Source organism: Dyella marensis (assembly GCF_900112865.1).
Taxonomy (GTDB): Bacteria; Pseudomonadota; Gammaproteobacteria; order Xanthomonadales; family Rhodanobacteraceae; genus Dyella_D; species Dyella_D marensis_A.
Map to the genome: position 1 here is coordinate 1 of NZ_FONH01000004.1, position 56,599 is coordinate 56,599.

A 56,599-nucleotide genomic window follows, 5' to 3' on the forward strand; every position below is an offset into this window, starting at 1 on the left:
GCTCTTAGGCCATTTCTTTTTGGTTACTTTTGCTTTGGGCCAGCAAAGAAAAAGTAACTCGGGCGCCGGCAGGCGTCCGAAATGCCCGCTGCATAAGCGGCCAGGTCACCGGATCGCGACCATCAGGCGATACGGAAACTGGATTCCGGCCTGCGCCGGAATGACGAGCAAAGGGTGCGCCAGCACCCCCTCAGCGGAGCGCCAGAAAATCCGGGCTCACCACAAAGCGCACCGCGTCCAATCGCAACCGCGCCTGCGGCAGCGCCTCCAGCAGCGCCGTGCGCTCGGCTGCGGCAGCCGCAATCTCCCCTTCGCCAATGGCCGGATTAACCGCGCGCAGCGCCAACAACCGCGACAGATCCGCATCCAGTGCAGCGGTCGCCTCCGCCACCGCCGCGTCGATGTCGCCCCTGGCGCGCTCGCTCGCGAGCTCCTCCGCCTTCTCCAGCATCGGCGGCACCAGCTTCGCAAGGAACTTGCGATACCGCGGCACCTCGATATTGCGGTCCGCCGCCTTGCGCAACGCAATGTCGCTCGGCTGGAAACCCGCGCGCTCGGCCAGACGCGTATCGACGGTGACCTGCACCGGCAGCACGGGCAGGAAGCGTTCGGCGTCAAGCTTGCGATCGGCCACGCACTCGAGCAGGTACACCGCCTGCAGCAGCGCCGTGCGCGGCGGCAAGGCGTCGTCCACCAGGAAGGCCGCATTGCCGTCCTCGCCGGTGAGCACCAGGTCCAGCGCGCCGGCGGCCATCGGATGATCCAGGCGCAGCAGCGGCAGGTCCTCGCGGGCCAGCGCCACCTCGCGGGCGAAGGTCACCGCCACGGGGCCTTCGGCGAAGCCGGGCAGGGCGTCGGTGGAGAGGTATTGCGGGTCGAGCAGCAGCACCTTGCTGCTCAGCTCCTCGGCATGGATGCCGAACTGTTCGAGCAGGCGCTGGATGAAATCGTCGCGGCCCGGATCGTGATCCTCGCGGGTGAAGGCCTGCTGCAATTCGTCGGCGTGCAGGTCGCGGCTGGCCGCCAGTTCCAGCAGGTGATCGCGGCCGTCGCGGATCAGCGCGGCCATTTCCTCGTGGCTGGCGCGCGTCTCGGCCAGCAGCACGTCCAGTTCCTGGTCGCGGTTGTCGTCGCCGCGCGCGTGCTCGTCGGCCAGGCGCGCCAGCGGCTCGCCGTAGCGGCGCAGCAGTTCGCGGCCGTCGGCGGGGCTGTGGCGGAAGGCGTCGACGCCTTCGTCGTACCAGCGCGCCAGCACGTGCTGCGCGCTGTCGGCGACGGCGAGGATGTGGATGCTGATGTCGTGCTTCTGGCCGATGCGGTCCAGGCGGCCGATGCGCTGCTCGAGCAGATCCGGATCCAGCGGCAGGTCCCACAGCACCAGGCGGTGGGCGAACTGGAAGTTGCGGCCTTCCGAGCCGATCTCCGAGCAGATCAGCAGGCGCGCGCCGTCCGGCTGGGCGAAATACGCCGCGTTGCGGTCGCGCTGCACGATGCCGAGGCCTTCGTGGAAGCGCGCCACGCCGACGCCGCTCTTCGTGCGCAGCGCTTCTTCCAGCGCCAGTACCTTGGCCTGGCTGCGGCAGATCAGCAGAAATTTGTCCTGCGGATGCGCGTCCAGCAGTGTCACCAGCGCGTCGATGCGCGGATCGAGCGAGTAATCCGGCTCCAGCGGCGGCGAGGGCTGCTGGATGTCGGCATGGAACTCGGCCAGCAGCGCCTGGCGGCCACCCTCGCCGAGCAGGCCGGCATCCAGCAGGTGCCACACCGGCAGGCGCTGCGGGAAGCCGCCGATGCCGGCGCGGCGGTTGCGGAACATCGCGCGGCCGGTGCCATGGCGGTCGATCAGCGCGGCGAGCAGTTCGCGCGCATGCGCGGGCTTGGTGGTGTCGGCCAGATGCGCGAGCAGGGCCTCGTCGCCGGCGAAGGCCTCGCGCAGGCGGGCCAGCTGCGTATCGTCCAGCGGCTCGCCGTCGAGCAGGCGGTCGGCGATGCGCGACAGCTCCTGGAAGCGGTCGGCCTCGCCCAAGTAGCTGGCGAGATCGCTGTAGCGCTGCGGGTCGAGCAGGCGCAGGCGGGCAAAGTGGCCGCTGCGGCCGAGCTGCTCGGGCGTGGCCGTGAGCAGGATCACGCCCGGCGTGGCGGCGGCCAGGCGCTCCACCAGCGCATAGCGCGGGCTGGCGGCCTCGGGGCTCCAGGCCAGGTGGTGCGCTTCGTCCACCACCAGCAGGTCCCACGGCGCGGCCAGCAGCTGCTCGGCGCGCTTGGGGTTGTGTTCCAGGAAGCTGAAATCGGCGATCACCAGCTGATCGTCTTCGAACGGGTTGGCGCCGTCGCCGTTCAGGTCCAGCGACTCGCAGCGTTCCTCGTCGTAGATGGCGAAGCTGAGGTTGAAGCGGCGCAGCAGTTCGACGAACCACTGGTAGACCAGGGTGTCCGGCAGCAGCACCAGCACGCGCTGGGCGCGGCCGGTGGCCAGCTGGCGGGCCAGGATCATGCCGGCCTCGATGGTCTTGCCCAGGCCGACTTCATCGGCCAGCAGCACGCGCGGCGGGCGGCGCGAGGCGGCGATGCCGGCCACGCGCAGCTGGTGCGGCACCAGGCCGATGCGCGCGGCGCCGAGGCCCCAGGCGGCGGAGCGGCGGGCGGCGGCGCGGCGCTGCAGGCCTTCCAGGCGCAGGTCGAAGCGGGCCACCGGGTCGGTGCGGCCGCCGATCAGGCGGTCGTCGGCCTGGCTGACGCTCTGCTCGTCGTCCAGCTGGCCTTCGTGCAGCTCGCGGCCCTCGCCGCGGTAGATCAGCAGGTCTTCCTTGATCTCGACCCGCTCGACCAGGAAGGCGATGCCCTTGCCGGAGACGCGCTGACCGGCGCGGAATTCCGCGCGCACCAGCGGCGCCGAATCCACCGCATAGGGCCGCAGCACGCCGGCCTTGGCGAACAGCACCTGCACCCCGCGTCCCTCCACCCGCAGCACCGTGCCCAGGCCCAGCTCAGGTTCGGCGGTGGAGATCCAACGTTGGCCTGGTACGAACATCGTGCGCTGCTTTTTCGGCGAATCGGGTCGGTGATTATCCGCTCACGCGGGGCGGATGCCTAGGGAAACGGGTTTCGAGGCCGCGCGGTACCCCATGAGCCGGCCCGCGTACTGATCGCAAAGCAAGGCTTTGCGCTCGTCGGAAAGCTGCTTCCATTCGTCGGACTTCGCTTGGCCCGATCGATGCGTCGCGTGGAAAGTCGCTCCCATCTCAAGGGGAACGACCTCATGCCTGCCGTATTGCGCCAGCGTGGCGTATCGCTGATCGAAGTGCTGATGGCCGTGCTGATCTTCAGCGTGGGCCTGCTCGGCGTGGCCGGGCTGATGGTGATGGCGACGCGCTCCAACCACTCGGCTTACCAGCGCACGCAGGCGATCTTCCTGGCGGACAGCATGGCCGATCGCATGAGTGCCAACCCGGTAGGCGTATGGAGCGGGTTCTACGAAACGCCGGGCAGCTATGCCTCGCTGGGCAGTGCAGAGAACGATTGCAGCGCCGGCTGCACGCCGAAGGAACTGGCCGAAGCCGATCTGCGCATATGGCGGCGCCAGCTGATTACCTTGCTGCCGAACGACGAGACGACCTGGGGCACCATCCGCTGCTACAACGGCCCGGCCGGATACGCGCCGAAGGGCTGGACGCCGGCAACCGCTACCGCGCCGGCCGACCGCGGCCAGCTGGCCATGCGTCCGCCGTATGGCGGGATGTGCTGGCTGTATGTGAGATGGAACGAGCGTGCTCACGACGGCATGGTCAGGACTTTCGTGCGGACGTTCCAGCCATGAGGGGGCCTGCGCATTCGTTGGCTTCGGCTCGTGACACGCAGGCCGGCCTCACTCTTATCGAACTCATGGTGGCGATGGGGCTGGGGTTGATCGTGACCGTAGGCGTGGTGGCGATCTTCCAGTCCACGTCATCGAGCAACCGGGCGCAGACGCAGCTGGCGCGGCTGCAGGAAGAAGGGCGCTTCGCGGTGACGCGGATGAAGCGCGACCTGGAAAAGGCCAATGGCCTGTACTGCAATAACTCCGGCGGCGCGGCCAGGCCGGCAGAGGCATCGCAGCTGTATCTGGATGGACTGCGTGCGCCGGTCGTGTACAGCAAGTACTTTCAGGTCGATATCTTCGACGTAACCACGTATTTCGGTACGACCAGCGGCAGCAACACCTATCCGGCCGAGCCGACCGCGCCGTACTCGATGCCGTCATACCTGTTCATGCGCGGCTACGACTGCGGCCTCACCGCCGCCAGCTGCAAACCTGTGGATCCAGGAGCGTATTCGTGGGGACCCAGTCGCATCCCCAACATGGGTAAGGCCGTGAACAGCCGTGTGATCGGCACTGACGTGATCACCGTGCGCTACCTCGATCCCGATCGTGGCTGGGCGATCGGCGGCTCGGGTACATCGATCGCCACCGTTCCTTCAACGGGTGCGATCGACAGCATCACCCTCAGGCCGCTGCCCGGCGAACCGCCGGTCACTGACTACGCCAACGCTACGGTGATGCTGGCCGACTGCTCCGGTGCGCAGGTGTTCCACATGGGACGGAGCGGTTCACAGCTGTGGTTCACCGGGTACACCTTCGCCAGGCCCGTGCTGCCGCGATCGATGTCGGCGCCGAAGCTGTTCAACTTCGGAAGCAGTTTCCACGCCGTCACCTATTACGTGAAGGTGGTGGACAACGGCAACGGCCAGACCACCGGTGCGCTGGTACGCCGGATGGACGGCGGCCCGAAATACATGGGTTGGGGCGGCTGGCGCGGCACCGAGGAGGAGCTGGTACGCGGCGTCGAACGCCTGGACTTCCGCTATGGCATCCAGGATGCGCACGGCAAGGTGCGCTACGTCACCGCTGATGTGGTGGACGCGGGCAAGGGTATTCCCTGTCCGCCGGGCGAGCCCAATCCGATCACCACCGTCGGCTGCCTGTGGCGCGCCGTATCGAGCATCGAAGTCAACCTGGTGGTCAGCGGGCAGAACCCGCTGTACACGCTCGCGCCCGGCGAGCTGGCCTACACCTACGGCATCGACGGCAAGACCACGCCGACGGCGCCGTCGAAGCACAGGATCAAGCCGAGCGACCAGGGCTTCCCCGAACCGATGCTGCGCCGCGAATTCACCGCGGTGGTGGCGGTGCGCAATTTCAATCCGTGACGCCCGTTGCTACGCGGAGAAATCACATGACGAACGCAGATTCAAACCGTCGGCTGCCACGCGCAGCACATCAGCGCGGCGTGGTGCTGATGGTCGCGCTGATCTTCCTGCTGCTGCTGACCATCCTCGGCGTGGGCGCGTCCGGCCGCTCGCTGCTGCAGGAACGCATGGCCGGCGCCCTGCGCAGCGCCAGCCTGGCCGACGCGACGGCGCAGACGACGCTGCGCGGGGTGGAGTGGAAGCTGTGGTCCGGCGCGGCCCAATCCACTGCAACGCCGCTGCTGTGCGGCGCCGGAGCGCTGGATGGCAGCTGCTATCGCTACGACCCGGACAACGCCGCGCTGTACGGCCCCGACGGGGTCGTGACCCGATTTCGCAAGAGCACGGAATGGGTGACGACCGGTGCGGCCACCTACAAGGGAGCGGACAACAACACCGACTTTGCCGCGCCGAAGGACGGCCTGGCGAACAACCCGGTCTACATCGTCGAAGACCTGGGCGTGGAATCGCTGCCGGGTACGAGCGGCGGGCAGCACGAATCGGGCGCCACCGGCGCGGGCAGCAGTACGGCAGGCGCCAGCCGCCATATGTATCGCATCACCGCGCGGGCGACCGGCGCGGACGTCAACACGGTGCGGGTGATGGAAAGCACCTTTGCCGCCAAGAGCAACTGAGCAAGCGTGCCTTCGGGCCGGGGTTATCCAGCATGCGTGTTTTTCCTTTCATATCCATACGCGGCAAGGCAGCCGCGGTGCTTGGCCTGCTTCTGCTGGGCGGCGTGCCCGTACCGACAGCCGACGCACAGTCAGTGGAACTCAGTCCCGCGCCGCCGAACCTGGTGCAGGGGCGGGTAGCGCCGAACATCGTGGTGACCTTCGATAATTCGCGGCCGATGTTCAGAACCTATTCGCCGCAATCGCGCCCGTTCGACTTCGGTGACTGGAATGGCCCTTGGAAATGTGCCGGCGTGATCGATCCGCGGATTACCGATCCGGCGGACATCCGCTCACATTCGATGAATAGCGTGTATTACAACCCGACGGTGCGATATGTGTCGCCGCTCAGGAGCAGCATTCCGCTTCGCGATGCCGATCCGAAGATGGTGCCAGATGAGGGGGTGGCGGCAAATCGTCCGCGCCAACCGCTGGGAATGTCTGCTTCTCCCGTTTACTACGAAAGCCGGATGGGCACGGATTCGAATGGCTTGAATCCGGACGGCAGGTGGCAGATTCGTAATTCTTCGACCAATTTGCTTGCCCGGCGAACGGTGGAGGCCATACCCAAAACGATCGTTACACAGGTGAAAGATTACAAGTATGACCACTATTATTTATGCCCGACCTTTTCAAATGCGGGATTGACCGTTTTTGGCGAGCATATTCTCGACAATTTAACGATTGCTCCATGGAGCAATCCTCGGCCTGGCGCTGCAGATTATAAACTCGCCCTCGGTTGTGCTTGCCTCTCAGGCTGGGGTAACTGGACTCCCGCTTCTTCATATTCGAGGCTTGAAGATTTCCGTAGAGCTTGTAAGGGCACAACGCAATACAGGTGGGTGGAGCTTGTCGACGTCAAGAAGACCGTTTACGAGGAGAAAGTAACCGACCATCGCTGGACCTGCGGTGCGGATGCATCGTCACCTTTGCCTGGCGATGCCGGCGGCCCCTATTACTACCGTTATAAGCAATGGTCGCCCAGGATCGAGGTCGACGCCCAGGGTAAACCTACCCGCACGGGTCTGGCGCGTCTCTACGACCGGAGCAACTGGGAAGCCGTGCGCGTGGACGACACGGCGAATTTCGCCAACTGGTACGCCTACTACCGCACCCCGAGCCTGATGATGCGCAGCGTGGTGTCGCATGCGTTCGGCCGGTTAGGCAGGGCCGTGCCGGGGACTGGGGGTGGCTTCGGCAGTCAGCTTCGCGTGGCGTGGCAGAACGTCGGGGCTGGCGACACCTTTCGGTTGCAGGGCGATGCAGTCATCGCGCCGCTCATCGACTTCCATGACCCGTTCTGCGATGCCGCGAAGGTCGACCCTGTTGCCGAGGGCCTGCAGGCCGGCAAGCGGTCGACGCCATTGAATTGCTACAACACCGCATTCTTCAACTGGCTGTTCGACGATACGAAATTTACCGATACGCCGAGTAACGAAGCCATCGCGCGCGCGCGGAGGTTTTTCGAGCGCGGCAATGGCAGCGGCGGTGCGACTGGCGACCTGCACGATCCGTACTGGGAGCCTCCGGCACAGCCCGGCGGCGCAGGCAAGCGGCTGACCTGCCGGCAGAACTTCCACATGATCGTTACCGATTACAACAGGCCTTACGGCGGCGAGTCGCTGGGTGCGGGCGCCAACGTCCGCACCGCGTTTTTCGGCCCGGGTCATCCGGAGAATCTGATTGGCCAGATCAAGGCAGCGCTTATCGACATCCAGGCGGGTACATCCCCGGTCACGGTCAGTGGGGCGAACCTCTCCGCGGTGAACACCTCCGTGCTGGCGCCTGGTGCGCTCGGCTTCAGCACCGGCTACGACCCGAAGGACTGGAGCGGCACCTTCCAGGCAGTCTCGTTGAGCGCAAACGGCAAGGCTTCGAACGTGGCCTGGGATGCCGGCGACATGCTCGATAAGTCGCATCCTGCCGCGCGCAACGTTCTCACCGGTGCCCGCGACCGCGATGGCCGCGTCAAAGGCGTGGCGTTCAAGCTGGCCTACCAGCTCGACGCGGAGGCGAGGCTCCTGTTCGCCGATGTCGCGCGCAGGGCGGGAACCACCGACCAGTATTTCCTCGATTACCTGCGCGGTGACCGTGGCAAGGAGGCCACCGCGTTCCGCAAACGCAACCATCTGCTTGGCGCGATCGTCGGTTCGCAGGCGGTCCACGTAGGATACCCGTCCAGCGGCTATCGCGACAGTTGGCCGGCCAATTCGCCGGAGCAGCAGGCCCTGGCGCGCGATGCGAGCGATTGCGCCCGGCGCACGCCCTCGACGTGCAGCAGCTATGAGGCGTTCGTGAAGAATCGTCTTAATCGTAAACCAGCCGTTTACGTAGGCGCCAACGACGGCATGCTGCACGCATTCGATGCATCGATGACGAAGGACGGCTCAGGCAACGCGCCGCCTGCGGCGAGCGCCGGTCAGGAATTGTTCGCCTACGTGCCGCGCTCGGTCTACGCCAACCTGGGCAATCTCACGCTCAAGGACGGCTTCAAGTTCATGCCCACCGTCGATGGCGTGCCGGTGACGCGCGACGTGTACTTCAGCCAGAGCACCACCACGCCGGTGGCGACCTCGCCGGGCTGGCGCACGATCCTGGTCGGGGGCCTGCGGCTGGGCGGGCGCGGGGTGTATGCGCTGGATATCACCGATCCGGCTTCGATGGATACCGGCAAGGTGTTGTGGGAGTTCAGCGCAGACACGCCCAGGCAGAACGGGTGGAGCGATGGGCGCGCGGTCAACCCCGGCGGCGATCCGGCCAACCTGGGCTATACCTACGGCCAGCCGAACATCGGCCGGCTCAACAACGGCAGCTGGGTCGTGCTGGTGCCGGGCGGCTATTTCCCGGACTGCGGCAAGGCACCGTTCGCCGGTTGCACCACGCCGGCGCAGGTCGCCAACACCTTCAGCTCGCTGTTCGTGCTGGATGCGCAGACCGGCAAGCTGATCCGCGAGGTGAAGACCTCCGATGCTCGCAGCGGCACCAACAGCCACGGCCTGGCCACGCCGGTGCTGGGCGATTACAACGACGACCAGGTCGACGACGTGGCGTTCGCCGGCGATCTGGATGGCAACCTGTGGCGTTACGACTTTTCATCGAGCGATCCGGCGGCATGGAAGGTCACCCTGGCCTTCAAGCCGGTGACGGCAGGCACGCAGCCGATCACCGGTATGCCGCGGCTGTTCCCTGACCCCGCCACCAGCAAGCTCATCGTGGTGTTCGGCACCGGCAAGTACCTGGGGCCGCAAGACGGCAGTGACGTGACGACGCAGTCGGTATATGGCATTCGCGATATCGGCTCGACGGTGACGCGCAGCCAGCTGGTGGCGCAGACGCTGCGTGAGGCGACCGCCGACGACGGCAAGATCACCGCGCGCGGCTTGACCGACCATGCGGTGCCGTCGAACAAGCACGGCTGGTACTTCGACCTGGGGCCGTCGGCTTCGTCCATCGGCGAGCGTGTGATTGTCACACCGACCGCGCTGTTCGACTCCGGGCGCGTGGTGATCCAGACGCTGATACCGGGCAGTGACCCGTGCAGCGGCGGCGTCGGCGGCGCACTGATGGTGGTGAACGCGGCGACCGGCGGCTCGGGGGGCGGTCTCTCGTCGCTGAGCGTGAGCGCATGGACCGGCAGCGGAACCGCCGCGGTCGGCGGCCGCGTGGACAACCCGCGCACCGCCTCCGGCACGATGCCGGTGGTAAGTGCGGTCGGCGGTGGCAGCCTGCTGGTGCCCGGCCTGAAGCTCAGCGGCAGCGACAGCGTGTTGAGCATCGACGACGCGATCTGGCGCCGCCGGTCCTGGCGGAGGATTACGCCATGAGTGTGCGTTTCCGCCGTCCCGATCGCCATGTGCGCGGCTTCACCCTGGTCGAGTTGATGGTGGTGGTGGCGATCATCGCCGTCGTGTCGGCCTTCGCGGTGCCCAGCTACCTGCGCTATGGCTTTCGTGCCAGACGCGCGGATGCGCATCAGACCTTATTGAGCGTCACCATGGCGCAGGAGCGCTACTACGCCGTCAATAACCATTATGCGACGAGCATGACCGACCTCGGTTTCAAGGAGGCCACATCGGACAAGGGCTATTACAAAATCACCCTGAGAACGGACGCCAAGGGGACCTGGTTCAACGCCTCGGCCACACCCATACCGGGTGGCTTTCAGGCGAAGGATGGTTGCTTGGCCATGGACACCAATGATCTCGGTCAGAAAACCTTCCGCGGGCATACCACCAATGGTTCCTGTCTATGGTGATCGCCATGAAGCAACGGGGCGGGAGGGGTTTCAGCCTGGTCGAGCTGATGATGACGCTGGCGGTAATGGCCGTTCTACTGGTTGTGGCAGTGCCCTCACTTCGCGATGCGGTGCGACGTCACAAGGTCACCGCGGCAGCCAATGCTCTGCTGGCGGACCTCGCCTATGCGCGCAGTGAGGCGATTCTCGGCGGGATAGTGGTGTCGGTCTGCACAAGCTCCAGGGACCGGAAAAAGTGCGATCAAACCAATGCCTACGAGCCTGGTTGGCTGGTCCACCTGGGCCTTGCAGGCACGGATGGCGCGATCCCCGCCATGCGAACGCGTGGGCTCCCCTTGCGCTTCGGTCCGCCGCGCGATGGTGTTGCGATCCAGGGACTGGACCGCAGCCTCAGTTTCGATGCAATGGGCCAACTGCATGCCTCCATCAAGAAGCCACCGAAATTCACGGTGTGCTTCCGTTCGTCCGCCTCCGGACCCGGTACCAGCACGGCCGCCGTGCCTGGCGTGGAGTTCACGGTGAATGCCTCCGGCCGGGTGACTACCCGGGGGCTGGGCGCCGGAGAGGCCTGCCTGAGCTAGAGACGCCGCAGACGTCATCCCGACCCAGGGGCCGCTGGCCGTAGGGGATTCCCGACAGGCTGGCCTTCCAAACCGGTCGTCGGTTAGTGCGATCCAGTACTCATTTGAGTTGCGAAGCTACGCAGCTCGCTCGGAGCGGTCTTGCCGCTCATCGGGCGATTCCTGCCGCTTATCGGATTCCGCTTGTAGGAATTATCTGGCCCTGAGGACAGTACCCCGGCTTCCAGGGGAGAGTCCTTCATGCATGTCGTCTCGCGTCAGCGTGGCGTGTCGCTGATCGAAGTGATGATGGCCGTGCTGATCTTCAGCATCGGCCTGATCGGCCTGGCCGGTCTCATGGTCATGGCGACCCGGTCCAATCACTCGGCCTACCAGCGCACCCAGGTGACCTTCCTGGCCAGCACCATGGCCGACCGCATGGGCGCCAACCCGGTCGGCGTGTGGAGCGGGTTCTACAACTCCGCCGGCTATCCGGTGGCCGCCAGCAGCGCGGCCAACAACGACTGCGCCTCCGGTTGCACGCCGCAGTTGCTGGCGCAGTCCGACCAGCGCGCCTGGAGCCGGCAGCTGAGCAGCTTCCTGCCGAACGTGAAGGCGAGCGTCCAGTGCAACAACAACCCGGCCGGCTTCACCCCGGCGGGCTGGACGCTGGGTACGCCCGCCTCGGGCGCGACCGCCGCGGTCCCGGCCGATCCCGGCCAGGTCGGCATGCGTCCGCCGTACGGCGGCATCTGCACGATGAATATCACCTGGGACGAGCAGCAGTCCGGCGACCAGCAGCAACAGCAAGCCACCGCGGTGGCCCCACAGACCTTCTCCTGGACCTTCCAGCCGTGACGACTTCCGCGCATCCGACTCTTGCCGGCCGCGCCGTCCAGGCCGGCCTGACCCTCGTCGAACTCATGGTGGCGATGGCGCTGGGCCTGATCGTGGCCGGCGGCGTGGTGGCCATCTTCAATTCCACCTCCTCGAGCAACCGCGCGCAGACGCAGCTGGCGCGGCTGCAGGAAGAGGGGCGTTTCGCGGTGACCCGGCTCAAGCAGGACCTGAGCATGGCCAACGGCCAGTACTGCACCAATTCCGGCGGCGTGGCCAAGCCGGCGGCCGCCTCGCAGCTGTATCTCGATGGCCTGCGCGCGCCGGTCGTCTATGCCAAGAACGTGACCACCGCGATCGGCGACATCACCACCGCGTTCGGCGCCACCAGCGGCACCAATACCTATCCGGCGCAGCCGACGGCGCAGTATTCGATGCCGTCGTACATGTTCATGCGCGGCTACGACTGCGGCCTCACCTCGACCACCTGCAAGCCGATCGATCCGAACTCCGTGCTCAACGTCGCCACCGGCGTTCCCGCCATGGCCAAGACCGTGGGCAGCCGGGTGATCGGCACCGACGTGATCACCGTGCGCTATGTCAACGCGGACCGTGGCTGGGCGATCGGCGCCGGTGGCACTTCGATCGCCACGGCCGCCTCGAGCGGTTCGGCCATCGCCAGCATCACCATCGCCCAGGCCACTTCCAGCGAGCCGCCGCCGGCCGATTTCGCCAGCGGCGACATGGCCATGCTGGCCGACTGCTCCAATGCGCAGGTGTTCGCGGTGACCAAGAGCGGCGCCGCCACGCTGACGCCGACCAGCGCCAATAATTTTGCCGCGCCCGCGCCGCAGCAGCCGCTGTCGGCGCCGAAGCTGTTCGATTTCAACCGCGATTTCCAGACCGTCACCTATTGGCTCAAGGTGGTGGACAACGGCAACGGCCAGACCACCGGTGCGCTGATGCGCCGCGTCAACGGCGGCCCGTTCAAGGCCGACGGCACCACCGCCAACCCGGGTGGTACCGAGGACGAACTGGTGCGCGGCGTGGAACGCCTGGACTTCCGCTACGGCATCCAGGACGTGGACGGCAAGGTGCGCTATGTCACCGCCGACGTGGTGGATGCCGCCACCGGCATCACCTGCCCGCCGGGCGAGGTGAACAAGATCACCACCGCCGGCTGCCTGTGGCGCGCGGTGTCCAGTGTCGAAATCAACATGGTGATCGACGGACAGATCCCGCTGTACACGCTGACCGCGAACGACCTGGCCTACACCTACGGTATCGACGGCAAGACCACGCCGGCCGCGCCGTCGGCGCATGGCATCAAGCCGAGCGACCAGGGTTTCGTCGATCCGATGCTGCGCCGCGAGTTCACCGCGGTGGTGGCGGTGCGCAATTTCAATCCGTGAGGCGGGACGCCGCCGCGCGGTCTAGAGGGGAAACGCAATGATGTACGCACATTCCGGTCGGCGGTTGCCGCGCGCGCACCAGCAGCGCGGCGTGGTGCTGATCGTCGCGCTGATCTTCCTGGTGCTGCTGACCATCCTGGCGCTGAGCGCGTCGGGCCGCTCGCTGCTGCAGGAGCGCATGGCCGGCGGCCTGCGCAACACCAGCCTGGCCGACATGGCGGCGGAGACCACGCTGCGCGGCGTCGAGTGGAAGCTGTGGACCAGCACGACCAAGCTGACCAGCACGCCGCTGCTGTGCGGCTCCGGCGTGCTGGCCGGCAACTGTTACCGCTATGACCCGAGCAATACCGCGCTGTACGGCAGCACCGGCACGGTGACCAAGTTCCGCAACGGCACCGGCTGGATCACCGCCGGCGCGGCCACTTACCAGGGTTCGGACAGCGGCACCAACTTCACCGCGCTGTCCGGCACCGCCAAGACCGGCGCGCTGGCCAGCAATCCCGTCTACATCATCGAGGACATGGGCGTGGAGCTGCCGCCGGGCGCGAGCGGCGGCCTGCACGAGTCCGGCGCCACCGGCTCGGGCAGCGGCGGCACCGGCAGCACCAGCCGCCACGTCTATCGCATCACCGCGCGCGCCACCGGCGCCGATTCCAACACGGTACGGGTGATGGAAAGCACCTTCGCCGCCAAGAGCAATTGAGCACACGAGCCTTAGAGCCGGAGCCATCCAGTCATGCGTATTCGCCAACTCTTCTCGACGCGCCGCGGCATCGCCGCGCTCGCGCTCGGCCTGACCCTGCTGGGTGGCCTGCCGGTGCCGTTCGTGCCCACCGCCGATGCGCAGATCGCGCCGGTGCTGGCCAGCAGCATCCTGGCGACGACCAGCACGGCGGCGACGCCTTCCGCGGTGGTGGAGCTCAGCCCCACGCCGCCGAACCTGACCCAGGGCGTGGCGCCGAATATTGCGGTGACCTTCGACGATTCCGGTTCGATGGCCAGCAATTACATGGGCGATAACCGGCCGTTTGACGATGGCAGCTGGACCGGTCCCTGGCGCTGTGCCGGCGTGATCGATCCGCGCGTCAGCAGCGCGACCAACATCCTGTCGCATGCCATGAACGGCGTGTACTACAACCCGAATGTGGTGTATTCGCCGCCCATCGAGGCAGACGGTACGTCGTTCCCTAACGCCGATGCCAACCTGGTCCGCGTTCCGCTGGACGGCATTTCGGTGAACCGCCCCCGCAGCGCGGTCGCGCTGGACGCCACCGGCGCCTATCGCAATAACCCCAACGGAACCACCGACCCGACGGGTGCCACCGACCTCACCGCCATCTGGTCTTCCACCCAGACCAAGACCGGTTCGAGCTGCCCGGCGAATGCGGATCCCGGATCCTGCGTCTGCATCGACCAGAGGCCGAACGGAACCTGCCGCTCCAACTCGAAATCGTGGCAATGGACGGAGACCACGCCAAATTCCGGCACCGATAATCGCTGGAAGTGCGGCTACGGCAGTTCGCCGATGGACTACACCAAGAATGGTCCGGATGGCGTGGCGTATCCGAACGGTGGTCCGTACTACTACCGCTACAAGTCTTCCGCACCGGCCATCACCGTCGATGCTTATGGCAATCCGGACAGCACCGGATTGAACAATCTCTATAGCGGCAGCAATTGGGAAGCGGTGGCAGTCCGCAACCAGAACGTGACCATCGGTGGCGTCACCGTCAACGAATGGCAGAACTTCGCCAACTGGTACGCCTACTACCGTACGCGCAACCTGATGACGCGCACGGCGCTGTCGCGTGTGTTCGGCAAGCTGGGTGCGCCGAATTCCGACGGCGGCTACGGCAGCACCTTCCGTGTGGCGTGGCAGAACCTCTATACCGACGACACCTTCCGCCTGCAGAGCAGCACCATCATCAGCAACCTGATGGATGCCAATTCACCGGCCTGCGATGCCTCCAGCACGGACCCGACCGCCATCGGCTTGCAGACGGGCACGGTGAAGACGCCGCCGAACTGCTACCGCTCCGCGTTCTTCAACTGGATCTTCCAGGTGCCGGCCACCGGCAATACGCCGCTGCGCGCATCGACCATCCGCGCTGGCTCGTTCTTCCAGCGCGGCTACGGCAATACCGGCGCGAACGGCGACCTGCACGATCCGTACTGGGATCCGCCGGCGAAGACCGGTGCGGACGGCCTGGAGCTGACCTGCCGCCAGAACTTCCACATGGTGGTGACGGACGGTTACTGGAACGAGAGCGACCCCGGCCTGCCCACGCCCTTCAAGGACGGCGAGACCGCGCAGACGCTGCCTGACGGCACGGCGTATTCCACAGCCGCAGCGGAATCGCGCGTGTTCTGGGACGTGCAGGGCGCGAAGTACACGTCCTCGCTGGCGAATATCGCTTTCAATTACTGGTCGTCGAACCTGCGACCGGATCTCTACGATCCTGCCAATGGCAAGCAGGTGCCGCCGTACATGCCCGACAAGAGCACCGGCGTGGTGACGGGGGCTTCGTCGACGACGCTGGAGCAGTACTTCAACCCGAAGAACGATCCCGCCAACTGGCCGCACCTGGTCCAGTACATGGTGACCCTGGGTATCGCCGGCGAACTCAATTTCACCAACGATGCCGACTGCGTGGTGTCGACCGCGAACGACCTGTGCGCGCTGCGCCGCGGCCAGACCAACTCCACCGGTGCCAGGGGCTGGACGCTGCCCGCCAACAACTCGCCGCCTGGCATCGACGACACCTGGCATGCGGCGATCAACAGCCGCGGCGCCTACTTCAGCGCGGGCAACCCGCAGAACCTGGTGGACCAGCTCAGCGCGATCCTGACCAACATCAGCGCGCGCACCATTCCGGCGAATACGGGCGCGGTGAACTCGGCGGTGCTGGTGCCTGGCGCGCTCGGCTTCAACACCGGCTACAGCTCGGCGGACTGGAGCGGTACGTTCCAGGCGGTGTCGGTCTCGGCCAACGGCTCGACCTCGACCACGGTGTGGGACGCGGGTGCGCTGCTGGACGATGCGACCAAGTCCCCGCCAGGCAGCCGCAACATCCTCACTGCAAAGGAAGGCAGCGACGGCAGCTTCGCCGGCGGCGTGGCGTTCAAGACCTTCACTGCGCTGGACAGCGCCGGGCAGACCCTGCTGTCCGGCACGCCGGCCAGCATCGACGCCACCAACGACACCGGCCAGACCCGCGTGGACTACCTGCGCGGCGATCGCAGCAAGGAGTCCACCACGTTCCGGCAGCGCAACCATCTGCTGGGCGCGATCATCGGTTCGCAGGCGGTGTACGTGAGCTATCCGGCCAGCGGCTATCGCAACGGCTGGCCGACGGGATCGCCGGAGCAGACGGCGGTGGCGGGCGACGCGGCCAACTGCGCCACGCTGACGCCGCTTACCTGCCATACCTACGAGGCGTTCGTGAAGAACAACCTCAGCCGCAAGCCGGTGGTCTACGTCGGCGCCAATGACGGCATGCTGCATGCGTTCGACGCATCGTTGACCACGGATGCCAGCGGCAACGTGACGCCGGCAACGGGTGCAGGCCTGGAACTGTTCGGCTACGTGCCGCGCTCGGTCTACGGCAACCTGGGCAACCTCACCTTGAAGGACAACTTCAAGTTCATGCCCACCGTCGATGGCGTGCCGGTCACGCGCGACGTGTATTTCAGCCAGACAACTACCTCGCCGGTGTCCACCTCTCAGGGCTGGCATACCTTGCTGGTCGGCGGCCTGCGTCTTGGCGGCCGCGGCGTGTACGCGCTGGACATCACCGATCCCAGCTCGATGGGCACGGCCAAGGTGCTGTGGGAGTTCAATGCCGACACTCCGGTGCAGGGCACCTGGACCGACGGCAGCACCACCAACCCGGGCGGCAATCCGGCCAATATCGGCTACACCTACGGCCAGCCGAACATCGGCCGCCTCAACAATGGCAAGTGGGTGGTGCTGGTCCCGGGCGGCTATTTCCCGGATTGCACCAAGGCTCCGTTCACCGGCGCCAACTGCACTTCGCCGGCGGCGGCCTCCAACACCTTCAGCTCGCTGTTCGTGCTGGATGCGCAGACCGGCAAGCTGATCCGCGAGCTGAAGACGCCTGGCACGAGCGCCGGTGGCGCGAACAGCCATGGCCTGGCCACGCCGGTGCTGGGCGACTACAACGACGACCAGGTCGACGATGTGTCCTTCGCCGGCGACCTGGACGGCAACCTGTGGCGCTATGACCTGTCCTCGAGCGACCCGAATGCCTGGAGCGTGACGCTGGCATTCAAGCCGGCCACCGCGGGTGCGCAGCCGATCACCAGCATGCCGCGCCTGTTCGCCGATCCGGTCACCAACAAGTTCATCGTGGTGTTCGGCACCGGCAAGTACCTGGGCGTGAGCGACAACACCAGCGGCAGCGCGGTGACGCAGTCGGTGTACGGCATCCGCGACGTCGGCTCGACCGTGACGCGCAGCCAGCTGGTGGCGCAGACCTTGAGCGAGGCGCTGGCCGACGACGGCAAGACCATCGCGCGCGGCATCACCGACAACCCGGTGCCATCGACCAAGAACGGCTGGTACTTCGACCTGGGTCCGTCGACCTCGTCGGCCGGCGAACGCGTGGTGGTGACGCCAGGCGCGCTGTTCGACACCGGCCGCGTGGTGATCCAGACGCTGATCCCGGGCACCAACGATCCGTGCAATGCCAGCATCCAGGGCGCACTGATGGTGGTGAACGCGGCGACCGGTGGCGCGAACGGGGGCCTGTCGGCGCCGGGCGTGAGCTCCTGGGCCGGCACCAACACCGCGGTGGTGGGCGGACGCGTGAACGATCCGCGCACTTCCGGCACGGTGCCGCTGGTGACCACGGTGGGCGGCGGCAGCGTGCTGGTGCCCGGCCTCAAGCTCAGCGGCAGCAACAATGTTCTGAACATCAACGACGCCATCTGGCGCCGCCGTTCCTGGCGAGGGATTACGCAATGATCAAGACCATGCGCCTGCTCGATCGCGACGCACGCGGCTTCACCCTGATCGAACTGATGGTGGTGGTGGCGATCATCGCCATCCTCGCCGCCTTCGCGGTGCCGAACTATCTGCGCTACGGGCTGCGCGCCCGGCGTGCGGACGGACAGAATGTGCTGCTGCGCGTGGCCAGCGCGCAGGAGCGGTTCTATTCGACCAATAACCGCTACGGCAGCCTGAGCGATATCGGCTTCGGCAGCGGCAACACGTCGGAGAAGGGCTACTACACCGTCGCCGTGACGCCGGCGACGCCGGGCACGACCTTCACCGCCACGGCCACGCCGGTGGCGGGCGGTCCGCAGGCGAAGGACGACTGCAAGGCGCTGAACATCACCAACGCCGGCGCGAAGGGCTCGACCGGCACGACCACCAACGGCACGTGCTGGTGACCGCCATGAAGCGACAGGGAACGAACGGTTTCAGCCTGATCGAGCTGATGATCACGCTTTCCATCGCGGCGATCCTGCTGGTGGTGGCGGCGCCGAGCTTCCGCGACGCGATGCGGCGCAACAAGGTGAGCGCGGCGAGCAATGCGCTGCTGGCGGACATCGCCTACGCGCGCAGCGAGGCGATCAATCGCGGCAACGTGGTGTCGATCTGCCCCAGCTCGGACCAGGCCACCTGCACCGGCAACGGCAAGGCGTATGAAAACGGCTGGCTGGTCTATACCTACCAGGCCGGCAAGGGCGTGGCGAACACCGCTTACAGCACCGCGTCCGGCGCGATTCTGTTGCGCGCCGCCAACGCGCGTGACGGTCTCTCGATCCAGGGCCTGGACAGCGTGATCACCAGCTTCGGGTCGCAGGGCCAGATCCGCCGCTCCGACAACAAGCAGCCGAAATTCGCCAGCTGCTTCCGTCCGACCGGCGCCAGCGGCACCGGCTCCAGCACCACGGCCGTGCCCGGTGCGCAGCTGACGGTGAATGCCTCCGGCAGCGTGACATCGCAATCGCTGGGTGTGCAGAGCACCTGCGTGCCGACCTGAAGTTGCGCAAGCGGCGCCTGTGCGGCGTCGCTCAGGTCTCGCTCCACTGGCGCAGCAGGTTGTGATAGACGCCGGTCAATGAGAGCAGGGCGCCGCGGTCGGTGCCCGGGTTGGCGGTGAGTGCCTGGATCGCGACATCCAGGTCGAACAGCAGGCGGCGCCGGCCGTCGTCGCGGACCAGGCTCTGCACCCAGAAGAACGCCGCCAGCCGCGCACCGCGGGTCACCGCGCGAACCTCGTGCAGGCTGCTCGACGGATACAGCACCAGGTCGCCGGCGGGCAGCTTCACTTCATGCTCGCCATAGGTGTCGTTGACGACCAGCTCGCCGCCGTCGTACTCGTCCGGCCCGGCCAGGAACAGCGTGCACGAGATGTCGCTGCGCAGCTGCCCGCCACCGGGCAGCGCCATCACCGCGCCGTCGACATGGAAGCCGTAATGCCCGCCGCCTTCGTAGCGGTTGAAGCGTGGCGCCAGCGTGCGCAGCGGCAGCGCGGCGGCGTGGTACAGCGGATGGCGCGCGAGCGCGTCGAGAACCAGCCGTCCCAGCGCCTCGCGCACCGGCGAGGCTTCCGGCAACTGCAGGTTGCGCTTGACCTGGGCGCCTTGCGCGCCGACGGTCTGGCGGCCGTCGGTCCAGTCGGCGTGGTCCAGTTCATGGCGAACCTGACGCAACTGCTCGGGCGCCAGCACGTTGGGGATATGTAGCAGCATGGCGGTCCTCGCAAGGTGCCGAAACCCGAGCCCCTCTCCCTCCGGGAGAGGGGTTGGGGTGAGGGTGCGGGCGGAGCGTAAGAGTGATGTGCACCGCTCCGCCCGCACCCTCATCCGCCTGCCGGCACCTTCTCCCGGAGGGAGAAGGATTACAGCCCGGAGGCCGAGGAACCGTCAGGGCGCGTCAGAAGCGCACGTTGGCGGTCAGCATAGCCGACCGCGGCGCACCCGGCGTATAGCGGTAGCCGCTCTTGTTGATCGCCGCGACGTACTCCTTGTCGAACAGGTTGTACAGGTTCAACTGCAGGTCGACGTGCTTGTTGATCGGGTACGTCGCCACCGCGTCGAACACCCAGTACGACTTGGTATACGCCGGCGTGCCGATCGCGCCATCGGTGCCGCGCTTGAGCTGGCCGTTGTAGCGCGCACCGCCGCCGACGGTGAGGCCGAACGGCAAGGTGTAGGTGGTCCAGGCGGTGAACGCCGACTTGGGCGTGTATGCCAGGTCCGTGCTGCCGTCGCTGGTGACCTTGCTGCCGCTGATCACCTTGGAGTCCATCACGGTGTAGCCGGCGCTGATCGCCCACTGCTCGGTGAGCTTGCCCACGGCGCTGAGCTCCACGCCCTGCACGCGCTTCTTGCCGGTCTGGTAGTACTGCAGGTCGACCGGATCTTGCACCACGTCGTTGTTGATCTCGGTGCGGTAGATGGCGCCGGTAAGCATCAGGCGGCTGTCGTAGAACTCCCACTTGGTGCCGACTTCGGCGGTCTTGGCTTTCTGCGGATCGAAGTTGGGATTGTCGGCGCTGTTGGCCGAGCTGCTCAGCGTCAGCGTGCTGCCGCCGGGCGGCTGCTGCGAGATCGCGTAGTTGGCGTACACGCTGCCGTTGGGGGCCGGCTTGTACAGCACGCCGACCTTCCAGTTGGTGAGGTTGCCGCTCTTGCGCGCATCCAGGCCCGGCACCGCCGTGTTGGCGGGCAGGGCGCCGCAGGCCGGCGCGTTGCGGCCGCCGCAGGTGACGGCGCTGTCGAAATCGGTCTGGTAGTGGTCCAGGCGCACGCCGGCGTTGACCTGCCATTGCTCGTTGAACTTCAGCGTGTCGAACACATAGGCGGAATAGGTGTCGGTCTTGCCGTGCGTATAGCTGCCGTTGCGGAACCACTGCATGCCCGTCACGTGCGGGTCGGGGCGGTACAGGTTGGCCTTTGGCCAGGTGTTGACCAGGGACACGACACCGGTGGTGTCCGCTTCCTCGCGGGTCAGCTCGATGCCGGAGCTGAGGTTGTGGGTGATGCTGCCGGTCTGGAAATTGGCGCGGAGATTGAACTGGTCGGTGAGGATCTTGTTGGTCTGGTCCTTGAACGTCGGATTGCTGCGCGCGACGGTCCAGGTGGAAGGATCGTTGGCGTTCGGCGTAAGCAGGTTGGCCGCCGTCGCCATGAACGAGGTCAGCAGATAGTCCTGCCGGGTGCGGCCCCAGCGCAGCGTGTTGCGCAACGCCAGGTCATCGCTGAAATCGTGTTCCAGCAGCACGGTGAACAGGTCGGCCTTGACGTGGTCGTGGTCGGCGTCGGTGCCGTAGAAATTGGACGGATCGACCGGGCGCGCACTGGCCAGCCACGGACGCGCCGGATCGGGACTGCTGTAGCCGGGCAGGCCGATGGTGGAGACGCCGCCGTCGGGGATGTTGTTCTGCTTGACGTGCAGGTAATCGATGTACACGCGGGTCGCGGTGCCCAGGCCGAAAGCCAGCGACGGCGCGAAGGCCCAGCGGTTGTTCTCCACTTCGTCGCGGCCGGGCGTGCCGCTGTTCTGCGCCATCAGGTTGAGGCGGAACGCGCTGTCGGCGCCGAGCACCTGGTTCCAGTCGGCGGTGGCGCGCTTGCGGTCGGAGCTGCCGTAGGCGAGCTGGCCGGAGATGGCGTTCTGCAGCAGCGGCTGCTTGGTCACCAGGTTGATCGCGCCGGTCGGCGCGGTGCGGCCGTAGTCGGTGCCGGCCGGGCCCTTGGTCACTTCGACCTGTTCGATGTTGAAGATGTCGCGCGAGATAGTGCCGGTGTCGCGCACGCCGTCCACGAAGATGCTGTTGGACGTGTCGAAGCCGCGCATGTAGATGCCGTCGCCGGTGGTGGTGCTGCCGTTCTCGCCGGCATAGAAGGTGCCCACGCCCGGGGTGTTGCGCAGCGCCTCGGTCAGCGTGGTGGCGCCCTGCTGCAGGAACAGGTCCTTGGTGATCACCGAGATGGTCTGGGTGGTGTCGAGCAGCGGCTGGGTGAACTTGGGGGAGTCCACTTTGTCGGCGACGTAGTCGCTGCCGCGGGTCGCCTCGACGTTCACTGCCGTCAGGCTCTTGGCCTTGGCCGCCTGCGGATCCGCGGCGGTGTCGTCGGCGGCGAGGGCGGGCGTGGCCAGGGCCAGGCCGGTCAGCAGCGCGGCGGTGGCGACGGCGAGCTGGCCGGGCTGCAGCCTGGCGGTCGGGACAGAATGCTTGCGGCTTTTGATGTAGGCCATGGAGCTTTTCCAGTGCATCGGAGTGGGGCGGGCGCACCGGCGGCGGCAAGCGATGCGCGCGTGCGCCCATGCCGCCGCGGCGATCGCGCGGCACGGGCTGCGGGGTTGTCGATCACGGCGCTGCCGGCGGATCCCCTGGGTAGGCCGTGATCTTCACATCGTATTTTTAATGAGAATGATTTGCAATCATTCCGTTCACGGACGGGCTTCCCGGGCACCGCAGCCGGAGCCCATGCCGCCCCGGCGTACACTCCGGCTTCCCCTCGCCGGCCCGCACGTGTTTCGGACCGGCCGCCCCCAAGGAGATCTTCGATGCGCATCCTGGTTGTCGGCGCCGGCGCCACCGGTGGCTATTTCGGCGGACGCCTGCTGGAAAGCGGGCAGGACGTGAGCTTTCTGGTGCGACCGGCGCGCGCGCAGGCGCTGGCCCGCCATGGATTGGCGATCCGCAGTGCGTTCGGCGACGCCACGCTGCGCGCACCGACGGTGGGCGCCGACGCCTTGCACGAGCCATACGACCTGGTCCTGCTCAGCTGCAAGGCCTACCACCTGCCGCAGGTGATCGCCGACGTCGCGCCTGCCGTGGGCGAGGGCACGGCGATCCTGCCGCTGCTCAACGGCATGCGGCATCTGGATGCATTGGATGCGCGCTTCGGCGCGGCGCGCGTGCTCGGCGGGCTGTGCGTGATCGCGGCAACGCTGGGCGCCGACGGCGAAATCCGCCACCTCAACCGCTCGCACAGCCTGACTTTCGGCGAGCGCGACGGCTCGCGCTCGGCGCGCGTCGAACGCATTGCCCGGGCGATGGAGGGCGTGACGTTCGAAGCGCGGCTGAGCCACAGCGTGCTGCAGGACATGTGGGACAAGTGGGTGTTCCTGGCCTCGCTGGCCGGCATCACCTGCCTGATGCGCGCACCGGTCGGCGACATCGTCGCCGCGCCCGGCGGCCTCGACGCCACGCTGGCGTTGCTGGAAGACTGCCGCCGCGTCGCCTCCGACAACGGCCATGCGCCGTCGGAAAGCGTGCTGGCGAAGGCGCGCGGTGTGCTGACCGAAGAAGGCTCGACGCTCAGTGCGTCGATGATGCGCGACCTGGAGCAGGGTGGCCCGGTCGAAGCCGAGCATGTGGTCGGGGATCTGATTGCGCGCGCCGCGCCGGGTGCCGCGCTGCCGCTGCTGCGTATCGCCTATGCGCATCTGAAGGCGTACGAGCACCGCCGTACACGCGATGCTTGATGCTCGTCATCCCGGCCTGCGCCGGGATGACGGCAAAGAAAAAAGCGCCGCACTCGCGTGCGGCGCTTTTCATTTCACGCCGAAGTGCCGCGACTCACGCCGCGGCACCGCAGGTCACCAGATCTTCACCTGCTTCTCGCCCTCACGCACCATCGCGTCGCCCGGCTTGCACTGGAAGGCCTTGGCGAAGGCTTCCATGTTCGACGGGGCGCCGATCGCGCGCAGCGAAGCCGGTGCGTGCGGGTCGGTGTTGAGGTAGAGCAGGGCCTGCTTCTCGCGCACGTGGCCGCGCCACACGCGGGCCCAGTTGAGGAAGAAGCGCTGGTCCGGCGTGTAGCCGTCAGTCTTCTGCTCGGTCGAGCCCGGGGTCTTGGACAGCACGCTCTGCAGCGCGTCGTAGGCCACGTTCATGCCGCCGAGGTCGGCGATGTTCTCGCCCAGGGTCAGCTTGCCGTTGACGTGCGCGTCCGGCTTGTCCTTGATCGGCGTGTAGTCGTTGAACTGCGCCACCAGCTTGTCGGTGCGCGCGTCGAACTTGGCGCGGTCGTCCTTGGTCCACCAGTTTTCCTGGTTGCCGGCGCCGTCGAACTGACTGCCTTCGTCGTCGAAGCCGTGGCTGGCCTCGTGGCCGATCACGGCACCGATGCCGCCGTAGTTGATGGCGTCGTCGGCGCTGGCGTCGAAGAACGGCGGCTGCAGGATCGCGGCCGGGAAGTTGATGGTGTTGTCGGTCGGGTTGTAATACGCGTTGACCGTCTGCGGCGTCATGCCCCACTCCTTGCGGTCGGTGGGCTTGCCGATCTTGGCCAGGTCGTAGTCGTAATTGAACTTCGACGCAGCCTGCACGTTGGCGTAGAAGTTGTCGCCGCTGACATTCAGGCCGGACCAGTCACGCCACTTGTCGGGGTAGCCGATCTTCGGCAGGAAGGTGTTCCACTTGGCGACGGCCTTTTCCTTGGTGGCGTCGCTCATCCAGTCCAGCTTCTGGATGCGTGCCTTCAGCGCATTGCGCACGTTGTCGACCAGCTCCTGCGCACGCTCCTTGGCCTCGGGCTTGAACACCTTGGCCACGTACAGCTGGCCCAGCGCCTCGCCCATCGAGCCGTTCACCGCGCCCAGCACGCGCTTCCAGCGCGGCTTCTGCTGCGGCTGGCCGGCCAGGGTCTTGCCGTAGAAGTCGAACTTGTTGTCCTGGAACGCCTTGCTCAGGTACGGCGAAGCGTCGCTGATGGTGTGGAAGCGCAGGTAGGCCTGCCACTGCTCGGCCGGCGCCGAGGCCAGCAGCTTGTCGAACTCGGCGAAGAACTTCGGCTGCGACAGCGAGAAGCCCTTGTCGACGGTCACGCCCTGCGCGCTGAAGAACTTCTCCCAGCTGAAGTGCGGGGTGACCTTGTCGGCTTCCTTCACGCTGACGAAGTGGTACTGGTTCTTCGGATCGCGTTCTTCCACCGGCGCCAGCGAAGCCTTGGCCAGTTCGGTCTCGAATTTCAGCACGTCGTCGGCCTGCTTCTTGGCGTCGGCCTCGGCCACGCCGGTCAGCTGCAGGGCCTGCGCGACATGCGCCACGTAGGCGTCGCGGATGTCCTTGTACTTCGGATCGAGGTAGTAGTCCTTGGTCGGCAGGCCCAGGCCGCTCTGGTTGGCGTAGGCGATCTGCATGTCGGCGTGCTTGAAGTCCGCGCCGGCGCCGAACTGGAACACCTGGCCGTCGCCCTCGGCGTAGCTCTTGGTGATGTAGTCGGCCACGTCCGCGCCGCTCTTCAGCGCGGCGATGGCGTCGAGCTTGGGCTTGATCGGCTCGAAGCCGGCCTTCTCGATGGCGTCTTCGTTCATGCCCGACTGGTACAGCAGGCCGATCTTCTGCTCGATCGAACCGGCCTGCGCCTGGGCGGCGCCCTTGGCGGCGGCGTCGACGATGTCATGCTGCGTGTTGAGGCTGTTCTCGGCCAGCTGGTCGAAGGCGCCCCAGCGGGTGCGGTCTTCGGGGATCGGGTTGGCGGCGACCCACTTGGCGTTGACGAAGCCGTTGAAGTCCTGGCAAGCGTTGATGCCTGTATCCAGCTCGCTGACGTCGAAGGGACTCTTCTTGGCGGCCGGCGCGGCGGCGGCGGTGGTGGCGGCCGGGGCAGGCGCGCTGCCGGCGGCGGCAGGGGCCTTCCCGGCGTCGTCGTGCTTGCCGCAGGCGGACAGCGTCAGGGCCAGGCTCACCGCAAGGGCGAGCGGCTTCAGGTACGGCTTGGTCATGGATCTCCCTCTCATACGAATGGCGCCCCCGCGGGGCGGAAAATGCCGGTACGGCCGGTACCGCGGGTATCCCCTGTCACGGCCGCGACCCTCGAAGCTAGGTCAAAGGTCACGGTCCGGCCCAGTGTCAAAGGTCAGGGGCGGGGATGTCAGGCTGCATGCGTTGAGCCGGTGTAGGTTGGGGTGAGCCGCAGGCGAACCCCAACAGCCCGCACGGCCGGGCTCCCGTTGGGGTTCGCCTGCGGCTCACCCCAACCTACGTTGGCCCTTACCGGGCCAGGCCCTGCAAACTGGCCGCGTCGATCCGGTACACGGGGTACAGCCCGACATCCTGAGCCGTGTACCAGGGCGAGCGCTCGAAGAAGAAGAACAGCCGCTGCGAGGGGCTGGCGGCGAAGGCGGCGTCCTCGTGGAGCTTCTTGTCGAAGGCGGCCTTCAGCGCAGGATCCTTCGCCAGCATGTCGCGCGCCAACTGCTCCAGCACGCGCGGCTCGCCGTATTCCTTCGGCTCGAACACCGCGTCGAGGAAGCCCCAGCGCAGCAGCGAGTCCGGCGCCTGCGGCTCGAGCAGCTCGATCGCCACATTGGCCGTGCGCTGGTCCATCGGCACGATGACCGAACCGGCCGGCAGCTCGACCTCGCGCGCGGTGGCGGACTGGGCGAAATCGCGCAGCATCAGATGGCCTTCGAACGGCTTGTTCGCCCACTGCGGCTTGTCCAGCTGGTAAGCCTGCACCTTGAGCTTCGCCGGCCTGGCCAGGCGGCGGTAGGCGATGCCGTGTTCGTCGAGCTTCTCGATCACCTGCGTCCACTGCGCGGGCACCACGTACGCGGCCGGTGGCGCGATGGCGGTATCGGGCAGCAGGCCGTTCCAGTTCTGGATGTCGTAGGTGCGCGGCTTCGACGGGTCGTAGCGGATCCACTCGCTGTTGGACACATCGCTATGCGTGAGGCTGAACTCGTAGCCCTTGAACTTGAATGGCGTCGGCGCCGGATCGTCCTTGAAGCTCAGCGCGACTTCCGCCTTCGGGTCGCGCGCACGCGCCACCACTGCCGCGTCCGCCTTGCGGTTGATCGCGATCAGGTTCGCCGCGTCCGCGCCGGCCTGCTCCAGCATCAGCGCGACCAGGTCGTAGGTGCCGCGCACGCGCACTTCGTAGCTCTTCAGCATGTGCGTCTCCACCAGCAGCGCCGGGCGGTTCTGCAGCGCCGCGTAGCCGGTGGAGAAGCGCGGGCCGGAGCCGAAGTTGACGATGCCCTTGCGCGGATCGCGGCCGTCCTTGAATTCCAGGTAGATCGAGGCGAGGTGGCCGCGCTGTTCGTAGGCGGGAATCACCTTGTCGTTGAGCAGATGCTGTTGCCACGCGCTGACCCCGGCATCGAGCTTGTGCGGGTCTTCCAGATACCAGGTGAGGTCGTACTGGTAATCCGCGCCGTCGGTGGTGTGGATATCCATCAGCAGGTCGGGCTGCCAGCGCTGCCACAGTTTCAGCCAGTCGCGCATTTCCGGCGCATCGGCCTTGACGTAGTCGCGGTTGAGGTTGAGGTACTGCGACTGGCCGCGGAAGCCCATGCGGTCCGGGCCGTTCTGGTTGATGCGGTGATAGGGGCTGGCGTTCTCGTGGCCGTCCACGCTGAACACCGGAATGAACACCAGCACCGCATGATCCAGCAGGTGCGGCAGCTTGCCGGTCACGGCGAAATCGCGCAGCAGCATCAGGCCGGCGTCCTTGCCCTCGATCTCGCCGGGATGGATGCCGGCCTGCACCAGCACCACCGGCTTGCCCGCCTTGCGCGCGGCTTCCGGCGTGAACGTGCCGTCGCCGCTGGCGATCACCACCGTCATCGGACGGCCCTGCGGCGAGGTGCCGAAGCTTTCCACTTTCAACTTGCCGGGCGCCGCCTCGGCGAGCTTGCGCAGATACGCCAGCGTGTCCGCATAGCTGGGCGTGGTGCGGAAGTGCGCGGCCTCGGCGGGCGTGGTCCAGTCGGCGGCATGGGCGAAGCTCGCGGAGGTGACGAGCAGGGCGGCGAACAGCAGTCGGTTCATGTGCGGTCCTGGGGGTGCGACAACGTAGCGGGCGAAGCCGGCAGGGTATCGGGCGCCACCGCGCCGCCGGAAATAATGAAGGCCATGGCCTGGTCCATGGTCCAGTCGGTCGGCGTCAGCTCGTCCACCGGCACCACTTCGAGATAGCCGCCGGTAGGGTTGGGTGTGGTGGGGATGTACACCGCGGCCATCTCGCGGCCGCTGCCTTGCTCGGTCATCACGCGGGTGACGAAGCCGACCACCTTCATGCCCTTGCGCGGGAAGTCGATCAGCACCACGCGCTGCACGCCCGAGGGCTTCTGCTGCAGCACCGCCATCAGCTTCTTGGTGCCGCCGTAGATGGTCTGCACCAGCGGGATGCGTGCGAGCAGGCCGTCGAAGGCCTCCAGCAGGCGCTGGCCGATCACCCGGTTGGCCAGCCAGCCGAGCAGGTACAGCGCCAGCAAGGTCAGCACCAGGGCCAGCACGAACAGCAGCCAGCCGCGGTTGAGCGCTTCGCCCAGGGCCGGCGACGCGCGCCCGGTCGCGGCAAGGAAGGCCGCGACCAGCGGCGTGCCGATCCCGGCCAGCAGGCCGAGCACGAACTTGAACACCAGCCAGGTCACCCACAGCGGGATGAAGGTCAGCAGGCCGGTGAACAGATAGCGTTTGATGCGCAGTCGCCGCATGGGGCGGGCCCTCGGGTAGCGGGGAAGCGGGCATTGTAGGGGGCGGGCGGCGGGGGCCGGCCGTGACGTTCGGCCCTTTCGCCGGCCGGCTGTGATTTTTTTCGCGGCCGCGCGAATCATGGAGGGAGAGCCAGGGGAGCGAGCATGGGCAGCAGGCCGGACCAGCACGTATTCGAACAGCGATTGCGCGAACACCGGCGGCTGATCGCCAAGGTGGCGAGCGTCTACGCCGCCGGCGCGGAGGACCGGCGCGACCTGGAGCAGGAAATCTGCGTGCAGCTGTGGCGCGCCTTTCCCGGCTACGACGAGCGCCGCGCCCGCTTCTCCACCTGGCTCTACCGCATCGCGTTGAACGTGGCGATCTCGCAGGTGCGCAGCAGCGCGGCCGGCGCCGGACGGCTGGAACCGCTGCAGCCGCATCACCTGGACACCATCGGTGCGGACGAAGCGCCGGAGCGCGACGAGCGCCTGGTCGCGCTGTACGCCTTCATCGGCCAGCTCGAACCGCTCAACCGCGCGCTGATCCTGCTGTACCTGGAAGACCGCAGCTACGCCGAGATCGCCGAGGTGCTCGGCATCAGCGAAACCAACGTGGCGACCAAGCTCGGTCGCATCAAACAGACATTGCGCGACCGCATGGTCGCCGCGGAGGCATGACGATGGAACTGGATGATCTCAAGCAGAGCTGGCAGGCGCTGGACCGTCGTCTGGCGCAGCAGCACGAACTGAACCTGCAGCTGCATCGCGAAAGCCGGCTGGAGAAGATGAAGCACGGCCTGCGCCCGCTGTGGGTGGGCCAGATCGTGCAGATCGTCGCGGGCGCCTTGCTCAGTCTGGTCGCCGGCAACTTCTGGTTCGAGCATCGGCAGTTTCCGCACCTGCTGTTCTGCGGCGTGCTGGTGCATCTGTACGGCGTGCTGATGATCGTGTTCGGAGCGCGCAATCTGCACCTGGTCAAGCAGGTGGATTACGCGGCACCGGTGCTGGAGATCCAGCGGCGGCTGGCAGAATTGCGCGCATGGAAAACCAGGATCGAGGCACCGGTATTCCTGGTGACCGGCTGCTTCGTGTGGATTCCCGCGCTGCTGATGCTGTTCGCGGGGTTGGGCGCCGATGTATGGCGGCTGCATCCGGACGTGGTGCTGTGGCTGTGCGCCAGCGGCGTGGCCAGCCTCGCGCTGGCGTGGCTGGCGATCCATCTGATCAGGTGCGTGTGGGGTGCGCGGGTGCTGGAGCGCGAAGCGGCCGGCTACAGCGTGCGCCGCGCGGAAGCGGCGCTGGACGAAGTGCGCCGGTTTGAAAACGACTGACCGGAACATCTGCGTAGGTTGGGGTGAGCCGCAGGCGAACCCCAACATGCATGTGTCACCACGAAACGCCCCGCATTGCTGGGGTTCGCCTGCGGCTCACCTCAACCTACGCCGGACGTTATGCCATCTCGCGGGCTCGCGGCTTCAGGCGCACATACAGCTGCTTGCGCACCTTCGCCACCACCTCGCCATCCGCGGTCTTCACGTCCGTCTCGAACCAGCGCAACACCTTCTCGCCATTCGCCGCGGCCGCGCGCAGTTCGTCGATCACCGCCGGTTCCAGCTTGAACTGCGCATAGACGTCGGCGCGCCCCGGTGCCACGAAGTCGATGGCGCCGGCCTTGTCCCACACGAAGTACTCGCCGCCCAGCTGGTGCATCACCAGCAGCATCCAGAACGGATCGGTCATGGAAAAAAGATTGCCGCCGAACTGGGTGCGCACGTAGTTGCGGTTCCACGGCCGCAGGCGCAGCACCACCCGCGCTTCCGAGTAATCCTCCGCCACGTGCTGCACGCGGATGCTGTTGAACAGGAACGGCGGCCAGAGGTTGAGCAGGCGGCGGAAGGTGGATGCGCGCATCGGAGGGCGTGACTGGCGAAAGGTACGCCAGTCTACGCTATGCATACGCCACCGTATGGGCTGGTTCAGAACAGCAGCGAAGCCATTCGCCGGCGGTACTTGCCGACCAGCTCGGCGTCGTCGAGCGTGGCGAAGGCGGCGAGCAGGCGCTTTTTGGCCTGGCCTTCGTTCCAGTCGCGGGCCTTCTCCAGGATGGCCAGGAACTGCTCCAGGCCGGCGGCCGCATCGCCCTCCAGCAGCAGGCGCACGCCGAGCAGGTCGCGCGCCGGCCAGTCCGCGGCATCGGCCTGCACGCGCTGCTGCAGCTCGCCCAGCGAGGGCGCGCCCTGCAGTGCGCGGGCCAGGTCGAGCTGGCTGCGCAGGCGCACGGCGCGGGCGTCGGTGGCGAGATTGGCGGGCAGGCTGGTCAGCTCGGCTTCGGCGGCGTCGGCCTGGCCGGCCTTCATCAGGGCCAGGGCCAGGTCGAGCTTGAGCTCCGCGCGGTCCGGCTCGGCGGCGATCTCGGCGCGCAGGCGCGCGATCGCCGCATCGGCGGTTTCGGCCGGGGCGAGCTCGGCTTCTTCGGTCGCGCCCTCGCGCGGCTGCACGTGGCGCTGCAGGAATTCGCGCAGCTGGCCCTCGGGCAGGGCGCCGGCGAAGCCGTCGACGATCTGGCCGTCCTTCACCAGGATCACCGTGGGAATGCTGCGCACGCCGAACATGCCGGCCAGCTGCTGGTTCTTGTCGACGTCGACCTTGGCCAGGCGGAACGCGCCGTTGAAGGCGGTCGCCAGTTTCTCCAGCAGCGGCCCCAGGGTCTTGCAGGGGCCGCACCAGGTCGCCCAGAAGTCGATCAGGATCGGCGTGGTCAGCGAAGCCTGCAGCACCTCGGCTTCGAAGTTCTCCTGGTCAACGTCGAAGACATGGGTGGGGGCGTCGCTGGTCACGGCTGAAGCTCCGGGGGATAAGAGGAATCGGAAACAGATCAGGGCAGCGCGGAGCATATCAAGAGGCGCCGGCAGGCCGTTCCCGGCCCGTGCTGAATGGCCCGAACGGCAGGTGGTCGCTTGCTGCGCGGATTTGAGAGAATCCGCGGGATGACGAGCCGCACCTAAGACCACCCCTCATGGCCGATAGCCAGCCGCTGCTGATCTGCGAGCACTGCGACACCGTCTACCGGCGGCGCGAGCTGTGCTGCGGCGAGATTGCGCGCTGCCTGCGCTGCGACGCCATCCTGGAGCGGCACCACCGCCTGGGCGTGGGCGCGATGTTCGCCCTGGTGGTCACCGCGATGCTGGTCTTCGTGCAGGCCAACGTATGGCCCATCGTCACCCTCGGCCTCAGCGGGCAGATGATCAGCACCACGCTGTGGGGCGCCATCGTGATGATGTGGCGCGAGCATTCGCAGATCGTGTCGATGCTGGCCGCCGCCACGCTGTTCTTCTTTCCGCTGGGCAAGATGCTGCTGCTGGGCTGGGTGCTGTTCTTCGCCCAGCAGGGCCGCCGCGCGCCGGGTTTCCGCCTGGCCATGGTGGCGCTGTACCGGCTGGGGCCGTGGACCATGAGCGAGGTGTTCGTGCTCGGCGCGCTGGTGGCGATCGTCAAGGCGCGCGTGTACTTCGAGGTGATCCTCAACCCGGGCATCTTCGCCTACGCCGCGCTCACCCTGCTGATCACCGTGTTCGCCAGCATCGACCTGCGCCGCCTGTGGGAGCTGGTGCCGGAGCGCAGCGCGTGAGCCAGGACCTGCCGCGCGCCGACGAGCTGGGCCTGATCGGCTGCCACGTCTGCGGCCTGGTCTGCCGCGACACCGGCGCGGAAGGCGCGCACTGCCCGCGCTGCCACTCGGCGCTGCACCGGCGCAAGCAGGCCAGCTACAGCCGCACGCTGGCGCTGCTGCTGGCCGCCTTCATGCTGTACATCCCCGCCAACGTGCTGCCGATCATGCGCACCGCCAGCGTGGGCGACATCGACGACAACACCATCCTGAGCGGCGTGATCGAGCTGTGGGTGAAGGGCTCGCCGGACCTGGCGGTGATCGTCTTCACCGCCAGCATCGTGGTGCCGATGCTGAAATTCCTGGCGCTGGGGCTGCTGCTGTGGAGTTCGCGCCACGCCACGCCGTGGGCGCGGCGGCAGCGCGCCAAGCTCTATCGGCTGGTCGAGCTGATCGGCTACTGGTCGATGCTGGACGTGTTCGTGGTGGCGCTGCTGACGGCGCTGGTGCGGTTCGGTGTATTGAGCCTGGTGGAACCCCTGCCCGGCGTGGTGTTCTTCGGCCTCACGGTGATCCTCACCATGTTCGCCTCGATGAGTTTCGACCCCAGGCTGATCTGGGATGGCAGGGAATCCGATGACTGACCAACAAGTGCCTTCCGACCTGCCCGAACCGGTGGTGCGCAAGCCGCGCATCAACGCCTCCTTCGTGTGGCTGATCCCCGTGCTCGCCGCGCTGGTCGGCCTGTCGCTGGTGATCAACGCGTGGATGCAGGCCGGGCCCACCATCACCATCAGCTTCCAGAGCGCCGAAGGCCTGGACCCGGGCAAGACGCCGGTGAAGTACAAGAACGTGGTGATCGGCCGCGTCACCGCGGTGACCCTGGCCAAGGACCGCAGCCATGTCACCGCCAAGGTCTCGCTGGAAAAGAGCGCCGAGGGCTTCGCCACCGCCGACACGCGCTTCTGGGTGGTGCGCCCGCGCATCGGCTTAGGGGGCGTGTCCGGCATCGATACACTGCTGTCCGGCGCCTTCATCGGCGCGGACGTGGGCGAGTCGAAGGAATCGCGCGACGAATTCACCGGCCTGGAGGAACCGCCCGCGGTGACCCACGGCGCGCCGGGCAAGACCTTCAAGCTGCACACCGACGACCTCGGCTCGCTGGATATCGGCTCGCCGGTCTACTACCGCCGCATCCAGGTCGGCCGCGTGGTCACCTACCAGCTGGACAAGGACGGCAAGGGCGTGAGCCTGCAGATCTTCGTCGACGGGCCCAACGACGAGTTCGTCAGCAAGTCCACGCGTTTCTGGAATGCCAGCGGCGTGGACGTGTCGATCGGCGCCGACGGCGTCAAGCTCAACACGCAGTCGCTGGCGACCGTGCTGGCCGGCGGCGTGGCTTTCGGCGCACCGCTGGGCCCGCACGACGAGACGCCGGCCGAGCAGGGCGCGGAATTCCGCCTGTTCGGCGAACAGGCCACCGCGATGGCGCCGCCGGACGGCGAGCCGCGCTATATCCGCATGCGCTTCGACCAATCGCTGCGCGGCTTGAAGGTGGATGCGCCGGTGGAATTCCTCGGCGTGCCGTTCGGTCGCGTGGTCTCGATCAACCTGGACTTCGACGAGAAGACCCAGACCTTCCCGGTGATCGTCGGTGCGGTGGTCTATCCGCAGCGGCTCGGCCGCGCGCACGACAAGCTGGTGGCGCTGGCGAAGGCGCGCGGCGACGACGCGCAGCTGTCGCAGATGATGGGCCGCCTGATCGAGCACGGCCTGCGCGCGCAGGCACGCTCGGGCAACCTGCTCACCGGCCAGCTCTACATCGCGCTGGACTTCGTGCCGAAGGCGCCGAAGGTGCCGTACGACCCGATGGTGAAGCCGCTGGAGATCCCGACCGTGCCGGGCAGCTTCGACAAGCTGCAGGAGCAGCTGGCGGAGATCGTCGACAAGATCCAGAAGATCCCGTTCGACAGCATCGGCCAGAACGCCAACGCGACCCTGGCCGAGCTCAATCGCACGCTGAAGAAGGTCAACGACGACGTGCTGCCGGAGTTCAAGACCACGCTGCAGGGCGCGCAGCAGACCCTGGGCAACGCCAACAACGCGCTGTCGGCGGATTCCCCGCTGCAGCAGAACCTGGGCGGCACCGTGCAGGAGATGCAGCGCACGGTGCGCTCGCTGCGCGTGCTGACCGATTACCTCGGCGCCCATCCGGACGCGCTGCTGCGTGGCCGCCGGGCGGATGCCCCGCCGGAACGCAACGCGCCGCCGGCCCCGACGTCGACGCAAGAAGGGAGCAAGCCATGATCCGCATCGGACATCTCGCCATCATCCTCGGCGGCGCGCTGGTGCTGGCCGCCTGCGGCGGCTCGGCGCCGGTGCGCTACTACACGCTGGTGCCGGCAGCGGATGCCTACGCGCCGACCGCGACGCAATCCGCCATCACGCCGTCCGCCGCGCCGTTCCAGTTCGAACTGCTGCCGGTCGGTGTGCCGGCCCAGGTCGACCAGCCGCAGCTGGTGGTGCGCCAGGGCGGGCAGGGCGTGGCGGTGCTGGACGGCGAACGCTGGATCGCCCCGCTGGGCGACGAGGTGCGCGGCGCGCTGTCGGCCGACCTGGCGCGCCAGCTGCACACCCAGGACGTGAGCGGCCTGCCGGCCGGCGCCAGGCCGGTGCTGCGCATCAAGGTCGACCTGCGCCGCTTCGACTCGGTGCCGGGCAGCTATGCGCTGCTCGATGCGGCATGGAGCGTGCGGCCGCTCAAGGGCGGCACGCCGGTCTCCTGCACCAGCCGCGTGCAGGAGAGCGTGGGCCAGGGCTATGCGGCCCTGGTGCAGGGCCACCAGCGGGCGCTGGACGGCCTGGCCGCGCAGATCGCCACGGCGGCGCAGGCGGTGGCCGCGGGCCAGGCCGCGGACTGTCCGGCGGGCTGAGCGCGACATGGCCGGAGGGCGGGTCCGCGCCCGCTCCCCGGTCCCCGGGCACCCTCGCATCTGCTAGTCTGCCGCGTTCACCCGCAGCCGCCGGCGGACTCCGGCTCGAGCTGCCGCAAACGAGTTCAGGCGCCGGACACATGCAGGACAACCAAGCAGCACAGGGCAGCACCGACCAGGCCAGCGAGCAGGCCGGTGAGCACAGTTATCGGGCGCAGGCGGTGGAGGCCGCCGCGCAGCAGTACTGGCGCGAGCAGCGCGCCTACGAGGTGAAGGAAGATCCTTCGCGCCCGAAGTTCTACTGCCTCTCGATGCTGCCGTACCCCTCCGGCGCCCTGCACATGGGCCACGTGCGCAACTACACCATCGGCGACGTGATCAGCCGCTTCCAGCGCATGAACGGCAAGAACGTGCTGCAGCCGATGGGCTGGGACGCGTTCGGCCTGCCGGCCGAGAACGCCGCGATCAAGAACAAGACCGCGCCGGCCAAGTGGACTTACCAGAACATCGAGCACATGCGCGGCCAGCTGCAGCGCATGGGTTTTGCCTACGACTGGACGCGCGAGTTCGCCACCTGCCGCCCGGAGTACTACCGCTGGGAACAGCTGATGTTCACCCGGCTGATGAAGAAGGGCCTGGCCTACCGCAAGAACGCGGTGGTGAACTGGGACCCGGTCGACCAGACCGTGCTGGCCAACGAGCAGGTGGTCGACGGCCGCGGCTGGCGCTCCGGCGCCCTGGTCGAGAAGCGCGAGATCCCGCAGTGGTTCCTCAAGATCACCGACTACGCGCAGGAACTGCTGGACGGCCTGGACACGCTGCCGGGCTGGCCCGACGCGGTGAAGACCATGCAGCGCAACTGGATCGGTCGCTCCGAAGGCCTGGAGATCCACTTCGCCGTCGAGGGCGAGGCCGAGCCGCTGACCGTGTTCACCACGCGTCCCGACACGCTGATGGGCGCCACCTTCGTCTCCATCGCCGGCGAGCATCCGCTGGCGCTGAAGGCCGCGCAGGGCAATACCGGGCTGGCTTCCTTCCTGGACGAACTGCGCCATGGCGGCGTGTCCGAGGCGGAACTGGAGACGCAGGAAAAGCGCGGCATGGCCACCGGCTTGTCCGCCATCCACCCGATCACCGGCGAGAAGCTGCCGGTGTGGGTCGCCAACTTCGTGCTGATGGGCTACGGCACCGGCGCGGTGATGGCGGTGCCCGGGCATGACGAGCGCGACTTCGAGTTCGCGCACAAGTACGACCTGCCGATCAGGCAGGTGATCGCCGCCGGCGACGAGACCTACGATCCGGACAAGTGGCAGGAGTGGTACTCCGACAAGACCCGCGCCGACATGCGCGTGGTCCACTCCGGCGCGCTGGACGGCAAGAACTACCGCGAGGCCTTCGATTACCTCGCCGCCACGCTGGAAGGCGAGGGCAAGGGCCAGCGCCGCGTCAACTGGCGCCTGCGCGACTGGGGCGTCAGCCGCCAGCGCTACTGGGGCTGCCCGATCCCGGTGATCTACTGCTCGAAGTGCGAGGCGGTGCCGGTGCCGGAAGACCAACTGCCGGTGGTGCTGCCGGAAGACGTCGCGTTCTCCGGCGTGCAGTCGCCGATCAAGGCCGACCCCGAGTGGCGCAAGACCACCTGCCCGCAGTGCGGCGGCCCGGCCGAGCGCGAGACCGACACCTTCGACACTTTCATGGAGTCGAGCTGGTACTACGCGCGCTACACCAGCCCCGGCGCCGATGCGCAGGTCGATGAGCGCGCCAATTACTGGCTGCCGGTGGACCAGTACATCGGCGGCATCGAGCACGCCATCCTGCACCTGCTGTACTTCCGCTTCTATCACAAGCTGATGCGCGACGCGGGCCTGGTGCAGGCCGACGAGCCGGCCACCAACCTGCTGTGCCAGGGCATGGTGATCGCCGAGACGTTCTATCGCGACAACGCCGACGGCTCGAAGGACTGGATCAATCCCGCCGACGTGGAAATCCAGCGCGACGAGAAAGCGCGCGTGGTCGGCGCGGTGCTGAAGAGCGATGGCCAGCCGGTGAGGATCGGCGGCACCGAGAAGATGTCCAAGTCCAAGAACAACGGCATCGACCCGCAGGCGATGGTGGAGAAGTTCGGCGCCGACACGGTGCGCCTGTTCTCGATGTTCGCCGCGCCGCCGGAGCAGTCGCTGGAATGGAGCGAGGCCGGCGTGGAAGGCATGGCGCGCTTCCTGCGCCGCTTCTGGCGCGAGGTGACCACGCACGCCGCGGGTCCTGACCACGCCGTGGTCGACCCGGCCGCGCTGGACGCCGGCCAGAAGGCGCTGCGCCGCCAGCTGCACGAGACCATCCAGAAGGTCGGCGACGACGTCGGCCGCCGCCACTCGTTCAACACCGCCATCGCCGCGCTGATGGAACTGCTGAACGCCCTGGGCAAGTTCGACGACCACAGCGAGCAGGGCCGCGCCGTGCGTCACGAGGCGCTGGAGGCGATGGTGCTGCTGCTCAACCCGGTGGTGCCGCACGTCAGCCACGCGCTGTGGCAGGTGCTGGGCCACCCGGCCGAGGTGCTGGAAGACCAGCCCTGGCCGAAGGCGGACGAAGCCGCGCTGGTGCGCGATTCGCTGACCCTGGCGGTACAGGTCAACGGCAAGTTGCGCGGTACCATCGAGATCGCCGCCGGCGCCTCGAAGGAGCAGGCCGAGCAGCTGGCCCTGGCGCACCCGAACGTGATCGCGTTCATGGAAGGCCAGAGCGTACGCAAGGTGATCGTGGTCCCGGGCAAGATCGTCAACATCGTCGCAGGATGAAATCCATGAGCCGCATGTTCAAAGCTTCGTTGTTGCTGGTGTCCGCCCTCGCGCTCACGGCGTGCGGCTTTCATCTCCGCCAGAGCGCGGCGCTGCCGTCCGCGATGCAGCACGTGCACCTGACGGTGAACGGCGGCATCGACCTGCAGCGCGACCTCGCCCGCGCGCTGGAAGCTTCCGGCGTGACGGTGGAAGACAAGCCCGGCCCCGGCATCGCCGAGCTGCGCGTCCCGCAGGCGGCTTTCAGCACCGAGACGCTCACCGTGAGCGGCTATGCGCGCGTCACCGAATACGCGGTGCGCTACCAGGTGCAGTTCCAGTTGAACGACGGCGCCGGCCAGGTGCTGCTGCCGCTGCAGAACATCAGCATGTCGCGCGAATTCAGCTACGACGCCACCAATACCATCGGCACCACGGCCCAGGTGGAAGAGATCCAGCGCAGCCTCAACGACGACATGGTGCAGTCCATCCTGTTCCGCCTGCAGGCGCTGCAGAAGCACGGCGGCGGCGCGGTGGCGCCGGCCGCGGCGTCTTCCTCCGCGCACTGAGCCCATGCCGCTCAATTCCACGCAGTGGCAGAAGGCGCTGGCTGGCGACAGCCTGCGTCCGGTGTACCTGCTGGCCGGCGAGGAACTGCTGGTGCTGGAAGCCGCCGACGCGCTGCGTGCGCAGGCGCGCCGCCTCGGCTACACCGAGCGCGAAGTGCTCGACGTCGGCAATCATTTCGACTGGGACGACCTGGCGCGCTCGGCCGCCGGCATGTCGCTGTTCGCCACGCGCCGCCTGCTCGACCTGCGCCTGCCCACCGGCCGCCCCGGCACCGAGGGCGCCAAGGCGATCAACGAGTTCTGCGCGAACCCGCCGCCGGACGTCACCCTGCTGATCACCGCGATCGAGTGGAGCAGCAAGCACGAGGGCGCGTGGACCAGGAACCTGGATGCCGCCGGCGCGCTGGTGGTGTTCAACGCGCCCAAGCCGCACGAATGGGCGGCCTGGGTCGGCGCACGGCTGGCCTCGCGCGGCCTCAGCGCCACGCCGGACGCCGCCGCGCTGCTGGCCGAGCGCGTGGAGGGCAACCTGCTCGCCGCCGCGCAGGAGATCGACAAGCTCGCCGTGCTGCGCGGCGAGGGCGGTGGCGCTCGCATCGACGCGACCGAGATGGAACACCTGGTCGCCGACAGCGCGCGCTACGACGCCTTCAAGCTCACCGACGCGGCCTTCGCCGGCGACGGCGGCCGCGCGCTGCACATCCTGGCCGGCCTGCGCGCCGAGGGCGACGAGCTGATCGCGCTGATGGGCTGGCTGGTCAATCAATTGCAGCTGGCGCTGCGCCTGGCCAATGCGCGCGATTTCGCCGCGCAGGCCCGCGCCGAGCGCCTGTGGCCGGCGCGCGAGCAGCTGTTCCGCAAGGCGCTGCGCCGCGCGCCGCGCGAGCACTGGTTGCAGTGCCTGGCGCGCGCCGCGCGCATCGACCGCATCGCCAAGGGCCGCGAGGCCGGCGATGCCTGGCTGGAGGCGGAACGCCTGATCGCCGCCATCGCCGAACCGCGGGCCGCCAGCGCGCTCGCATGAAGCCCCTGGCGCTGTTCGGCGGCACCTTCGATCCGGTGCACCTGGGTCATCTGAGCGTGGCCTGGGAAGCGGCCGAGCTGCTCGACGCCGAGGTGCGGCTGATGCCGGCCAATGTGCCGCCGCACAAGCCGGCACCGCTGGCGAATGCGGAGCAGCGGGTGGCGATGCTGCACGCGGCGTTGCAGAAGCAGGGCCGCTTGGCGGTGGATACGCGGGAGCTGCGGCGCGGCGGGCCGTCGTATACGTATGACACGTTGTGCGAGTTGCGCGCTGAGGTGGGTGCGCGGCCGCTGGTGCTGTTGTTAGGTGTGGATGCGTTCGCGGGGTTGCCGAGTTGGCATCGCTGGCGCGAGCTGTTCGAGGTGGCGCACCTGGGTGTGTTGAGTCGGCCCGGCGTCGAGCCGGAATTGCCGCATACGCTGTGGACGGAGATCGAGGCACGTCGTACCGACGATGTGGCCGAACTGCACGCGCACCCGGCCGGCTGCGTGATCGAACTGGCGGTGACGCCGCTGGAGATTTCCGCCACGCGCATTCGCGAACTGCTGGCGGCGGGACGCGACCCGCGTTATCTGCTGCCCTGCGGGCTGTTCGAAGATCCGGCGCTGCTCGCGCCGTACCGCAGAACGTAGGTTGGGGTGAGCCGCAGGCGAACCCCAACATTGCCGTGCACCCGGATGTTGGGGTTCGCCTGCGGCTCACCCCAACCTACGCGGCTGGTCAGGCACCTCGCGGCACAAACCGCAGCGCCACCGAATTCATGCAGTAGCGCAACCCCGTCGGTCGCGGTCCGTCCGTGAACACATGCCCCAGATGGCTGTCGCATCCGGCGCAGCTCACTTTCGTGCGCACCATGCCCAGGCTGTAGTCGTTGCTCTCGACGATGTTCGCCTTTGCGATCGGCTGCCAGAAGCTCGGCCAGCCGGTGCCGGAGTCGAACTTGGTGGATGCGTCGAACAGCGCGGTGTCGCAGCCGGGGCAGCGGAACAGGCCTTTTGCATGCAGATTCCAGTACTGCCCGCTGAAAGGACGCTCGGTCGCTTCGCGGCGCATCACGTCGAACGCATCGGCGGAAAGCCGCTGGCGCCATTGCGTGTCGGTCAGTACCAGCTTCTGCACGTGGCAAGGGCCGAGGTGGCGGCCGTCGGCGTCGGCGAAGCATTCGAGGATCAGGTCTTTGACGGCGGTAGGCGCTGCGGCGGACGCGGTAGCGAGGGGCGATGCGCCGCGGGGCCATAGCAGCGCGGTAGCTGCGACGCCGGCACCACCTAGCGCGAGGATGCGCAGGAACGAGCGGCGCTGTTCGTTCTGGACGTTGCGGATAGAGCGGGTGTTCATGGGAGCCTCTGCGTTGAGTACTGATCGGTCCGACATCAGTGGGCGTCGGTGTATTTCCTCAGTCTCCAGATCCAATTCCTTCTCCCTCCGGGAGAAGGTGCCGGCAGGCGGATGAGGGTTCGGGCGGAGTGGAGCGCACCACTTCGGCCGTACCCTCACCCCAACCCCTCTCTCCCACGGGGACTACCTTCGGGTCGCCGGAGGGAGAGGGACTTTGCGCTGCGCACTTGCGGGCGCATCAACCGAAAGTGAAGGCGTAGGCGCGCACGTCCGGGTCGAGGAATTCGATCTCGAACTGCCGCTCGCCGGTGCCCTGCGCCTGGCGCACCAGCTGGTACAGGCGCTGCGTGGTCACCGTGCCGTTGCCGCCGGCGTCGGTATCCATGCCGTGGTCGGCGCCGGGCGCCTTGCCGTCGATGCGCACGCGGAAGCGCACCGGCTTGCCGTCGGCACCGGGGCCGAGCACCAGGTGCAGGTCGCGGCCGCGGAAGCGGTAGACGATGCGGCCGCCGGCGGCATCGAGCCGCGCATCTTCGGAGCCCACGGTCCAGGCGCCGTCGAACGACCACTGGTTGGCGCGCAGCGTGGCGGGCACGCGGTAAGTCTCGCGGTCGTTGCGGATCAGCGGGCCGCCGACGAAGTTCTGCGCGCGCGCATAGCCGACGTAGGTTTCCGGCGAGCGGTCGGCAGCCTGCGAATCGGCGGCCTCGGCGCCCTTCGCGTCCGGCTGCACGTAGCCGCCGGGAAGATCCTTCTGGCCGGCCTCGGTGAGCAGCTGGCGGATCACGTCCTCGCTCTGCGCATAGCCGCCTTCGCCGAAATGGTGGTGGCGGATGCGGCCCTGCGTGTCGATGAAGTAATGCGCGGGCCAGTAGCGGTTGTTGAAGCCCTGCCAGATCGCATAGTCGTTATCGAGCGCGACCGGATAGTTCACGCCCAGGTCCTGCACCGCGCGCCGCACGTTGCCCAGGTCCTTCTCGAAGGCGAATTCCGGCGCGTGCACGCCGAGTATCACCAGGCCGTGGTCCTTGTACTTGTCGGCCCAGGCGCGCACGTAGGGCAGGGCGCGGATGCAGTTGATGCAGGAATAGGTCCAGAAATCGACCAGCACCACCTTGCCGCGCAGCGAAGCGGCGGTCAGCGGCGTGCTGTTGATCCACGCGGTGGCACCGGCCAGCGACGGCAGCTGGCCTTCGACCGGCAGCGCTTCGCCGGCCTTGCGCTCCGGCTGCGGCGCGGGCGGCGGCGTCACCGCATCGACCAGGCGCTGCTCGATGCCGCCGGTGCTGGCCAGCGAGACGCGGGTGAGCAGGCCGGTATCCAGGCCCAGCGCGATCGCCGCCACGCCGGCCAGCACCAGCACGCCGAGCACGCGGCGCACCCATTCGCCCGCGCCGAGCGAACGCTTCATCAGCGCGAACACTTTGCCGCCGACCAGCAGCGCCAGCGCCAGCGAGGTCGCCGCACCGGCGGCGTAGGTGAGCAGCAGCAGGGTGGTCTGCACGCTGGCGCCGTTGAGCGCGGCGCCGGTCAGCAGCAGGCCCAGGATCGGCCCGGCGCAGGGCGCCCACAGCAGGCCGGTGGCGATGCCGAGGCCCGCGGCGGACAGCGCCGAGCCTTGGTCGCTTTCCGCGCGTTGCGTGAGGCGATTGCCCAGGGCCACGAACGGTCGCGCGATCCAGTCCGCGATGCGCGACGACAGCAGGGTCAGCCCGAGCAGCGCCAGCACGATCAAGGCCACCCAACGCCCGTATTGGTTGGCCCGCACCGCCCAGCCGCCGCCCACCGCCGCCAGCGTGGCGACCAGGGCGAAGGTCAGCGCCATGCCCAGCAGCATCGGCAGGCCGTTGCGCAGGAACGGACGGTCGGCGCGGGCGAACACGAACGGCAGCACCGGCAGGATGCAGGGGCTGAGGATGGTCAGCACGCCGCCGAGGTAGGCAAGGATCAGTACGAGCATGGAGGCGAATCCAGGAGCAGGTTGATGGGCTATTCGGAGCGGGACGGCAGGGAGTTACCTCGCGCAGAAAATCTTCGCCGCGGGTAACCCTGGACCCGCGTCCTGCGAAGAACGCTCGAACCCCTGCCGCGAGCCGGCCATGCATGCGAGCTTGACCGCGGACGGCGCCTTGGGTCTAGATGGCGTATTCCGCCGTCCGGATTCACGCGCCGCCTTGTCCGCCACCACCGCCAGCGACCAGCACGAAGCCGACCGGCGCCGAGCGGCGTGGATGGCTGCGGCGCAGGCGGGCGACCGCCGCGCCTACGAGCGCGTGCTGGCCGATTCGCTGCCGCTGATCCGCGCCGCCGCGCGCCGGCAGGGCGTGCCGATCGACAACATCGACGACGTGGTGCAGGAGACCCTGCTCACCGTGCATCGCGTGCGTCATACCTACGATCCTTCGCGCTCGTACGACGCCTGGATCACCGCCATCGCCTCGCGCCGCGCGATCGACGCGCTGCGCAGCCACGGCCGCCGCGACCGCCGCGAGCTGCACGACGAGCAGGTTCTCGACATGCAGACCGACCATGCCGACGCCACGCTCGATACCGAGCGCGAGCAGGCCGCGCGGCGCCTGCATGCGGCGATCGCCACGCTGCCGCCCGGCCAGCGCGAAGCGGTGGAACAGCTGGCCCTGCGCGAACGCTCGCTCGCCGAGGCGGCGCAGCACACCGGCCGCAACGCCGGCGCGCTGAAGGTCAACCTGCATCGCGCGCTGAAGGCGCTGCGCAACCGTATCCACGGAGATTCCTGATCGCCATGTCCGACCCACGCAACCACCACGCCCTGATCGACGCGCTCGGCGCCGAGCTGGCGCCGGTGCGCCGGCTGCCGCCGCCGTGGCGGCGCGCGGCCGGGTGGCTGCTGGTGGTGGCCGCCATCGCCGCGGCGCTGTTCGCGCATTACGGCCCCGAGGGCATGCTGCGGCGCTGGGCGGGCACGCCGGACCTGGCCTGGGCCGGCGTCGGCGCGGTGCTGACCGCGATCACCGCCGCCTGGGCGGCCTTCACCCTGGGCGTGCCCGGGCGCAGCCCACGCTGGGCCTGGCTGCCGCTGGCGCCGGCGCTGCTGTGGGTCGGCGCCAGCGGACTGGGCTGTCTGCGCGACTGGGTCGCCCCGGGCACGGTGGTGGCGGGACCGCACCAGCCGATCGGCTGCCTGCAATTCATCCTGGCCTTCTCGGTGCCGCTGTCGGCGCTGCTGATCTGGCTGCTGCGCCGCGCCTGCCCGCTGCGGCCGGTGCTCACCGCGATGCTGATCGGCCTGGCCAGCGCCGCCGCCTCGGCAAGCCTGCTGGAGATCTGCCACGAGTTCGATGCCGCGGCCAGCGATTTGCTGACGCATGCGCTCGCGGTGGTGCTGGTGATCGGCATCAATGCCGCGATGGGCGGCCGCCTGTTGCAATCGCGCTGAGATTTTTCGGCAGATCGTCAGTTTCGCGACAGCCGTACGAACTTTCGTTTCCCTGGTGCGACGCAACGCGCGGCGTGCGCGGCGCGCATGCTCGCGACGTCGCGTCACGGCGCAAAGCACGCTGAAGCGCATCGCACCGCAGCTGACGGCCGGGTGATGCCGCAGTGAACGCAAGAACCGCGCTCTGAGGCATCGCAACACGGCATTCACGCGAAGCGGGCGAGACGGTATTGACGCTGAACGGCGCGGTTTTCCCTGGCGAAGGTCGCGCGGGCCAGCGAGATAGGCTTGCCGGGTCGGCGGCGCAGGAGGGGGCGCTGCCGCGGCGTCGTGGCGGAAACGTTGTGTACCGCCTGACGCAGCGTGTCCGCCGCCGGTTCGCCGGTGGCGGTACCGCCGGGGCGGCCCGGGAGGGGGCCGCCCCGGCTCTTTATGTCGCAGAGCTGTTCTTGAAAGTTTGGGGAAGCGCGGCTCCTGGCCGCAGAAACTCACTACTGAAGGAGAACGCATCCATGAAAGTTTCCCGTAACGCCGTCCTCGGTCTTTCCATCGCACTCGCTCTCGCTGCAGGCATCGGCCAGGCCAGCGCGCAGGAAACCACCCCCGCCGCTTCGTCGACCTCGATGAAGTCCGACACGCAGATGAAAAAGGACTCGATGAAGTCCAACGACTCGATGAAGTCGAGCGATTCGATGAGCTCCGGCGACTCGATGAAGTCCGACACCGGCGCCAAGCCGCACCACAAGAAAGGCCACAAGAAGACCGCCGAACCGGCTTCGTCCTCGACCGCCGGCCACTGATCGAAACTTGCTGTCGCACGCGCGGCCCTCTCCGGCGACGGGGAGGGCCGCTGCGTTTCCGTGGTGTAATGCGCGGGTTTCGCGAGGAGACTTGTCTGAGGAGATCCGCGATGGCCCCTTCTTTCGTCGCGCGGCTCGGCATCGAGCATCCGCTGATCCAGGCGCCGATGTCCGGCTCCACCACGCCGGCCCTGGTCGCCGCCGTTTCCAATGCCGGTGCGCTGGGCTCGCTGGGCGCGGGTTACCTGGAGCCGCAGGCCATCCTCGACCAGGCCGACGAGGTGCGCACGCTCAGCGACAAGCCGTTCGGGCTCAACCTGTTCGTGCTGCCGGAAAGCTTCGAGGTGGACATGGCCGCGGTCGACGCCGCGCGCCGCGCGCTCGATGCGCTGATGGAACGCGAGGGGCTGGCTGTCCGCACCACCATCCCGGCGCGCTGGGCGCCATCCTTCCATGACCAGTTCGCCGCGCTGTGCGAGGCGCGTCCCGCGGTGGCGAGCTTTGCCTTCGACCTGATCACTTCCGCGCAGGTGCGCCAGCTCAAGCAGCTGGGCATCGTGGTGGTCGGCACCGCCACCACCGTGGCCGAGGCGCGTGCCTGGGAAGCGCTCGGCGCCGACGCCGTGAGCCTGCAGAGCGCGGAAGCGGGCGGCCATCGCGGCACCTTCCTGCACGATGCCGAGGACGGCATGATCGGCCTGTTCGCGCTGCTGCCGCTGGCGGCGCGCGCGGTGAAGATCCCGCTGATCGCCGCCGGCGGCATCATGGACGGCCGCGGCATGCTCGCCGCCGAAGTACTGGGCGCCGCCGCCAGCCAGCTGGGCACGGCCTTCCTGGCCTGTCCGGAATGCGGCGCGGCGGCGGGCTGGAAGCGCGACCTGCCGCAGTCGGCCGAGCAGGACGTCACCACCATCCGCAGCTTCTCCGGCCGCGCCGCGCGCGGCCTGCGCAACACCTACGTAAAGGCCATGGCAGATATCTCGGCCAGCCTGCCGGCCTATCCGGTCACCAACGCGCTGACCTCGCCGCTGCGCAAGGCCGCCGTCGCCGCGGGCCGCCCGGACCTCACCAACGAATGGTGCGGGCAGGGCGCCGGGCTGTCGCGCACCATGCCGGCCGGCGAGCTGGTCGCCGTGCTCATGGACGAGTACGCCCAGGCGCGCCGCGCTTTCGCATTCGATTGAAACCTGGGGTGGAACCCAGGCTTGACGCGGCTTCGCGGGTGCGGCGGTATACTGCGCCCGCGCCGCCGCCTGATGCTGGCGGCGTACCGTTCCGCACTGAGGGCACGCCCACTTGAGTCAGACTTCCCAACGCAACAAGGCGGCCGACACCGCCACCCTCCGCAAGCACGTCATCGACGCGCTCGAAGAACTGAAAGCCAAGGACATCCGCGAGATCGATGTTCGCGGCAAGACCTCCATCGCCGACCTGCTGGTCATCGCTTCCGGCACCTCCGCGCGACACGTCAAATCCATTGCCGACGAAGTGGTCAAGTTCGCCAAGAAGGCGGGCGTGATGCCGCTCGGCGTGGAAGGCGAGCAGGAAGCCGAATGGGTGCTGGTGGATCTGGGCGACGTGATCGTCCATGTGATGCTGCCGCGCATCCGCGAGTTCTACGGCCTCGAGCGGCTGTGGACCGTGGGCGACCGCGAGCAGGACAGCCAGGCCGTCGGCGCGGGCTGAGCGCCCCGCGCCGAATTTGCTTCGCGCGGCACCGGCGACGGTGCACGCCATGTCTTTGTCACCCTCTTTTTTCGATCCTGCCGCCTTCCGCCCATGCGCGCCCGTTTGATTGCCGTCGGTGAACGCATGCCCGCCTGGGTGGCCGAAGGCTTCGCCGAATACCGCAAGCGCCTCTCGCACGAGCTGCCGCTGGAGCTGGTCGAGCTCAAGCCGGGCGTGCGCGGCAAGGGGCGCGACGACGCGCGTGCGATCCAGGACGAAGGCGCCGCGATCCTAGCGGCGCTGCCGCGCGATATCCACGTGGTCGCACTCGACGGTCGCGGCAAGACCTGGTCCAGCGAAGATCTCGCCGCGCAGCTGGCGAAGTGGCGCATGTCCGGCCGCGACCTGGCCTTCCTGATCGGCGGGCCGGACGGCCATGCGCCCGAGGTGCTGGCGCGCGCGGACCAGCGCTGGTCGCTCGGTCCGCTCACCCTGCCGCACATGCTGGTGCGGCTGGTGCTGGCCGAGCAGCTGTATCGCGCCACCACGCTGCTGGCCGGGCATCCCTACCACCGGGCCTGACCCTCCGGTGCAAGCGCGTGGGCTTGCTATGCTCGCCGCACTTTTCCCGCGGCGGGTCATTCCATGTCCATCATCGTGCGGCAGGCCACCATCCATGATCTCGACCTCGTCGCGCCGCTGTTCGACGCCTATCGCCAGTTCTACGCGCAGCCGGCGGATCTCGCGCTGGCACGGCGTTTCCTGGAAGAGCGTTTCCGGCATGCGGAATCGGTCGTCCTGCTGGCATTGAACGAAGCGACCGGCGAGGGCGTCGGTTTCACCCAGCTGTATCCGCTGTTTTCCTCGGTGCGCGCGACGCGCCGCTACCTGCTCAACGACTTGTTCGTGACGCCGGAAAAGCGCCGCTTTGGCGTCGCCGCCGCGCTGCTGCACGCAGCCACCGCGCATGCCCGCGCCATGGGCATGGCCGGCATGTCGCTGTCCACCGCCAACGACAACCTGCCGGCGCAGCGCCTGTACGAATCGATGGGCTGGCAGCTCGACAGCGGCTTCCGCGAATACCACCTCACGCTGTGAAAGGGTCCCCGATGCTTTACCTCGCTTCGCAATCGCCGCGCCGCCGCCAGCTGCTGGAGCAGATCGGCGTCGCCTTCACACCGATCGACGTGGACGTGCCCGAACAGCGCGAGCCGGGCGAGCTGCCGCTGCACTACGTCAGCCGCGTCGCGCGCGACAAGGCGCGCGCCGGCATGGCGGGCCTGCCGCCGGATGCGCTGGTGCTGAGCGCGGATACCGAGGTGGTGCTGGACGACGAAGTGTTCGGCAAGCCGGCGGATGCCGCCGACGCCGCGGCGATGCTGCGCCGGCTCTCCGGCCGCACGCACGAGACCATCTCGGTGGTGTGGGCGGTGCAGGGCGCGCGCGCGGAAAGCGCGACCAGCGTGTCGCGCGTGCGTTTCGCCGCGCTGAGCGATGCGGACATCGCCGCCTACGTCGCCAGCGGCGAGCCGTTCGGGCGCGCCGGCGCCTATGCGATCCAGGGCCTGGGCGCGACGCTGATCGAGCATCTGGAAGGCAGCTACACCGGCGTGATGGGCTTGCCGGTGTTCGAGACCGCGCGCCTGCTGCGCCGCTTCGACCCGGCGTAGGTTGGGGTGAGCCGCAGGCGAACCCCAACAGGCGTTCGTTCGTGCAGGCCCGTTGGGGTTCGCCTGCAGCTCTCCCCAACCTACGATGCGCTCACCACGAACCACGACACCACCGCCAGCGCATTGTTGACGCCATGCGCCAGCACCGCCGGCCACAGCGAGCCCGAAGCCAGCCGCAGCCACGCCAGCACCATGCCGAGCAGCAGCAGGTTGGGCAGGGCGTACCACAGGAAACCGAGGTCAGGCAGGTGCACGCAGGCGAACAGCGCCGCGGTGATGAACATCGCCGCACCCGCCGGCGCATGGCGCAGCGCCGCCGACAGCAGCACGCCGCGGAACAGCAGTTCCTCCACCAGCGGCCCCAGCGTCACCACCAGCAGCGCCAGCGGCATGCGCAGCAGCGGCGAGGCGGCGGCGCCGAGCTGCTTGATGTCCTGGCTGACTTCGTGGCCGCGCGCGAACCATTGCGTAAGCAGGCCGCCGACGATGGGCAGCACCAGGCCCGCCGCCAGCGCGATCGCGTAATAACCGGCCTGCGCAGACGGCGCGAAGCCGAAGCCGGGCGGCGCCGGCAGCCGCCATAGCGCGGGCCAGCGGCGGCGCGCCAGCAGCAGGGTCACCGTCGCGGTGATCAGCAGGGTGAGCATCACCATCAGCGCGTTGACGTCCGAGCGCAGCAGCAGCGCCTGGATCTGCGCCATCGCCTCGCCGTGGCGGAAGCCGTGCAGCAGGCCCACAGTGAGGCCGAGCAGCAGCCCGACCACCGCGCCCACCACGTATTGCAGCAGGAAGTACAGCGCGATCAGCCCCAGCGCGGCCCACAACGTGGGCGCCACCGGTGCCGGCGTGAACGCGGAGTCAAGGCGGGGGGCTTCCATCGGGTTCATCCTGCTGCGGGTGGATCGGCCTCAAAGCCCAGGCCAGGCCGTTGCCCCTACTCCCTGACTGTTCCGACGCACCCACGCTAAACGCCGCCGCCGCGGCCGCGCAATCCTGCCCTTCGTCATGGTCGCTGCGGAAGCGCCCTGTATAGTGGCCGGACTTGCACGGAGGAAGCAGGCGTCCAGGCGCCGACCCATGTTCGCATTCGACTGGCTTGCCGACCCCACCGCCTGGATCGGTCTCTTCACCCTGGTGGTGCTGGAGATCGTGCTGGGCATCGACAACCTCGTGTTCATCGCGATCCTGGCGGACAAGCTGCCGCCGCAGCAGCGCGATCGCGCGCGCCTGATGGGCCTGGGCCTGGCGCTGGCGATGCGGCTGGTGCTGCTGGGCGCGATGTCCTGGCTGGTCAAGCTCACCGCGCCGCTGTTCGACTGGAACGGCTTCTCGCTGTCCTGGCGCGACATCATCCTGCTGCTCGGCGGCGTGTTCCTGCTGTTCAAGGCGACGCTGGAACTGCACGAGCGCCTGGAAGGCGGCGACGGCCATGAAGGCGGCAATCGCGCGCACGCCCGTTTCTGGCTGGTGGTGACGCAGATCGTGGTGCTGGACGCGGTGTTCTCGCTCGATTCGGTGATCACCGCGGTCGGCATGGTCGACCAGCTGTCGGTGATGATGATCGCGGTGGTGATCGCGATGATCCTGATGATCAGCGCCAGCAAGCCGTTGACCGCCTTCGTCAACGCACGGCCCACGGTGGTGATCCTGTGCCTGTCCTTCCTGCTGATGATCGGCTTCAGCCTGGTCGCGGAAGGCCTCGGCTTCCACATCCCGAAGGGTTATCTGTACGCGGCGATCGGCTTCTCGATCATGATCGAGGTGTTCAACCAGACCATGCGCCGCAATCGCCGCCGCCTGCTGTTCAGCAGCCCGCGCAAGCTGCGCGACCGCACCGCGCGCGCCGTGCTGCGCCTGCTCGGCGCCGGCGGCGAGGAAGAGGAAGACGTGTCCAAGGCCGCCGACACGGCCGCCGACACCGGCATCGGCGTGTTCGGCAAGGACGAACTGGCGATGGTGCGCGGCGTGCTGGACCTGGCGCAGCGGCCGGTGCGCTCGATCATGACTCCGCGCACCGAGATCAACTGGGTGGACCCGCGCGAAGACGCCGAAACGCTGCGCGCGGAAGTCACCGCGTCCTCGCATGCGTGGCTGCCGGTAGCGGGCGACGACCTCGACCAGCTGGTCGGCGTGGCCTCCTCGCGCGACCTGCTGGCCAGCCTGCTCGAGCACGGTCGCATCGAGACCGGGCAGGTGGTGCGCAAGCCGCTCACCGTGCTGGAGTCGCTCAGCGTGCTGCGCCTGATCGACGAATTCCGCCGCTCGCCGCTGCAGGTGGCCCTGGTGGTGGACGAATACGGCAGCGTGCTCGGCCTGGTCACGCCGACCGACGTGCTGGAGACCATCGCCGGCGAATTCCCCGGCGAGGACAGCGGCGATCCGTCGGCCGTGCAGGAAACCAGCGGCGCCTGGCTGCTCGACGGCGGCCTGGACCTGCGCCGCGCCGAGCACCTGCTCAACCGCACGCTGAGCGGTGACGGCAGCTTCTCCACCCTGGCCGGCTACGTGCTGGAGCAGCTCGGCCGGCTGCCGCGCGAAGGCGACAGCCTGGACAGCGAAGGGCTGCGCTTCGAGGTGATGGCGATGGACGGCGCGCGCATCGAGCGGCTGCGGGTAACGCCGGCGGACTGAGGCTCAGCCCGGCAGCAAGGCCTTGCCCAGGCCGATCGTGCCGATCGCCAGGGTGGCCAGCAGCCCGATCGCGCTCACCACGAAGCCGCCTTCGCGCCTGGCGGGATCGCGCAGATAGGCCGCCGCGTACCACACGCGCCCGAGCACCCACACCAGCCCCGCGATGCCGGCCCACAGCGGCGCGCCATAGCCGGCGGCCAGCCACAGCGCCGGCAGGAACATCAGGGTCGCCTCCAGCGTGTTCATCTGCACCCGGAACGCGCGCTCGAAGGCGGGATGGCCGCTGGTCGCGGGCGCCTTGATGCCGTACAGCCCGCGGGCGCGGCCCACCACGTAGGAGGTGCCGGCCTGCAGCAGCACGGTGAGCAGGACGACGACCGCGGGGAGGTGCTGGAACATAAATTTCCTTGAGGGTGGGTTGGGGTGGAGCATAGCGAACCCCGACGAGGCGTCACGGTTCGCCGTACCGTCTGTCGGGGTTTTCACCCCAACCTACGTGGCGCGGGCGCAGACATGGCGTTATCGTCCGCCGCGACGCCCACGCAGAAAGGCACCTACATGGATTGGCAGAAAGGCGAGCGCAGTCAGAACGTCGAGGTCGACAGCGGCGGTGGCGGCGGCCCGCGCTTCGGCGGCGGCCGGGGCCTGGGGATCGGCGGCATCGTGATCCTGGCCATCCTGGGCATGGTGTTCTTCAAGGACCCCACCGCGCTGCTCAGCCAGGTCGACCAGGGCGGCGGCCAGGTAGCCGCGCCCAGCGGCCAGCCGGCCCAGGTCGATCCGCAGCAGAAGGATTTCGTCAGCGCCGTGCTCGGCTCCACCGAGAAGACCTGGGGCGATCTGTTTGCCGCCAACGGCCGCCAGTACGTGCAACCCAAGCTGGTGCTGTTCAACGGCGGCGTGAATACCGCCTGCGGCGCGGCCTCGACCGCGGTCGGCCCGTTCTATTGCCCCGGCGACCAGCGCGTGTACCTGGACCTGGCCTTCTTCCAGGAGCTGCAGGACCGCTTCCACGCTTCCGGCGACTTCGCCCGTGCCTACGTGATCGCGCACGAAGTCGGCCACCATGTGCAGAACCTGCTGGGCGTATTCGACCGCGCCGAGCAGGCGCGCCGCCAGGGCGCGCGGATGGAAGGCGCCGATGGCCTGTCGGTGCGCCAGGAACTGCAGGCGGACTGCTTCGCCGGCGTGTGGGCCAATCACAGCCAGGAGCGCCTGCACTGGCTGCAGGCCGGCGACATCGAGTCCGCGCTCAACGCCGCCAGCAAGATCGGCGACGACACCCTGCAGCAGCAGGCGCGCGGCCGCGTGATGCCGGACTCCTTCACCCACGGCACCTCGGCGCAGCGCGTGAAGTGGTTCCGCGCCGGCTTCGACAGCGGCAACGTGAGCAGCTGCAACACCTTTGCCGGCGAGCCCTGAGGGCTGGGAATAGGGAGTAGGGAATAGGGAATCGGCAGAGCGCGCCCACCAATCTCGTGGTGACCGCTCTTCCGATTCCCTATTCCCTATTCCCTATTCCCACGGGCCTCCAGGCCCGTGCACAATCCCGCCGCCGCGCGCCAGGGGGTGCGCTTTCGTCAACCGCGATGAGCCATCCGTGCCTGCGCTGCGGCGCCTGCTGTGCCCACTACCGCGTGGCATTCCACTGGTCCGAGGCCGAGGCCTTCATGGGCGGCACGGTGCCGGCGGAACTGACCGAACAGATCGACCCGCACCGCCTGGCCATGCGCGGCACCCAGGCGCGGCAGCCGCACTGCGTGGCGCTGCAGGGCGTGGTGGGCGAATCGGCGCATTGCGGCATCTATGCCCAGCGGCCTTCGGTGTGCCGCGAAGTGATCCCGGCCTGGGAATCCGGCGCGCCCAGCGCGCAATGCGACAAGGCGCGCGCCGCGTACGGCCTGGCGCCGCTGACGCCGGAAGACTGGGCGGAACCCTTGCAGCCGCAGAGCGCCTGATTCAGCGCGGCGCGCCGAGTCAATGCGACCCGCTGCTTCAATGCGGTGTGTTGTCGAACGCCAGCGCGAACTGCTTCAACTCGCCCTCGTTGAGGTCCGACACCGCCACAAAGCGCATGCCGCCCTGGCGCCAGTCGATCACCGTGTAGCCGTGCCGCCGGGCGATCGCCTGCGGCGTGTCAGCGCCGTCCGCCGGCCACTGGTACAGGTTGATCGCGTGCATGCGGCGCCGGTACACCAGGGCCGCCACGCTGCGTCCGCCGATCGCGTCCAGGCGGCCGCCGGCCAGCGGGAAGCCTTCCTCGGCCAGCTCCTTCACCCGCGGTGCGAAATCCAGCTTGCCCTCGAACCAGGGCTTGACCGTGTGCTGGTCGGTCGAGACCACGTCCATCAGGTGCTGCGGCTGCAGCGAGCGCAGGTGGCCGGAGATCGCCTCGTCGACCACGGCGGCGGGCGCCGCATCCGGCCGCGCCAGCCACAGCCAGGCCGGCGTCGACAGCAGCAGCGCGCCGATGAAGCCGGCCGCGGCGGCCAAGGCCACTGGGTGGCGGCGCGGTGCGGCGACGGGGGCCGGCGGCGCCTCCCATTGGCGGCGCAGCGCGTCGGGCGCGCGGCGGTACAGCTCGGGCTGGGCCAGCGCCTTGCGCAGTCGTTCGTGTTCGCGCTGCGCCGCGGCGCAGACAGGGCAGGCAGCGAGGTGGCGTTCCATCTGCGCGCTCTGGGCGGCGTCGAGCTCGTCGTCGAGATAGGCGTGTAGCAGGCGCGACTCATCGCAGGTCATGGCGGCGCCCCTCCTTCGGTCGATGCGTGAGTTCTTCCCGCAAGCGTTCGCGGGCACGCGCCAGCCGCGACATCACGGTGCCCATCTTCTGGCCGGTGATGGCGGCGATCTCTTTGTACGAACACTCTTCCAGCTCCCGCAGCACCAGCACTTCGCGCCACGTCTCGGGCAGGCGTGCCAGCGCTTCCTGCAGGGCGCCCACGTCCACCGCGAGCAGGGCCACGCTTTCCGGCGACGGGCCGGGATCGATCAACGGATGCGCTTCGTCGTCCAGCGGATCGCGCGCCAGCTCCGGCGCGTGCCTGGCGCGCAGCGTGTAGAAGGTATTGCGCACGATCGCCAGCAGCCACACCCGCGCGTCCGTGCCGTGGAAGCTGTCGAAATAGCGCAACGCCCGCACCATCGCTTCCTGTACCACGTCCTGCGCATCCGCGTCGTTGCGGGTCAGCCAGTGGGCGAGGTTGTAGGCGGCGTCCAGGTACGGCAGCACCAGCGCCTGGAAGCGCGCGTTGGCGGCGGCTTCGGCACGGTGCGGCAGCAGGGGCGCATCGATGGTCATGGGAGCAACTACCTCGCTGCGCGCGACTTTATTCCCGGCGCCGAAAAGCGGGAATAGGCCGCCGGGAGCGCCGGTATTGCGAATCGCCGGCATCGCGTCGATACCGGTCACGCAGGCCTGCCGGCCGTCCATTCGGAGCGCACCATGCAAGATCACGACGACAACCAGAAAGACGCGGTGCGAGGCCGCCGCCAGTTCCTCCAATGCATGGCCTGGGCCGGGGCCGGCACGCTGTGGCTGATGAAGGGCGGGGTGCTGCAGGCCCGTGCCCTGGACGGCCTGGCCGGGGACGAGGCGGCCGATGCCAGCTTCAGCTTCGTGCAGATCAGCGATTCGCATATCGGCTTCCACAAGGAACCCAATCCCGACGTGGTCGCCACGCTGCGCGCCGCGCTGGCCAAGATCAACGCGCAGCCGGACAAGCCGGATTTCCTGCTGCACACCGGCGACCTCACCCACCTGTCCAAGCCGGAGGAATTCGACACGCTGTCCGGCGTGATGCAGGAAGCGAAGGCGGCGCACACCTTCTACGTGCCCGGCGAGCACGACGTGATCGGCGACAACGGCGCGGAGTTCTTCCGCCGCTTCGGCCAGCGCCAGTCATCCGGCGGCTGGTACAGCTTCGACCATCGCGGCGTGCATTTCGTCGGCCTGGTCAATGTGCTGAACCTCAAGGCCGGCGGCTTCGGCTCGCTCGGCGCCGACCAGCTGGCGTGGCTGAAGAAGGATCTCGCGTCGCGCTCGGCGGAAACGCCGGTGGTGGTGTTCGCGCACATGCCGCTGTGGCAGCTGTATCCGCAGTGGGGCTGGGGCACCGACGACAGCGCCGAGGCGATGAGCTATCTGCGCCGCTTCGGTTCGGTCAGTGTGCTCAACGGGCATATCCACCAGATCCAGCAGAAGGTCGAAGGCAACATCACCTTCTACACCGCGCGCTCGACGGCGTATCCGCAACCCGCACCGGGCAAGGCGGATGCGCCAGGGCCGCTGAAGGACATCGCGCCGGGCTCGCTGCAGACCTACCTGGGCGTGCGCGAAGTGCGCCACGTGCGCGGCAAGCAAGCGCTGGCAGTGACCGAGGAGGTGCTGGCATGAGCGGCTGGCGGGCATGGCTGCGCGCGCTGGCGCTGGGCGTGGCGGCGCTGGGCGCGGGCCCGGCCGCCGCCGGCAAGGCGCCGGCGGCGAAGGTCGAGATCAAGCATTTCGCCTTCGCGCCCGAGGTGCTGACGGTGACGGCGGGTACGCGCGTGGTGTGGACCAACCGCGACGACGAGCCGCATATCGTGGTCAGCGCCGGCAATCGCTTCGCTTCGTCGAAGGCGATGGACACCGACGAGACCTACGCAACGGTGTTCGACCGGCCGGGCACCTACGCCTACTTCTGCTCGATCCACCCGCACATGGTCGGCACGGTCATCGTGCGCTGAAGCGATAGATATCCATCGCCAGGAACCCCAGGTCGATGCCCGCGTCGATGCGTTCGGCGCGGGCCTCGGCGCCGGCGGCGCCGAGCGCCAGGAACAGCGGCAGCAGGTGTTCGTCGGTGGGATGCGCGCGTTCGGCGAACGGTGCCTGGCGGCGGTAGTCGAGCAGTGCTTCCACATCGCCCGCGGCAAGCTTTTCTTCGATCCAGCCGATGAACGGGCGCACGTAAGGCGCTTCGTTCTCTTCGCTGAAACCGGCACGGAAGTCGTGCAGGTTGTGGGTGATGCTGCCCGAGCCGATCACCAGCACGCCTTCCTCGCGCAGCGGCGCGAGCGCGCGGCCGACTTCGTACTGGTGGCGCGGGCCCAGCATCGGCTGGATCGACAGCGGCACCACCGGAATGTCCGCCTTCGGGTAAAGCAGGCGCAGCGGCACCCAGGCGCCGTGGTCCAGGCCCTGGCGCGGGTCGAGCATGGTGGGCAGGCCGGCGCGGTCCAGCAGTTCCACCGCGCGCGCGGCCAGGGCCGGCTCGCCCGGGGCGGGGTAGCGGACCTCGAACAGTTCGCGCGGGAAGCCGTAGAAGTCGTGCACGGTCTCGGGGCGCAGCGCGCCGCCCACGGTGGGCTGGCGCGCCAGCCAGTGGGCGGAAGCGATCAGGATGGCGCGCGGACGCGGCATGGCCTGGGCCAGTTCGGCCAGGCGCTCGCCGACCTGGCCCGGTTGCAGGGCAGTCATCGGCGAGCCGTGGGAGATGTAGAGGCTGGGCAGGGCGGTCATGGCGGCGGTCTCGTGGGGACCGCCTTAATGTAGGACCGCCTTGGCGGCACGGTAGCCGTGCCGTATCGGACTAAGCGTTGCGCGAGCGGAACGATGAGCGGCGCGCGCCGCTCAGTACTTCTTCTTGAACGGCTTGCCGCCCTGCGGACGCTTGCCCGGGCCGCCCTTGGCCGGACCCTTGAAGCCGCCCGGACGCGGACCGCTGCGGCGCGGCGGGGCCTCGCCGGCGCCACTGTCGTCGCCGTCCCATTCCTTGATGCGCAGCTGTTGCTGGCTCACCCACACCTTCTT

The 56,599-nt window shown here is 68.1% G+C and carries 52 protein-coding genes (1 of these 52 cut by a window edge); 36 read left to right on the top strand and 16 right to left on the bottom strand.

Annotated features, from left to right (window positions below; genetic code table 11):
- Positions 1-190: 190 nt before the first annotated feature.
- A complete protein-coding gene (gene rapA, locus BM172_RS07925; RefSeq protein WP_026635180.1) occupies positions 191-3,031 on the bottom strand; it encodes an RNA polymerase-associated protein RapA in 2,841 nt (946 codons plus the stop codon).
- A 228-nt stretch (positions 3,032-3,259) separates the two neighbouring features.
- Here rapA and pilV (BM172_RS07930) point away from each other — a divergent pair, with 228 nt between their 5' ends.
- The 12 genes from pilV (BM172_RS07930) (at position 3,260) to BM172_RS07985 (ending at position 18,975) form a co-directional block, all read left to right on the top strand.
- A complete protein-coding gene (pilV, locus tag BM172_RS07930) occupies positions 3,260-3,817 on the top strand; it encodes a type IV pilus modification protein PilV (RefSeq protein ID WP_051548644.1) in 558 nt (185 codons plus the stop codon).
- A 17-nt stretch (positions 3,818-3,834) separates the two neighbouring features.
- Positions 3,835-5,187: a PilW family protein gene (locus tag BM172_RS07935; RefSeq protein WP_177218798.1), complete on the top strand. Its 1,353-nt coding sequence runs from the start codon at positions 3,835-3,837 to the stop codon at positions 5,185-5,187.
- Positions 5,188-5,213: 26 nt separating this feature from the next.
- A complete protein-coding gene (locus tag BM172_RS07940; RefSeq protein ID WP_081805160.1) occupies positions 5,214-5,861 on the top strand; it encodes a pilus assembly PilX family protein in 648 nt (215 codons plus the stop codon).
- A 32-nt stretch (positions 5,862-5,893) separates the two neighbouring features.
- Positions 5,894-9,724 carry a pilus assembly protein gene (locus tag BM172_RS07945; RefSeq protein ID WP_081805161.1) on the top strand — a complete coding sequence of 1,277 codons (3,831 nt, stop codon included), beginning with the start codon at positions 5,894-5,896 and terminating at the stop codon, positions 9,722-9,724.
- On the top strand, positions 9,721-10,155 hold the full coding sequence (locus tag BM172_RS07950) for a type IV pilin protein (protein WP_051548647.1): 435 nt from the start codon (positions 9,721-9,723) through the stop codon (positions 10,153-10,155). Before BM172_RS07945 ends, BM172_RS07950 begins: the two co-directional genes overlap by 4 nt.
- Positions 10,149-10,736 carry a GspH/FimT family pseudopilin gene (locus BM172_RS07955; RefSeq protein WP_051548650.1) on the top strand — a complete coding sequence of 196 codons (588 nt, stop codon included), beginning with the start codon at positions 10,149-10,151 and terminating at the stop codon, positions 10,734-10,736. Before BM172_RS07950 ends, BM172_RS07955 begins: the two co-directional genes overlap by 7 nt.
- 240 nt (positions 10,737-10,976) lie before the next feature.
- Positions 10,977-11,573 (top strand): type IV pilus modification protein PilV, encoded by a 597-nt coding sequence (pilV, locus tag BM172_RS07960; RefSeq protein WP_051548651.1) that lies wholly within the window; start codon positions 10,977-10,979, stop codon positions 11,571-11,573.
- Complete coding sequence (locus tag BM172_RS07965; protein ID WP_026635184.1) at positions 11,570-12,964, top strand: PilW family protein; 1,395 nt, start codon at positions 11,570-11,572, stop codon at positions 12,962-12,964. Before pilV (BM172_RS07960) ends, BM172_RS07965 begins: the two co-directional genes overlap by 4 nt.
- Before the next feature lie 40 nt (positions 12,965-13,004).
- Positions 13,005-13,667, top strand: a complete 663-nt coding sequence (locus BM172_RS07970; RefSeq protein ID WP_177218799.1) for a pilus assembly PilX family protein — start codon at positions 13,005-13,007, stop codon at positions 13,665-13,667.
- Positions 13,668-13,700: 33 nt separating this feature from the next.
- Positions 13,701-17,951, top strand: coding sequence for a pilus assembly protein (locus BM172_RS07975; RefSeq protein WP_026635186.1), 4,251 nt, complete (start codon positions 13,701-13,703; stop codon positions 17,949-17,951).
- Positions 17,948-18,379 carry a type IV pilin protein gene (locus tag BM172_RS22880; protein ID WP_026635187.1) on the top strand — a complete coding sequence of 144 codons (432 nt, stop codon included), beginning with the start codon at positions 17,948-17,950 and terminating at the stop codon, positions 18,377-18,379. The genes BM172_RS07975 and BM172_RS22880 overlap by 4 nt, the downstream gene beginning before the upstream one ends.
- A gap of 5 nt (positions 18,380-18,384) precedes the next feature.
- Positions 18,385-18,975 carry a GspH/FimT family pseudopilin gene (locus BM172_RS07985; RefSeq protein WP_143096492.1) on the top strand — a complete coding sequence of 197 codons (591 nt, stop codon included), beginning with the start codon at positions 18,385-18,387 and terminating at the stop codon, positions 18,973-18,975.
- A gap of 31 nt (positions 18,976-19,006) precedes the next feature.
- Here BM172_RS07985 and BM172_RS07990 read toward each other — a convergent pair whose 3' ends face one another.
- Complete coding sequence (locus BM172_RS07990; protein ID WP_026635188.1) at positions 19,007-19,687, bottom strand: Fe2+-dependent dioxygenase; 681 nt, start codon at positions 19,685-19,687, stop codon at positions 19,007-19,009.
- A gap of 184 nt (positions 19,688-19,871) precedes the next feature.
- Complete coding sequence (locus BM172_RS07995; protein WP_026635189.1) at positions 19,872-22,199, bottom strand: catecholate siderophore receptor Fiu; 2,328 nt, start codon at positions 22,197-22,199, stop codon at positions 19,872-19,874.
- A gap of 312 nt (positions 22,200-22,511) precedes the next feature.
- On the opposite strand from BM172_RS07995, the gene panE reads away from it, so the two are divergent.
- Positions 22,512-23,435 carry a 2-dehydropantoate 2-reductase gene (gene panE, locus BM172_RS08000; protein WP_026635190.1) on the top strand — a complete coding sequence of 308 codons (924 nt, stop codon included), beginning with the start codon at positions 22,512-22,514 and terminating at the stop codon, positions 23,433-23,435.
- A 114-nt stretch (positions 23,436-23,549) separates the two neighbouring features.
- Here the strand turns inward: panE and BM172_RS08005 are convergent, their stop codons facing one another.
- From BM172_RS08005 to BM172_RS08015, 3 genes are all read right to left on the bottom strand, one after another.
- Positions 23,550-25,679, bottom strand: a complete 2,130-nt coding sequence (locus tag BM172_RS08005; RefSeq protein WP_026635191.1) for a M13 family metallopeptidase — start codon at positions 25,677-25,679, stop codon at positions 23,550-23,552.
- Between the two features lie 268 nt (positions 25,680-25,947).
- The gene (locus BM172_RS08010) at positions 25,948-27,729 is read right to left on the bottom strand and encodes a M14 family metallopeptidase (RefSeq protein ID WP_026635192.1); all 1,782 of its coding nucleotides are present in this window, start codon (positions 27,727-27,729) and stop codon (positions 25,948-25,950) included.
- Entirely contained in the window at positions 27,726-28,397 is a 672-nt protein-coding gene (locus tag BM172_RS08015) for a DUF502 domain-containing protein (protein WP_026635193.1), read from the bottom strand. The genes BM172_RS08010 and BM172_RS08015 overlap by 4 nt, the downstream gene beginning before the upstream one ends.
- A 144-nt stretch (positions 28,398-28,541) precedes the next feature.
- Between BM172_RS08015 and BM172_RS08020 the strand changes: the two genes are divergently transcribed.
- Positions 28,542-29,054 carry an RNA polymerase sigma factor gene (locus BM172_RS08020; protein ID WP_026635194.1) on the top strand — a complete coding sequence of 171 codons (513 nt, stop codon included), beginning with the start codon at positions 28,542-28,544 and terminating at the stop codon, positions 29,052-29,054.
- 2 nt (positions 29,055-29,056) lie between these two features.
- Positions 29,057-29,707 carry a hypothetical protein gene (locus BM172_RS08025; RefSeq protein ID WP_026635195.1) on the top strand — a complete coding sequence of 217 codons (651 nt, stop codon included), beginning with the start codon at positions 29,057-29,059 and terminating at the stop codon, positions 29,705-29,707.
- Positions 29,708-29,825: 118 nt separating this feature from the next.
- On the opposite strand, the gene BM172_RS08030 is transcribed toward BM172_RS08025, so the two are convergent.
- Positions 29,826-30,287, bottom strand: coding sequence for a DUF4442 domain-containing protein (locus tag BM172_RS08030; protein ID WP_026635196.1), 462 nt, complete (start codon positions 30,285-30,287; stop codon positions 29,826-29,828).
- Between the two features lie 65 nt (positions 30,288-30,352).
- A complete protein-coding gene (gene trxA, locus BM172_RS08035) occupies positions 30,353-31,213 on the bottom strand; it encodes a thioredoxin (RefSeq protein ID WP_026635197.1) in 861 nt (286 codons plus the stop codon).
- A 179-nt stretch (positions 31,214-31,392) separates the two neighbouring features.
- On the opposite strand from trxA, the gene BM172_RS08040 reads away from it, so the two are divergent.
- The 8 genes from BM172_RS08040 to nadD all read left to right on the top strand — a co-directional run bounded on the left by BM172_RS08040 (position 31,393) and on the right by nadD (position 39,918).
- A complete protein-coding gene (locus tag BM172_RS08040) occupies positions 31,393-32,004 on the top strand; it encodes a paraquat-inducible protein A (RefSeq protein ID WP_026635198.1) in 612 nt (203 codons plus the stop codon).
- Positions 32,001-32,627, top strand: a complete 627-nt coding sequence (locus tag BM172_RS08045) for a paraquat-inducible protein A (protein WP_026635199.1) — start codon at positions 32,001-32,003, stop codon at positions 32,625-32,627. Before BM172_RS08040 ends, BM172_RS08045 begins: the two co-directional genes overlap by 4 nt.
- On the top strand, positions 32,620-34,290 hold the full coding sequence (locus BM172_RS08050; protein WP_026635200.1) for a PqiB family protein: 1,671 nt from the start codon (positions 32,620-32,622) through the stop codon (positions 34,288-34,290). The genes BM172_RS08045 and BM172_RS08050 overlap by 8 nt, the downstream gene beginning before the upstream one ends.
- Positions 34,287-34,916 carry a PqiC family protein gene (locus BM172_RS08055; RefSeq protein ID WP_026635201.1) on the top strand — a complete coding sequence of 210 codons (630 nt, stop codon included), beginning with the start codon at positions 34,287-34,289 and terminating at the stop codon, positions 34,914-34,916. Before BM172_RS08050 ends, BM172_RS08055 begins: the two co-directional genes overlap by 4 nt.
- A 140-nt stretch (positions 34,917-35,056) precedes the next feature.
- Positions 35,057-37,714 (top strand): leucine--tRNA ligase, encoded by a 2,658-nt coding sequence (gene leuS / locus BM172_RS08060; RefSeq protein ID WP_026635202.1) that lies wholly within the window; start codon positions 35,057-35,059, stop codon positions 37,712-37,714.
- A gap of 5 nt (positions 37,715-37,719) precedes the next feature.
- Complete coding sequence (gene lptE, locus BM172_RS08065; protein WP_090423566.1) at positions 37,720-38,262, top strand: LPS-assembly lipoprotein LptE; 543 nt, start codon at positions 37,720-37,722, stop codon at positions 38,260-38,262.
- 4 nt (positions 38,263-38,266) lie between these two features.
- Entirely contained in the window at positions 38,267-39,286 is a 1,020-nt protein-coding gene (holA, locus tag BM172_RS08070) for a DNA polymerase III subunit delta (RefSeq protein WP_026635204.1), read from the top strand.
- Positions 39,283-39,918 carry a nicotinate-nucleotide adenylyltransferase gene (gene nadD / locus BM172_RS08075; protein ID WP_026635205.1) on the top strand — a complete coding sequence of 212 codons (636 nt, stop codon included), beginning with the start codon at positions 39,283-39,285 and terminating at the stop codon, positions 39,916-39,918. The genes holA and nadD overlap by 4 nt, the downstream gene beginning before the upstream one ends.
- An 88-nt stretch (positions 39,919-40,006) precedes the next feature.
- Here the strand turns inward: nadD and msrB are convergent, their stop codons facing one another.
- A complete protein-coding gene (gene msrB, locus BM172_RS08080) occupies positions 40,007-40,699 on the bottom strand; it encodes a peptide-methionine (R)-S-oxide reductase MsrB (RefSeq protein WP_231504194.1) in 693 nt (230 codons plus the stop codon).
- Positions 40,700-40,862: 163 nt separating this feature from the next.
- Positions 40,863-42,584, bottom strand: a complete 1,722-nt coding sequence (locus tag BM172_RS08085; protein ID WP_026635207.1) for a cytochrome c biogenesis protein DipZ — start codon at positions 42,582-42,584, stop codon at positions 40,863-40,865.
- Between the two features lie 271 nt (positions 42,585-42,855).
- Between BM172_RS08085 and BM172_RS08090 the strand changes: the two genes are divergently transcribed.
- The 8 genes from BM172_RS08090 (at position 42,856) to BM172_RS08120 (ending at position 48,177) form a co-directional block, all read left to right on the top strand.
- Complete coding sequence (locus BM172_RS08090) at positions 42,856-43,380, top strand: sigma-70 family RNA polymerase sigma factor (protein WP_035323363.1); 525 nt, start codon at positions 42,856-42,858, stop codon at positions 43,378-43,380.
- A 5-nt stretch (positions 43,381-43,385) separates the two neighbouring features.
- Complete coding sequence (locus BM172_RS08095) at positions 43,386-44,039, top strand: NrsF family protein (protein ID WP_026635209.1); 654 nt, start codon at positions 43,386-43,388, stop codon at positions 44,037-44,039.
- A 512-nt stretch (positions 44,040-44,551) separates the two neighbouring features.
- Positions 44,552-44,839, top strand: coding sequence for a hypothetical protein (locus tag BM172_RS22140; protein ID WP_143096484.1), 288 nt, complete (start codon positions 44,552-44,554; stop codon positions 44,837-44,839).
- 110 nt (positions 44,840-44,949) lie between these two features.
- Positions 44,950-46,023: an NAD(P)H-dependent flavin oxidoreductase gene (locus BM172_RS08100; RefSeq protein WP_026635210.1), complete on the top strand. Its 1,074-nt coding sequence runs from the start codon at positions 44,950-44,952 to the stop codon at positions 46,021-46,023.
- Positions 46,024-46,135: 112 nt separating this feature from the next.
- Positions 46,136-46,525 carry a ribosome silencing factor gene (gene rsfS, locus BM172_RS08105; protein WP_051548658.1) on the top strand — a complete coding sequence of 130 codons (390 nt, stop codon included), beginning with the start codon at positions 46,136-46,138 and terminating at the stop codon, positions 46,523-46,525.
- A 93-nt stretch (positions 46,526-46,618) separates the two neighbouring features.
- Positions 46,619-47,089, top strand: coding sequence for a 23S rRNA (pseudouridine(1915)-N(3))-methyltransferase RlmH (gene rlmH, locus BM172_RS08110; RefSeq protein ID WP_026635211.1), 471 nt, complete (start codon positions 46,619-46,621; stop codon positions 47,087-47,089).
- Between the two features lie 63 nt (positions 47,090-47,152).
- Positions 47,153-47,605: a GNAT family N-acetyltransferase gene (locus BM172_RS08115; RefSeq protein ID WP_026635212.1), complete on the top strand. Its 453-nt coding sequence runs from the start codon at positions 47,153-47,155 to the stop codon at positions 47,603-47,605.
- An 11-nt stretch (positions 47,606-47,616) separates the two neighbouring features.
- On the top strand, positions 47,617-48,177 hold the full coding sequence (locus BM172_RS08120) for a Maf family protein (RefSeq protein ID WP_026635213.1): 561 nt from the start codon (positions 47,617-47,619) through the stop codon (positions 48,175-48,177).
- An 80-nt stretch (positions 48,178-48,257) separates the two neighbouring features.
- Here BM172_RS08120 and BM172_RS08125 read toward each other — a convergent pair whose 3' ends face one another.
- Positions 48,258-49,055 carry a CPBP family intramembrane glutamic endopeptidase gene (locus tag BM172_RS08125; RefSeq protein WP_051548659.1) on the bottom strand — a complete coding sequence of 266 codons (798 nt, stop codon included), beginning with the start codon at positions 49,053-49,055 and terminating at the stop codon, positions 48,258-48,260.
- A gap of 199 nt (positions 49,056-49,254) precedes the next feature.
- Here BM172_RS08125 and BM172_RS08130 point away from each other — a divergent pair, with 199 nt between their 5' ends.
- Positions 49,255-50,808 (top strand): TerC family protein, encoded by a 1,554-nt coding sequence (locus tag BM172_RS08130; RefSeq protein ID WP_026635214.1) that lies wholly within the window; start codon positions 49,255-49,257, stop codon positions 50,806-50,808.
- Positions 50,809-50,811: 3 nt separating this feature from the next.
- On the opposite strand, the gene BM172_RS08135 is transcribed toward BM172_RS08130, so the two are convergent.
- The gene (locus BM172_RS08135) at positions 50,812-51,207 is read right to left on the bottom strand and encodes an MAPEG family protein (protein ID WP_026635215.1); all 396 of its coding nucleotides are present in this window, start codon (positions 51,205-51,207) and stop codon (positions 50,812-50,814) included.
- A gap of 159 nt (positions 51,208-51,366) precedes the next feature.
- Between BM172_RS08135 and ypfJ the strand changes: the two genes are divergently transcribed.
- Both ypfJ and BM172_RS08145 read left to right on the top strand, forming a co-directional pair.
- The gene (gene ypfJ, locus BM172_RS08140; RefSeq protein WP_026635216.1) at positions 51,367-52,230 is read left to right on the top strand and encodes a KPN_02809 family neutral zinc metallopeptidase; all 864 of its coding nucleotides are present in this window, start codon (positions 51,367-51,369) and stop codon (positions 52,228-52,230) included.
- A 167-nt stretch (positions 52,231-52,397) separates the two neighbouring features.
- Positions 52,398-52,766: a YkgJ family cysteine cluster protein gene (locus tag BM172_RS08145; protein WP_026635217.1), complete on the top strand. Its 369-nt coding sequence runs from the start codon at positions 52,398-52,400 to the stop codon at positions 52,764-52,766.
- A 37-nt stretch (positions 52,767-52,803) separates the two neighbouring features.
- Here BM172_RS08145 and BM172_RS08150 read toward each other — a convergent pair whose 3' ends face one another.
- Both BM172_RS08150 and BM172_RS08155 read right to left on the bottom strand, forming a co-directional pair.
- Positions 52,804-53,547, bottom strand: a complete 744-nt coding sequence (locus BM172_RS08150) for an anti-sigma factor family protein (protein WP_026635218.1) — start codon at positions 53,545-53,547, stop codon at positions 52,804-52,806.
- Complete coding sequence (locus tag BM172_RS08155) at positions 53,534-54,106, bottom strand: sigma-70 family RNA polymerase sigma factor (RefSeq protein WP_051548662.1); 573 nt, start codon at positions 54,104-54,106, stop codon at positions 53,534-53,536. Before BM172_RS08155 ends, BM172_RS08150 begins: the two co-directional genes overlap by 14 nt.
- Before the next feature lie 144 nt (positions 54,107-54,250).
- On the opposite strand from BM172_RS08155, the gene BM172_RS08160 reads away from it, so the two are divergent.
- Positions 54,251-55,201 (top strand): metallophosphoesterase family protein, encoded by a 951-nt coding sequence (locus BM172_RS08160; protein ID WP_026635219.1) that lies wholly within the window; start codon positions 54,251-54,253, stop codon positions 55,199-55,201.
- The gene (locus tag BM172_RS08165; protein ID WP_035323316.1) at positions 55,198-55,533 is read left to right on the top strand and encodes a cupredoxin domain-containing protein; all 336 of its coding nucleotides are present in this window, start codon (positions 55,198-55,200) and stop codon (positions 55,531-55,533) included. The genes BM172_RS08160 and BM172_RS08165 overlap by 4 nt, the downstream gene beginning before the upstream one ends.
- Here BM172_RS08165 and BM172_RS08170 read toward each other — a convergent pair.
- Positions 55,520-56,308, bottom strand: a complete 789-nt coding sequence (locus tag BM172_RS08170) for a dioxygenase family protein (RefSeq protein WP_026635221.1) — start codon at positions 56,306-56,308, stop codon at positions 55,520-55,522. The genes BM172_RS08165 and BM172_RS08170 overlap by 14 nt on opposite strands.
- Before the next feature lie 111 nt (positions 56,309-56,419).
- On the bottom strand, positions 56,420-56,599 hold the 3' end of the coding sequence (locus tag BM172_RS08175; RefSeq protein WP_026635222.1) for a DEAD/DEAH box helicase. 1,719 nt of this gene lie beyond the right edge of the window; the window shows 180 of its 1,899 coding nt (coding positions 1,720-1,899); the start codon falls outside the window, past its right edge; the stop codon is at positions 56,420-56,422.

Bases quoted from the DNA above. Each gene is read 5' to 3' on its own strand.
- rlmH (WP_026635211.1), top strand. From the start codon at position 46,619: ATGCGCGCCCGTTTGATTGCCGTCGGTGAACGCATGCCCGCCTGGGTG.
- BM172_RS08020 (WP_026635194.1), top strand. From the start codon at position 28,542: ATGGGCAGCAGGCCGGACCAGCACGTATTCGAACAGCGATTGCGCGAA.
- BM172_RS08025 (WP_026635195.1), top strand. From the start codon at position 29,057: ATGGAACTGGATGATCTCAAGCAGAGCTGGCAGGCGCTGGACCGTCGT.
- rapA (WP_026635180.1), bottom strand. From the start codon at position 3,031: ATGTTCGTACCAGGCCAACGTTGGATCTCCACCGCCGAACCTGAGCTG.
- BM172_RS08155 (WP_051548662.1), bottom strand. From the start codon at position 54,106: ATGACCATCGATGCGCCCCTGCTGCCGCACCGTGCCGAAGCCGCCGCC.
- BM172_RS07950 (WP_051548647.1), top strand. From the start codon at position 9,721: ATGAGTGTGCGTTTCCGCCGTCCCGATCGCCATGTGCGCGGCTTCACC.
- BM172_RS22140 (WP_143096484.1), top strand. From the start codon at position 44,552: ATGAAAGTTTCCCGTAACGCCGTCCTCGGTCTTTCCATCGCACTCGCT.
- BM172_RS08085 (WP_026635207.1), bottom strand. From the start codon at position 42,584: ATGCTCGTACTGATCCTTGCCTACCTCGGCGGCGTGCTGACCATCCTC.
- BM172_RS07990 (WP_026635188.1), bottom strand. From the start codon at position 19,687: ATGCTGCTACATATCCCCAACGTGCTGGCGCCCGAGCAGTTGCGTCAG.
- BM172_RS08165 (WP_035323316.1), top strand. From the start codon at position 55,198: ATGAGCGGCTGGCGGGCATGGCTGCGCGCGCTGGCGCTGGGCGTGGCG.
- BM172_RS08145 (WP_026635217.1), top strand. From the start codon at position 52,398: ATGAGCCATCCGTGCCTGCGCTGCGGCGCCTGCTGTGCCCACTACCGC.
- BM172_RS08125 (WP_051548659.1), bottom strand. From the start codon at position 49,055: ATGGAAGCCCCCCGCCTTGACTCCGCGTTCACGCCGGCACCGGTGGCG.
- BM172_RS07995 (WP_026635189.1), bottom strand. From the start codon at position 22,199: ATGGCCTACATCAAAAGCCGCAAGCATTCTGTCCCGACCGCCAGGCTG.
- BM172_RS08160 (WP_026635219.1), top strand. From the start codon at position 54,251: ATGCAAGATCACGACGACAACCAGAAAGACGCGGTGCGAGGCCGCCGC.
- BM172_RS08135 (WP_026635215.1), bottom strand. From the start codon at position 51,207: ATGTTCCAGCACCTCCCCGCGGTCGTCGTCCTGCTCACCGTGCTGCTG.
- BM172_RS07940 (WP_081805160.1), top strand. From the start codon at position 5,214: ATGACGAACGCAGATTCAAACCGTCGGCTGCCACGCGCAGCACATCAG.
- ypfJ (WP_026635216.1), top strand. From the start codon at position 51,367: ATGGATTGGCAGAAAGGCGAGCGCAGTCAGAACGTCGAGGTCGACAGC.
- BM172_RS08055 (WP_026635201.1), top strand. From the start codon at position 34,287: ATGATCCGCATCGGACATCTCGCCATCATCCTCGGCGGCGCGCTGGTG.
- BM172_RS22880 (WP_026635187.1), top strand. From the start codon at position 17,948: ATGATCAAGACCATGCGCCTGCTCGATCGCGACGCACGCGGCTTCACC.
- BM172_RS08150 (WP_026635218.1), bottom strand. From the start codon at position 53,547: ATGACCTGCGATGAGTCGCGCCTGCTACACGCCTATCTCGACGACGAG.
- BM172_RS08050 (WP_026635200.1), top strand. From the start codon at position 32,620: ATGACTGACCAACAAGTGCCTTCCGACCTGCCCGAACCGGTGGTGCGC.
- BM172_RS08170 (WP_026635221.1), bottom strand. From the start codon at position 56,308: ATGACCGCCCTGCCCAGCCTCTACATCTCCCACGGCTCGCCGATGACT.
- BM172_RS08130 (WP_026635214.1), top strand. From the start codon at position 49,255: ATGTTCGCATTCGACTGGCTTGCCGACCCCACCGCCTGGATCGGTCTC.
- BM172_RS07975 (WP_026635186.1), top strand. From the start codon at position 13,701: ATGCGTATTCGCCAACTCTTCTCGACGCGCCGCGGCATCGCCGCGCTC.
- BM172_RS08090 (WP_035323363.1), top strand. From the start codon at position 42,856: ATGGCTGCGGCGCAGGCGGGCGACCGCCGCGCCTACGAGCGCGTGCTG.
- pilV (WP_051548651.1), top strand. From the start codon at position 10,977: ATGCATGTCGTCTCGCGTCAGCGTGGCGTGTCGCTGATCGAAGTGATG.
- lptE (WP_090423566.1), top strand. From the start codon at position 37,720: ATGAGCCGCATGTTCAAAGCTTCGTTGTTGCTGGTGTCCGCCCTCGCG.
- holA (WP_026635204.1), top strand. From the start codon at position 38,267: ATGCCGCTCAATTCCACGCAGTGGCAGAAGGCGCTGGCTGGCGACAGC.
- BM172_RS07985 (WP_143096492.1), top strand. From the start codon at position 18,385: ATGAAGCGACAGGGAACGAACGGTTTCAGCCTGATCGAGCTGATGATC.
- BM172_RS08005 (WP_026635191.1), bottom strand. From the start codon at position 25,679: ATGACCAAGCCGTACCTGAAGCCGCTCGCCCTTGCGGTGAGCCTGGCC.
- BM172_RS07970 (WP_177218799.1), top strand. From the start codon at position 13,005: ATGTACGCACATTCCGGTCGGCGGTTGCCGCGCGCGCACCAGCAGCGC.
- BM172_RS08030 (WP_026635196.1), bottom strand. From the start codon at position 30,287: ATGCGCGCATCCACCTTCCGCCGCCTGCTCAACCTCTGGCCGCCGTTC.
- BM172_RS08095 (WP_026635209.1), top strand. From the start codon at position 43,386: ATGTCCGACCCACGCAACCACCACGCCCTGATCGACGCGCTCGGCGCC.
- BM172_RS07955 (WP_051548650.1), top strand. From the start codon at position 10,149: ATGGTGATCGCCATGAAGCAACGGGGCGGGAGGGGTTTCAGCCTGGTC.
- panE (WP_026635190.1), top strand. From the start codon at position 22,512: ATGCGCATCCTGGTTGTCGGCGCCGGCGCCACCGGTGGCTATTTCGGC.
- BM172_RS07945 (WP_081805161.1), top strand. From the start codon at position 5,894: ATGCGTGTTTTTCCTTTCATATCCATACGCGGCAAGGCAGCCGCGGTG.
- BM172_RS08120 (WP_026635213.1), top strand. From the start codon at position 47,617: ATGCTTTACCTCGCTTCGCAATCGCCGCGCCGCCGCCAGCTGCTGGAG.
- BM172_RS08010 (WP_026635192.1), bottom strand. From the start codon at position 27,729: ATGAACCGACTGCTGTTCGCCGCCCTGCTCGTCACCTCCGCGAGCTTC.
- nadD (WP_026635205.1), top strand. From the start codon at position 39,283: ATGAAGCCCCTGGCGCTGTTCGGCGGCACCTTCGATCCGGTGCACCTG.
- BM172_RS08040 (WP_026635198.1), top strand. From the start codon at position 31,393: ATGGCCGATAGCCAGCCGCTGCTGATCTGCGAGCACTGCGACACCGTC.
- BM172_RS08115 (WP_026635212.1), top strand. From the start codon at position 47,153: ATGTCCATCATCGTGCGGCAGGCCACCATCCATGATCTCGACCTCGTC.
- BM172_RS08015 (WP_026635193.1), bottom strand. From the start codon at position 28,397: ATGCGGCGACTGCGCATCAAACGCTATCTGTTCACCGGCCTGCTGACC.
- leuS (WP_026635202.1), top strand. From the start codon at position 35,057: ATGCAGGACAACCAAGCAGCACAGGGCAGCACCGACCAGGCCAGCGAG.
- pilV (WP_051548644.1), top strand. From the start codon at position 3,260: ATGCCTGCCGTATTGCGCCAGCGTGGCGTATCGCTGATCGAAGTGCTG.
- BM172_RS08100 (WP_026635210.1), top strand. From the start codon at position 44,950: ATGGCCCCTTCTTTCGTCGCGCGGCTCGGCATCGAGCATCCGCTGATC.